Origin of the sequence: Paenalcaligenes sp. Me131 (assembly GCF_050487225.1) — a bacterium.
Taxonomy (GTDB): domain Bacteria; phylum Pseudomonadota; class Gammaproteobacteria; order Burkholderiales; family Burkholderiaceae_B; genus Paenalcaligenes.
The window spans coordinates 1-57671 of the sequence record NZ_JBKQGY010000004.1; the positions used below are offsets into that span (position 1 = coordinate 1).

A 57671-nucleotide genomic window follows, 5' to 3' on the forward strand; every position below is an offset into this window, starting at 1 on the left:
AGTACTAATTGCCCGTGCGGCTTGATCCTATAACTCTTAAGGTTATAAGTTTTAAGTGTCGTTCAAACAAATTTAGCAGTACAAAACGCAATCCCAAACATGAAACACTGCATCATACTGTTGATGTAGTTGTGCTAATTCCAGATTTAGTTGACATGCTCGATGAGCATGTGAGCAAGCCAGTTACGCTTGACGACCATAGCAAGGTGGAACCACCCCTTTTCCATTCCGAACAGGACCGTGAAACGCCTTCGCGCCGATGATAGTGCACGGACGTGTGTGAAAGTAGGTCATCGTCAGGCTCTTACACCAAAAGCCCCGCATCCAACCGATGCGGGGCTTTTTTACGTCTGGGCAAAACGAAAAAACCGCTGCAAAGAACCATTAAGGGCTGATACAGAGCACGGCGGGCCCGCTGCTGACCGTTTCTGTACACACATACAAGCTTAGGCAGACAAACGTAGTCACTAAAGCAGGACTATCTGCAGCGACGACAAGAAAGATAATAACGGCAGATGTATGGCTCTCTAGGTTGCTGAACGAGAGCTTCTTAATCTAAGGTTGTATAACTTAATTCTCTAACTCTGGCTGCATATAGCGGCTTACAAGCCTTGCTCTGTAGTCGTCTGCCCCCAAAACTCCCGACCAGTCTTAAGCTTGAGTGGATTATATGGGCAGGTAGTGTTGGATTATCTTCTTGTTTATGGAAGTTGCGCGTCAGTGAACCCAGGCTCTTTAGTTATTTAACGGCTGCTTCCTTACCAGAGCTAACTATTTCTGCGCTGCCTACTGAGTTAGTGTCTCTTTAGCAGAGCTCCCTGCATATTCTTGGATAACCAAACTGCTCTTAATAGTAATAACGTCAGCCATTAGGCGGATAGCAATCTCTGTTGGGTTTTACTGCCTATGTAGATACCTATGGGCCACGCAGTTTACGCAGTTGTTCTGCATTGATATCAAAATGCGGCGGAAGTCTGTAGCACCGAATTTGCTTGTTACGCCGTGCGCCCATGGGCCCAATATAGAAATCTCTATGCAGGCTGTAGTTGTTATAGTGGCTTATCTGGACTAACTGCATAATGAGTATGCATAACAAGTGAGTGATAGTTGAGTGATTAGATATGGCCTGATAATCGTATTAGCAAGCTTGATGGGTTGCTCTACTACGTATACGCACAGTAAGAAAGAGCAGATACAGCTGACTGCTTGGGGCGAGGATAATGACGCTATCCATATGATGGCTGATCCGCCTCCCGCTTATTCCTTTGCCAAAGCAGAGTTGTTGCCGTTACTGGTGTTTTTAGAAACACCGCTTGGGCAGAAAATAGCTCATTGTTCAGCCATCGTTGAGGTGTTCACTAACCAAGCTGCAAAAGTGAGGTTTTTTCTGTACATTCCCGCAACGGATTTGTCTGAGGAGGACAAGAGCGTGTTGCTGAGCACGTATCAGTTTGAGATATTCAAGCCAGATGCGTACAGCTTTGTGCGCAATATCCCCGCATTGGCTAAAGCGCTAGTCGAAACAGATACGTTGTACATAAAGCAGTGGAGGGTAGAGCCGGGAGCAATAGTAAAGGATGCGCCGTCAATGACTGCAATGACGATGTTTGCTGAACCTATAGATGCTGAGCTGCGCTATATGGAAAGCGAGTTACGTATGACACCTAATTTAGTTGAGTCGATCATGTGGGCACCTTTTATGTTGCCATTGCTACCATTAGGCGCACTAAGTCAGTAATGGCATAGAGAAGCATGATGCAGCTAAAGCATGATTCTGTAGTGTGAGTAGATACAAAAACGACCCTGTGATGACAGGGCCGTTTTGTTTGAGCGTGAGGTTAAGCTATATGGCTTACTTAGGTAGCTCACCTTTTTCGATTTTGTTAAAGAAGTCTTTGGTTTCTTTAACCACTACACCTGACAACAACAGCAAGGCAATCAAGTTAGGAATAGCCATCAAGCCGTTGAAGGTATCCGATGCAGCCCAGACCAGATCCAGACTGGCGATAGTACCCATCATCACAGATGCAACGTATACAACACGGTATGGCAGTACAGCGCGTGTACCTAACAGGTATGCGGCACATTTCTCACCGTAGTAGCACCAGCCCAGAATCGTACTGTAGGCAAAGAACACCAGGCCAAAAGTCACGATGTAACCACCCCAGCCAGGCAACATAGCATTAAAACTGTGTGTGGTCAGTGCGGCACCGGTGCTGCCATCAGCGTATTGGCCAGCCATAACCAGAACGATACCAGTGATAGAGCACACGATAATGGTGTCTAGGAACGTACCGGTCATGGATACCAGAGCTTGGCGACCTGCGTGGTCTGTTTTTGCAGCGGCGGCAGCGATAGGAGCGGAACCCATACCAGCTTCGTTGGAGAACACACCACGAGCAACACCGTAACGAATTACTGTACCTAATGCACCACCAGCAACAGCACTACCTGTGAACGCATCGGTGAAAATCAGGCCCAATGCAGGCAGCAGTTTTTCTAGGTTCAGCAGAATGATGATCAAACCACCCAATACATAAACCACAGCCATCACAGGAACGATCACGGATGCTGCACGAGCAATACTTTTAATCCCGCCAAGAATAACGATAGCAGTTAGTACAGTCAGCACTACACCTGTCAACGCATGCTCAATACCAAAGCTGGTGTAGATGGACTCAGCAACAGAGTTGGATTGCACCGAGCTACCAATACCGAAAGAGGCGACTACAGCAAACAGTGCAAATAGCACTGCTAGCCATTTCATGTTTAGGCCGCGCTCAATATAGTACATAGGGCCACCGGCCATTTCGCCACGAGCATCTGTGATGCGGTAATGCACGGCCAAGATACCTTCTGCGTATTTTGTAGCCATACCAAAAATAGCAGTGATCCACATCCAGAATACGGCACCTGGGCCACCTAGTACTACAGCGGTCGCTACCCCAGCAATGTTACCTGTACCGATGGTGGCTGACAGAGCTGTCATCAGAGCGCCAAAGTGAGAAACATCGCCTGGCTCTTTCTCCTGCCCGGGAGTGTGAGTGAAGGCTTGGCGTAACGCCATGGGGAGTTTGGTAAATTGCAGCCCTTTGAGTCGTACGGTAAGTAATACACCAGTACCTACCAGCAAGATCAGCATTGCTGGCCCCCACACCCAACCGCCTACTGTTTCAAAAACAGTCTGTAGCTTTTCCATGTTATCCCTCAAATGTGTTTTATTTAGATTTACCACTTTTACCATGAGCTGTTCGAATCAGAGAATAGGGGTATGTAGCATATTTAAAAAAATTCTGAAACAACATAAATAAAACCAAATAGCGTTAAACAGTAAATCACCATTGGAATAGAAGGGTTATATAGAGCAGCTTTAGACTGTGGCTGAGCAATTTATTATTGAGGTTAGTTACAGCGGAAAGAATTAAATACGTTTGTTTTATCTGGTGAAGTAAGTTTTCTATTCGAATGGGTAATTCGTATTGGTTTTTTCATGCAATGAATTAAGTTAATTACGAGTAAAATAAATGTAATAAGTTAAATGTTATTCTTATGGTTTTGTGCGCTGTAGAATATTTTTATCAGCACGATACACGCTGAAGCATGGTCGCCGTTTTCAGCTGGTTGGGCAGAAAAACAGAACTCGTATCAGGAAAGCGACACTGCATCTCCTATGCTTAGCAGGGTAGGAGAAAGCGCTTAGAGGCTGATATAGAGTAGATTTTAGGTGTACAGAACTACGTGATGGTGCATGGATACATCACTCTTCGTTGTCGGAAGCTCTGCGAATGAGCATTAAGCGTTTACAATGCTTAACAGTGCCGCGCCCCTTGTGGTGCCTGCTGCTATTTTATGTTTTTGGAGGTATGCATGATTCAACCGAACCAGTCTGAAACAGAACAAGGCTTGCCGTTCCGTACCATTGTGCATGTTGTATATGCTTTGTTCGCAATTGGTATCGTGAGCATGGGTGTTTTTGGCGCAAGTATTATTGCTTCTATTGTTCTGGCGTATTACAAACGTAGTGATGCGGCTGGAACCATTTATGCTGCACATTTAGATTGGGCAATTAAAACCTTCTGGTGGGGTTTGTTGTGGATGTGTGTAAGCGGCCTACTGACTTTTATTTTTATAGGCTGGATTACTGGGGTGGTTACCTTGGTATGGATTATCTTCCGTATTATTAAAGGCTGGTTGGCACATTGGAATGGCCAAAGCCCGGAATTTGAATAATCCGAATAGCGTATCTAAATTTCATCAGGCCCTGATTTTCAGGGCCTGATTTTTTCCAAGTCAATGTAGAGACTAGTGCTGGTAGGGGGAGTGCCTCTGTCCCCAGACAGGAAGGCCAAACCGGTGACATGCTCCGTTGAGAGTAGGTAGGTAAAAAAATACCCGCCATGAGGGCGGGTAGTCTGGGATCCAGTGCTAGAGGCTTATTTCAAATGAGCGCTCAGTAGTTTGCTTAGTTCAAACATGTTGACTTGATCTTTACCCAGTACTTTTTTCAGTTTGGCGTCGGCATTGATGTTGCGACGGTTAGAAGCATCCTGGAGATTGTGTTTCTTGATGTATTCCCAGATTTTCTTGGTAACTTCTGTGCGTGGAACAGCGTCGGGACCAATTACAGCTGCCAGAGCAGGGCTGGGGGTAAGTGGCTTCATGAATCCAGTGTTGGGTTTACTGGCAGGTTTTTTACTATTGGCCATGAATAGAGCTCCGAGAAAATTGAAAGAAATGCCACAGTGCTGCTAAATCGTACAGTAGCAGCATAACTCGTGGTTCTCTATAGGCCAATCATCAGGAGGGGGGAGATTTGTTACTGTTTGAATCGGGTCAGAAGCCCTGATGTTTTGCGGGCTTACGCGCTGCAGAACTTCGGTGACTGTTGCATAATGTCAATGATGCGTTCACTGGCGATGGCCCAGAACAAAGCATAGGCTTTTTTGGATAGATCCGATTTTATGACACTTACTACTACCCTAACAATTCCCCGTCCAGATGATTGGCATGTGCACTTGCGTGATGGTGCCATGTTAGAGGCCGTTGTGGGCCACACGGCAGCACAATTTGGCCGTGCCATTGTTATGCCTAATCTGACCCCGCCAGTGACTACAGCGGCTCAGGCGGTGGCGTATCATCAGCGTATTGTAGAGGCCCTGCATAAAACAGCGCCAACTAGCCGCTTTCAGCCATTGATGACTTTGTATCTGACGAACAATACAACGGCAGAGGAAATCCGTCGTGCGAGTGAGTCAGGGGTGGTGTATGGGGTAAAACTTTATCCAGCCGGTGCGACGACCAATTCAGATGCGGGCGTAACCGATGTGTTGCGTTACTGTGGGGCAGCGCTAGAGGCGATGCAAGAGTGTGGCTTGCCATTGTTGGTGCATGGTGAGGTGACAGACCCTACCGTAGATTTGTTTGACCGTGAGGCGGTATTTATTGATCGCATCATGATTCCGCTGCGTAAACAGTTCCCTGAGCTCAAAGTCGTGTTTGAACATTTGACCACGGCAGAGGGTGTGGCGTACGTGAGCCAAGCGGAAGGCGCTATTGGGGCGACCATTACTCCGCAACACTTGCTGTACAACCGTAATGCCATTTTTAGCGGTGGCTTGCGTCCACATTGGTACTGTTTGCCAGTATTGAAACGTGAGAAGCATAGGTTGGCGTTGGTGGAAGCCGCAACTGGTGACTCTACGCGTTTCTTCTTAGGTACTGACAGTGCGCCGCATGTGCGTGGTCGTAAGGAGCAGGATTGTGGCTGTGCGGGTTGTTATACCGCGTTGCATGCGATGGAGCTCTATGCAGAGGCTTTTGATGCCGTAGGTAAGCTAGATAAACTGCAAGCCTTTGCTTGTGAGAATGGCCCAGCGTTTTATGGTTTGCCTGTGAATACCGACACCATTACCTTGAAACGACAAGAGTTTGAGATTCCTGATCAGTTGCAATTGGGTAATGAAATACTTGTGCCACTGGCAAATGGTAGAAAGCTAGCCTGGTCTGTGACTAGCGCATAATAGAAAAAGGGGCTTTAAGCCCCTTTTTTATTGTCCAGCTTGTGCTTTTTCTTCCAATGCTTCCCATCGTTCGAAAAGTTGTAGAAGTTCGGCTTCCAGTGTTTCTAAGGAGCTTTGTACGGTTTGGGCGGCATCGCTACCATCTTTGTACAAATCAGGGTCACTGAGCTTGGCTGCTAGCTCAGCTTGACGGCTTTCTAACTGAGCAATTTTCTCTGGCAGCGCATCCAGTTCTTTTTTCTCCCATGGGGCAAGTTTCTGGTTGCGATTCGCTTTTGGGGTCGCTTTCTCTTTATCGGATGCAGGAGCAGGGGCAGCAGCAGTCGTCGATTCTGTAACAGGTGTTGGTCGTTGTAGCAGCCATTCATCGTAGCCGCCTACATACTCACCCCATTTGCCATTACCTTCTGCGGCGATAACTTGCGTCACGATGTTGTTTAAGAAACGTCTATCGTGGCTCACTAGTAACACGGTGCCTTGATACTCTTGTAGCAGGTCTTCTAGTAACTCAAGAGTTTCAATGTCCAGATCGTTAGTCGGTTCGTCCAGTACCAGGATATTGGTAGGTTGGGCAAACATGCGGGCTAAGGCCAAACGAGCGCGTTCACCACCGGATAACGAACGTACCGGGGAGTTCGCACGAGCAGGCGGGAAGAGGAAATCTTCCAGATAGCTCATCACGTGTTTACGTTGGTCACCAATTTCTACCCATTCCGTTCCGGGGCTAATGGTTTCAGCTAACGTGGCGTTTTCATCCAAAGAACTGCGCATTTGGTCGAAGTAGCCGACGGTTATGTTTGTGCCGTGGCGGATTTGGCCAGCGTTTGGGGATAGTTTTCCCAACAGTATTTGTAGCAGCGTAGTTTTACCTGCGCCGTTTGCACCGATCAGGCCGATTTTGTCACCGCGCATCAACACGGTAGAGAAATCGTTAATCAGCACGCGCTCATCAAAGCCATGTGTAATGTTTTCAGCTTCAGCAACCAGTTTGCCTGAACGTTTACCTTCAGAGATGGCCAAGCGCACATTACCCATGCGTTCACGGCGGGCAGCACGTTCTCTACGTAAAGACTCTAGACGGCGTACACGGCCTTCGTCGCGCGTGCGGCGGGCTTGGACGCCTGTGCGAATCCATACTTCTTCTTGGGCTAAGAATTTGTCGAACTTGGCCTGCTGTTGGGATTCTGCTTGCAACCATTCTGCTTTGCGTTCTTGCCAGCGAGTAAAGTTGCCAGGGAAGCTAAACAGTTGGCCTCTATCAAGTTCGATAATTTGTGAACTGACGCTGTCTAGGAAATCACGGTCGTGAGTGATGACGATTACGCTGCCACGAAAGCCTTTTAGTAATTGCTCCAGCCACAGAATGCCCTCAAAGTCTAAGTGGTTAGTGGGCTCGTCTAGTAGCAGCAGGTCAGGCTCATTGCTTAAGGCTTGAGCCAGTGCAACGCGTTTACGCATACCACCCGATAGCGAGCCTATGAGCGCATCGTTAGGTAAACCCAACTGATCCATGAGAGCACTGATTTTGGCAGGGCGTTGCCAGTCTTCTGTTTCGGTATAGTCACCGCACAGAAAATCATAGATTTGTTGATCTGGAGGCAGGTCTGGTTCTTGCTCGACGGTGGAAACACGTAATCCGCTGCTGCGCATGATTTGGCCGTCATCTGGCTGCAATCTGCCATCAATAAGCTTCAATAGCGACGATTTTCCCGCGCCATTGCGACCAATTAAACCGTAACGCTCACCAGAGTGTATGGTGAGGCTTGCATTATCCAGCAAGGCATGATGGCCAAACGCCAGATGTATCCCAGTAAGGGTGACCAGATTGATTGACATGCTGCTCCGTAAAAAATCTGAAGAAAGTCTGATATTGCTATTGTCGCAGGTTACAATGCATTTGTGAGGCAGGCTGGGCAATCGCGGTAGCAATATCGAGGAAGGTCCGGACTCCATAGGGCAGGATAGCGGCTAACAGCCGTCCGATAAGCGGGCTTAGGCTTGCGAGTCGAGGAATAGGGCCACAGAGACGAGTCTGCGACGAGGGCACAACACTGTTGTGCACAGTAACGGCTATCTCCGTTACTTTGCTCTCTTGTAGGGCAGTCGTTGTAGGGTGAAACGCGGTAACCTCTATCCGGAGCAACATCAAATAGGCATACGTGAACCTTGTGTTCGAAGGGCGGCTCGTTCGAGTATGCGGGTAGATGGCTAGAGCGTGTCAGTAATGGCACGCCCAGATGAATGATTGCCGACTAGCGTGCTGGTTTACAGAATCCGGCCTATAGGCCTGTCTCACATTTCTTTCTTCTTCTTCTTCTTCTTCTTCTTCTTCTTCTTCTTCTTCTTCTTCTTCTTCTTCTTCTTCTTCTTCTTCTTCTTCTTCTTCTCCTCCTCACACCCTCCTGTCTTACCAATCCCTTTTTTATTTCCATACTGCGTCCGAACAGTGGGCTCTGCACGTGTGTTGCTCTTTCCTGTGTCAAAGCCTGTCAATTGTGAGGAAATGCAAGTTTTTGGGAGTGGTTTTTCACTTGCTCCTAATAAACAACATTTAGATTGGAATGCAATTTGTTGATTTATAGGGATATTTTAAAATCGAACTTTTCTAAGAAAGTCAGCTAAGTGTTTGTTGTCATTGGAAAAAAATGCGTTTGTGTCTTGACCTTGAACACGGCATGGCTTAGAGTGGGGAAAAGTAGGTTTTTGTGTAAAAAAGTGGGAAAAAGAGCATGTTCCAAGGAAGCAATGCACTCACGTTGGATGCTAAAGGTCGAATCGCGATTCCGACCAGGCACCGTGACGCCTTGCTTTCGGCGGAACAGGGTCAACTCACTTTGACGCGGCACCCTGATGGCTGTCTTCTGATGTACCCACGTTCTGTGTGGGAAGAGAAGCGCCAACAGATTGCAGCGTTCCCCATGTCAGCTCGTGCATTGCAGCGTTTGATGCTAGGTAGCGCACAGGATGTGGACATGGATTCTGCTGGACGGATTCTGATTGCCCCTGAGTTACGTACCGCCGTAGGGCTGGATCGTGATGCGATGTTGTTAGGTTTGGGCGGTCATTTCGAACTGTGGAATAGTGCCGAACTGGAGCGTCGCCAAGCAGCCGAACTGGCTGAAGGCATGATGTCTGATGTATTTGAACAGTTTTCTTTCTGAGTCGGCTAATGGAGCTACAGCATCGTTCCGTTCTCTTGGAGCCTACGGTAGCGGCTCTGGTGAATCCCGTATTTATGGCGCGGAGGCCAGAGTACCGTCCGGAACCCACGTTTAGGTCCGGTGTATTTGTGGATGCCACCTTTGGACGAGGTGGTCACAGTCGAGAGTTATTGCGCCACGTAGATGCCAATTCTCGTTTGTTTGTCATAGATAAAGACCCTGAGGCTATTGCTATAGCGAATGCGCTGGCAGCAGAGGATGCGCGTGTACGTGTGATACACGCAGGTTTTGAGTCAATGGTGGATGCGCTGCGTGAGCACGGTGTTCAGTCCGTTGATGGCGTCATGATGGATTTGGGGGTTTCCTCTCCACAGCTAGATGATGCCGAACGAGGTTTTTCGTTCATGCGTAATGGCCCATTGGACATGCGTATGGATAACAGTAAGGGGCCGACCGCCGCGCAGTGGTTGGCTGAAGCCGAGGTCGATGAGATTAAGGAGGTCATCGCAGATTATGGCGAAGAACGGTTTGCTTTCCAGATTGCAAAGGCGATTACAAGTCGCCGCGAATCCTCACCGCTACGTACAACGCATGATCTCGCCGAGCTGGTCGCCAGTGTCGTCCGCTCGCGCGAAAAAGGTCATCACCCAGCCACCAGGACCTTCCAGGCTGTACGGATTTACCTCAACCGCGAGCTCGAGGAGCTTGCGCATGCGCTCCCGTTAATTCTGGAGCTGCTTAACCCAGGGGGGCGTTTAGCGGTGATCAGCTTTCATTCGTTGGAAGATCGCTTGGTGAAGCAATTCATGGCCGCGGCATCTAAGCCGGCTATGGTGCACTCGCGTCTTCCAATTGCTGAAAAAGACATGCCGCAACCTTGGTTGCAGTCATTGGGCCGTGTGTTGCCTGATGAAACCGAGATTCAGTACAACGTGCGTGCGCGCTCTGCAGTACTACGCGTGGCTGAGCGCACAACCACCGAACTTGAAGATAACTGGCAAAACAAGCTAGAGGCCGTTAAGGCCTATGCTGCTGGTGGCTCCGAGAAAAAGGGGAAGCGTAGATGACTATCCGTCTGCTCCTCGCGTTGGCATTGATGTTGTCAGCCATTTCCTTGGTAACGGCTCGTTATCAGGCGCGTGAGGGCTATGTGGCGGTAGAACGTTTGCGCAATCAAGCGCAGGCTCTAGATATAGAGTGGCGTCGTCTACAGTTAGAGCGGGCAGAGTTAACCCGCAATGCACGTATTGACCAAGTAGCACGTAAAGATTTGCAGATGGTGACCGGTACCCCTGATCGCACGGTGTATTTGCGGGGGCAGCCGTTGAGTTCCTTGTCGTCTAGTGATGAGGAGGATTAGCCATGAAACGCTTTGGTTATCACGATAATCCGGTCCTAGAAGGTCGCCTGCCCATGTGGCGGGCGAAGTTGGTTTTGTTGATGGTCATGATTGGCTTCATGGCTTTGCTGGGTAAGGCGCTGTATTTGCAGGGGCTTTCCACCGAGTTTTTGCAGCAACAAGGCGAACGCCGTTACCAGCGTACGATTGAGTTGCCACCTATGCGTGGCAAGGTGTTTGATCGCACTGGAAACGTGGTGCTGGCAAGTAGTGTGCCAGTGAAAGCCGTGTGGGCTATTCCTGAAGATGCTCGTCGCGCAACACCAGAACAGGTGGCTGCGCTTGCTGCGTTGTTGGAAATGTCTGTTGCTGATGTACAGAAGCGCCTAAATATCGAAGACAAAAACTTTGTCTATATTCGTCGCCAGCTAGATATGGATGTGGCTGCCGAGGTAGCAGCGTTGCGCATCCCTGGTATTCACCAGCAAGATGAAATGCGTAGGTCTTACCCAGAGGGTGAGAGCGTGGCGCACATTATTGGTTTTACCAATATTGAAGACCAAGGTATTGAAGGCATCGAGCTGGCATTCAATGCCGAGTTGTCCGGTCAGTCAGGGTCGCGTCGTGTGATTCGTGACCGTTTGGGCCGCATTGTAGAAGACGTGCGCGATGCTATTCCTCCGGTGCACGGTACCGATCTGCGTCTCTCGGTGGATGCGGGTATGCAGTACGACACCTATTCAGTACTGAAAAATGCCGTAGAAACAAATAAAGCCGCTGCCGCAGCGGCAATTGTGTTGGACGTGCAAACCGGCGAAGTGCTGGCATTGGTGAACTTGCCTACGTATGACCCGAATGATCGTGCTGATCGTAAAGGCGGTGCACTGCGTAATCGCGTGTTAACCGATACGTTTGAGCCCGGCTCTATCATGAAGCCATTCACCGTAGCACTGGCGCTAGATAACAAAAAGATCACGACGGATACTAAATTCAATACGGGTAATGGTACGTATCGCTATCAAGGGGCGACCATTACTGACGTGAGCCGTCACAATGGTACGTTGGATGCTGCTGGTATTTTGCGCAGATCCAGCAATATCGGGATGGCCATGATTTCAGAGCGTCTGACCTCTGAAGAAATGTGGAATAAGTTTAATGAGCTGGGCTTTGGTCGTGTACCGCATACGCCATTCCCTGGTGCGGCGGCAGGCAGGCTGCGCCCGTGGGAGCGTTGGCGTCCTATTGAGCGGGCCACCATGGCGTACGGCTATGGGCTATCAGCATCGTTGATTCAGATCGCACAGGCCTACACGGCCTTTGCGCGTAACGGTGACGTAGTGTCGTTGTCATTGCTTAAGCGTGATACTCAACCCTCTAGCGTGCAGGTATACACCCCAGAAGTCGCGCAGGAAGTGCGTCGCATGTTACAGGCGGCAGCTGGCCCTGAGGGGGCAAGGTTGGCGCAAGTTAAGGGCTACACCGTTGCCGGTAAGAGTGGTACTGCACGAAAAATTGTGGATGGTAAATACAGTAGATCAAGCTATAGAAGTTCATTCGTAGGCTTTGCTCCTGCTACCGATCCGCGCATTGTTGTTGCGATCAGTATCGATGAGCCTAGAGCAGGTGGTTACTTCGGTGGTTTGATTGCGGCTCCCGTATTTTCTGAAATTGTTGCCAACAGTTTGCGCAGAATGGGTGTGCAGCCAGATGCACCGATTGAGTCGTTGGTGGCTGTAAGTGCCAATAGAGGTGAATAATGATAAATAAAACAACTAAGCAAATTTTAGAGTGGTTGCATCAGCAAGTGTCGACGTCGGCGCAACTGTGCTTGGACTCTCGTCAGATTGAAAAAGGGGATGTGTTTTTTGCATGTCCTGGTATCAGTGGTGATGGACGCGATTTCATTGCTAACGCGGTGGCAAATGGTGCTGCAGCAGTAGTGCGTGAGAAAAGCGATCAGCCAGTTGCAGTAGATGTACCCGTATTAGATATTGCTAACCTTACAGACGTGCTGGGTGATGTGGCTCACCAATGGTGGGGGCGTCCTTCTGAGCAGATGAAGGTTATTGCTGTAACAGGTACCAATGGCAAAACATCCAGCGTGCAGTGGATTGCTGCCGTACTGAATAACTCAGAAGTGCCTTGCGGGACCATCGGTACGCTAGGCGTGACATTACCAGACGGCACTAACTTGGGCGGCAAACTGACCACCCCTGATGTGCTGACGATGCACCGTAGTTTGGCCAAGCTGCGTGAAGCTGGCGCAAACCTGGTGGCATTGGAAGCCTCGTCTATTGGTATTGTTCAAGGCCGTTTGAATGGCGTACACATTGCCATCGCAGCACTGACTAATTTGTCTCACGACCACTTGGATTACCACCTGACGTTTGAGAACTATCAAGCGGCTAAAGCGAGATTGTTCCAATGGCCAGGTTTAGAGAGCATGGTCATTAATGCGGATGACGCTTTTGGTCAAACCGTGTTGGCAACATCTGCCGAAGCCAGAAAAATTTCATACTCCCTGCAAAGCCGTGATGCGGATGTGTTTGGTGATGACGTGCATATTGGTGGCGATGGTCAAGTCTTCAACTTGATTACGTCGCATGGCACTGCCCAAATTCTGACGCATTTGCTGGGCGAACATAACGTGGCCAACTTGTTGTTGGTTTCAGGTGTGTTGCAAGAGCTGGGTTGGCCTGTAGCGAAAATTGCCCGCTTGATGGCAACGTTAGGCCCTGTTCCTGGTCGCTTAGAAATTGCCAAGTCTTTAAGTATTGCTAACCGTGCCATGCCTTTGCCGCTGGCAGTTGTGGATTATGCACATACACCGGATGCGCTGGAACGTGCTTTGGTGGCACTACGAGCTGTTGCGCAGGTACGTGGCGGTAAGTTGGTGTGTGTATTTGGATGTGGTGGCGATAGAGACACTGCGAAACGTCCGTTGATGGGCGGTATTGCTGCACGCTTGGCTGATACCGTGATCGTGACGACTGATAATCCTCGCTCAGAAAAACCTGAAGCTATCATTGCGCAAATTGTGCAAGGTATAGACGGTGAGCACGAGGTGATTGAGGATCGCGCCCAAGCTATTTTGCAAGCACTGTGGAGTGCAGATGCTGCCGACGTGGTATTGATTGCTGGTAAAGGTCATGAGGATTACCAAGAAGTAGCTGGCGAGCGTCATGTGTTTGATGATCGTCAGTGGGCTGCTTTTGCGTTGACATGGTTAAAAGGCGTAGAGCTGTGCACAGACAGTCGCCAATTGCAGCCACAAAACTTGTTTGTAGCCGTGCGCGGCGAGCAGTTTGATGGCCATACCTATTTACAGCAAGTCGCCGAAAAAGGCGCGTGTGCCGCATTGGTTGAGTACAGACAGCCAGAGGTCAACCTACCGCAGTTTGTCGTGGGCGATACGCGTCAAGCATTGTTGCGCATTGCTAAGGTGTGGCGTCAGCGTTTTTCTATTCCTGTGATTGCGGTTTGCGGTAGCAATGGCAAAACCACAACCAAAGAAATGATTGCTGCCATTTTGCGCGAAAGCTTGGGCGCGGAGAACTTCGTTGCCACGCTTGGTAACCTGAACAACGACCTAGGCGTGCCACTGTCCGTATTGCGTTTGCGTGATACCCACCAAGCTGCTGTGTTTGAGTTGGGGATGAATCACCCAGGCGAAATTGCGGTATTGGCTGATGTGGCTAGACCAACAATCGCGTTAGTTAACAACGCACAGCGTGAACACCAAGAGTTTATGCACACCGTGCAGGCTGTGGCCGAAGAAAACGGCAGTGTTTTCAGCTACCTGTCTGCTGACGGTATAGCGGTATTTCCTGGTGATGATGCTTACACAGCATTGTGGCAAGCGTTAGCAGCAGACCGTCAGGTATTCACCTTTGGGTTTGGTGATGGCTTAAGCGTTTACGCTGAGAACATCCAAGTGAACCCTGCGTACACACGCTTCCAGTTGCATGCTCAAGCAGAAGATGTAGCAGTGAAACTGCCTGTGCCTGGCGTACACAACTTGCGTAATGCCTTGGCAGCAACAGCATGCGCCATTGCTGCAGGCGCAGAGCTACCAGCGGTAGTTGCAGGTTTGCAAGCCTTTAAGCCAGTCAGTGGTCGTATGCAACCTAAATCAGTGGTGGAAGGCTACCAACTGATTGATGACAGCTATAACGCCAACCCTGATTCGGTGCGTGCTGCCATTGATGTGCTGGCTGAGCTAGAGGGCCGTACGGTATTGGTGTTGGGCAACATGGGCGAAATTGGTGAGACACGCCAAGCTGCTCATGCCGAGGTAGGCCAGTACGCCAAAGAGCGTGGAATTCAACACCTGTTGGTTATAGGCTCTGATGCGATGTTTGCTGCAGAAGCGTATGGCGATGAGGCCGAACATTTTGAAAGCATGGAGGATTTGCAAAAGCAGTTGATCGCTTTGATGCCAGCCCATGTATTGGTTAAAGGGTCGCGTACAGCACGTATGGAGCGTGCGGTGCAGGCATTGGAACAACATTTTGCAATAACAGAGGGAGCTCAGAATGCTTCTTGAGCTGTCACGTTGGCTCGCGGATTCACACATACGCGCTTTCGGGGTATTTGAGTACATTACCCTGCGAGCGTTGCTGGCTGCCGCCACATCCTTAATCATTGGGTTGTGGTGTGGGCCTTGGGTGATCCGTAAATTGACAGAAATGAAGATAGGCCAAGCTGTGCGTAGCTATGGGCCTGAGTCTCACCTGCAAAAAAATGGCACACCAACAATGGGTGGTGTGTTGATCCTGATCTCCGTAGGTATCAGTACCTTGCTGTGGGCTGACTGGACTAACCGCTTTGTGTGGGTAGTGCTGTTGGTGACGTTTGGTTTTGGTTGGATTGGCTGGGCAGATGACTACAAAAAAGTTGTGAACCACGATCCAGAAGGGATGTCCTCGCGTCAGAAGTTTTTCTGGCAAGCACTGATTGGTATTGTGGCGGCGGTGTACTTGAGTTTTGCGGTGTCTGCGCCAGCAACCGTAGACCTGTGGCCATTGTTTAAAGATTGGGTACTGAGTGGTTTCACAATGCCACTGCCTACACGCGCTGACTTGATTGTTCCATTCTTCAAGAGCGTAAGTTATCCACTGGGCGTGTTTGGTTTTGTGGCGCTGACTTGGTTTGTGATTGTGGGTTCCAGTAATGCGGTGAATCTGACCGATGGTTTAGATGGTTTGGCCATTATGCCTACCGTGATGGTGGGCGCTGCATTGGGTATTTTTGCTTACGTAGTAGGCCGTGTGGATTACTCCAAATACTTGCTGTTCCCTTATATTCCCGGTGCCTCTGAGTTGATGGTGATTTGCGCGGCTATTGGCGGCGCAGGCTTAGCGTTCTTGTGGTTTAACGCGTATCCAGCTCAGGTATTCATGGGTGACGTAGGTGCGTTGGCCTTGGGTGGCGCCTTGGGTACTATCGCCGTGATCGTGCGTCAGGAAATTGTGTTCTTCATCATGGGGGGCGTGTTCGTTGTAGAAACCTTGTCCGTCATGATGCAGGTGATGTGGTTCAAGTACACCAAAAGGCGGTATGGCGAAGGGAGGCGGTTCTTTAGGATGGCCCCATTGCATCACCACTTTGAAGTAAGTGGCTGGAAAGAAACCCAAGTAGTAGTACGTTTTTGGATTATTACCATCATGCTGGTCATGATTGGTTTGTCGACACTGAAATTACGATGAACAACTATCACTTCCCCTCGTTGCGTACCGACGGCCTGACCCTAGTGCTAGGGTTAGGAGAGTCTGGTATGGCTGCGGCGCGCTGGTGTGTAGAGCGAGGCGTTTCTGTACGCTTGGCTGACACGCGCGCAACGAATGCAGCGGCGCAAGCGTTGCAGGAAGAGTATCCACAGCAAGTGAGTTTGTGCCTAGGTACACAAGCCTTGGAAAACTCTGTGCTGGATGGCGTACATAGCTTGGTGATTAGCCCCGGTTTATCGCCTGAGCAAGCGGGCGTTAAAGACGTATTGGCTTACGCCGCACAACAGGGCATTGATACGCTCAATGAAACAGAGCTTTTTGCTCGTGCATTGAATGACATGGCTGAGCAAGGCTATCAGCCTAAAGTTGTGGCGATCACCGGTACGAATGGCAAAACCACCGTTACTGCTCTGACACGCTTCATGTTTGAGTGTGCAGGCATGTCTGCGGTTGCTGCCGGCAATATCAGCCCAGCAACGATTGCCGCATTACGCCAGCATTTGAATGCCAACACTTTGCCTGAGGCATGGGTATTAGAGCTGTCTAGCTTCCAACTGCATAGTCTGCGTTCATTGCGTGCAGATGCCGCATGTGTGCTGAATATTAGTCAGGATCACTTGGATTGGCATGGCTCTATGGACGCTTACGTGGCTGAGAAAGCCCGCGTGTTTAGCTTTGCTAAGTGCCATGTTGTGAATAGAGATGATGCTGCTACGGTAGCCATGGTGAGTGATGTGCGTGCTCTGCATGTACGCTCTTTTGGTGCTAGTGCCCCAGTATTGCAAGGCGATATGGGCTTGCAAGATGAGTCCAGCTTGAGTTGGTTGGCGGTAGGCGAGCCAGAGCCCAACCAAGGCGAGCGCCAACCCGCATCTACTGTACAGGCATTAATCCCTAGTACAGCGCTGCGCATTCGTGGCCAGCATAACTTAATGAATGCCCAAGCCGCGTTGGCGTTAGTACGTGCTGCTGGGTTGGATTGGGAACCGGCATTGGATGCCTTGCGTAAATATGCGGGTGAGCCGCACCGTGTAGAGTTGATTCGCTATATCCAAGGTGTGCAGTTCATCAATGACAGCAAAGGCACGAACGTGGGTTCTACCGTTGCTGCGTTACAAGGTTTTGATCAGCCTATGGTGCTGATCGCTGGTGGTGAAGGCAAAGGCCAAGATTTCACACCGTTGGCACAAGCCGTGGCTAAGTCCGCCGTGGTAGCCGTGGTGTTGATTGGTCGCGATGCGCCTATTTTGGAAAAAGCCTTACAACAGGCCTCCACAACGCCTGTCGTGCATGCCTCGTCATTGGATGAGGCGGTGCGTATGGCATACGAACGCGCGCCTGAGCATGGCATGGTGCTGTTGTCTCCTGCCTGCGCAAGTTTTGATATGTTCAAAAGCTACGAGCACCGTGGCCACTGTTTTGTGGAAGTGGTGCAAGAGCTAGCACTGGATGAGGGAGAGGTAGCATGAGTCTATTTGCCGACCTGACCTCTAGCGTAAACGCTGTTCGGCCTGGCCGCACGGCGTTGCCGGCATTTGATGTTGCATTGCTGGCAGCTGGCGTGGTGTTGGCGGCATTTGGCTTGTTGATGGTGTATTCGGCCTCTATCGCGCTGGCTGATGGCCCGCGTTATGAAAGTTATGGGCGCTACTACTTTGTTATACGTCATGTGATCTTTCTGACCATTGGTATGGTCTTTGCACTGTTGGCCGTGAATTTGCCCATGCGAGTGTGGCACAAACTGGCTATTCCACTGTTCTTGTTGGCAGTGGTGATGTTGATGGTGGTTTTGGTGCCTGGTATTGGGCGTGAAGTGAATGGTGCGCGACGTTGGTTGCCTTTGGGGCCAGTGAACTTCCAGCCTTCCGAATTGATGAAAGTGGCGATTTTGCTGTTTGCTGCTGATTACACCGTTCGTAAAAAAGAACATATGCAAACCTTTTTGCGTGGTTTCTTGCCTATGGCAATGACGCTGGCAGGAGTAGGTTTGTTGCTGCTGATGGAGCCCGACTTGGGGGCGTTCATGGTGATCGTGGCGATTGCTGTGGGCATTATTTTCATCGGCGGCCTGAACGTTAAATTGTTCGCTAGCCTTTTGGGCAGCATGGTGGTGAGCTTCTTGCTGCTGATTTGGTTATCCCCTTGGCGTAGAGAACGTATTTTTGTGTATTTGGATCCTTGGAACCCTGACAACGCATACGGCAGTGCGTACCAGTTGTCGCACTCGCTGATCGCTTTAGGGCGTGGTGAGTGGTTTGGCGTAGGTTTGGGATCAAGCGTAGAAAAACTGCATTACCTGCCTGAAGCGCATACCGACTTTATTGTGGCCGTGATAGGCGAAGAGTTGGGCTTTGTTGGTGTGGCTGTTCTGATTTTGCTCTTTGGTTTCATCGTATGGCGCGGCTTTGAAATTGGTCGTCAAGCTTTGGCGATGGATAGACAGTTCAACGCTATGGTGGCGCAAGGTGTGGCTATTTGGTTTGGTGTGCAGGCCTTTATCAATATTGGCGTGTGTTTGGGCTTATTGCCTACCAAAGGCTTGACCTTACCGATGGTGAGCTACGGAGGCTCAGGCATTATTGCCAACTTGGTGGCTTTCGCCATCATGTTGCGCGTGGATTATGAAAACCGCAATTTGATGAGAGGGAAACGAACATGAGTAAAACCCTGTTAATCATGGCGGGCGGTACTGGTGGGCACATCATGCCAGGCTTGGCTGTGGCGCACGAAATGCGTGCACGTGGCTGGCGAGTGGTATGGATGGGGCATCCTGAACGCATGGAAGGCGAGTTGGTGCCTGAGCATGGCTTTACGCTAGAGCCATTGCGTTTTGCTGGTGTGCGCGGCAAGGGTGTGGGCACACTGGTTAAATTACCACTGACATTATTCAAAGCATGTAGAGCTGCTGCAGGTGTGTTGAAACGTGTGCAGCCCGATGTCGTGCTGGGTATGGGTGGCTATGTGGCCTTCCCTGGTGGCTTGATGGCCGCCATGAAACGTATTCCATTGGTAATACACGAACAAAATGCGGTAGCCGGTACGGCTAACCGCTGGTTGGGCAAGTTGGCGAGCAAAACGTTAGTGGGTTTCCCTGGTGCCTTGCCTGGCGCTGTGATGGTGGGTAACCCAGTGCGCGCTGCGTTTCGTAGTGTGGCTCCGCCTGCGCAACGGTTGGCTGGTCGTCAAGGCAAGCTGAAGTTATTGGTAGTGGGTGGTAGTTTAGGTGCTGCGGTGCTGAATCACACTATTCCTGCGGCATTGGCAACTATAGACCCCGCGCAACGACCAGAAGTGCTGCATCAAGCAGGCAAGCAACATATAGACGATGTGCGCAAGCGCTATGCAGAGGCTGGCGTGAAAGCAGAGTGCACAGCCTTTATTGGTGATATGGCGCAAGCCATGGCTCAGGCAGATTTGTTAATCTGTCGCGCTGGCGCAATGACCGTTGCGGAAGTGGCGGCGGCGGGTGTGCCAGCATTGTTTATTCCATTGCCCCATGCGATTGATGACCACCAAACGGCAAATGCTCAGTATTTGGCGGGTTGTGGTGCGGCATGGTTGCAGCCACAACGAGAGTTCACTGTTGAGTGGTTGGCGCAGTGGCTAACAGAACGAACCCATGATGAATTACTGCGCACGGGTGTCCATGCGCAAGAACACGCCCAGTTGCACGCAACAGAACAAATCGCGAATGCGTGTGAACAGTTGGTAAGGAGGGCGGTATGAAGCACCGCATTAAGCACATACATTTTGTAGGGATAGGCGGCTCCGGTATGAGCGGTATCGCCGAGGTGATGTTGAACCTTGGTTATGCGGTAAGCGGATCTGATATACAAGAAAGCGCGGTGACGCGTCGATTGTCTGAGTTAGGGGCTCGCATCGTTATCGGCCATAACGCCGAGAACGTGAAAGGGATGGGGGCGATTGTGACTTCCACCGCCATTGCGGGGGATAACCCAGAAGTATTAGCTGCACGAGCAGCACGTATACCTGTCGTGCCACGCGCGCTGATGTTGGCTGAGCTCATGCGATTGAAGCGCGGCATTGCTGTCGCTGGTACGCATGGCAAAACCACGACTACCAGCTTGGTAGCCAGTGTGTTGGCAGCCGGTGACTTGGATCCTACTTTCGTGATTGGCGGTCGTTTGAATTCGGCTGGCGCTAATGCACGTTTGGGGCAGGGCGATTACATCGTGGTAGAAGCAGATGAATCAGACGCTTCTTTCCTGAGCTTGTTACCCGTGATGGCGATCATCACCAACATCGATGTAGACCATATGGACACGTATGGTCACGATGTGGCTCGTTTGAAAAGTGCATTTATCGACTTTACACACCGACTGCCGTTTTATGGCAGTGCTGTGCTGTGTATGGATGATGCCAATGTGCGCGAGATTATTCCTTTTGTATCGCGTCCAGTGACGACATACGGGATTGAGCAACCAGCACAAGTGCGAGCAGTGAACTTGCGTTGCGAAGGCACACGCATGCACTTTGACGTAGAGCGTCAAGGCAGCACCGGTATGTTGCCGATCTTGTCTATTGTGCTGAATTTGCCTGGTAACCATAACGTGCTAAATGCCTTGGCTGCAATTGCCGTGGCTACTGAGTTGGGCGTACCAGACGCTGTCATCGCTAAAGCGCTTAGTGAGTTCACCGGTGTGGGGCGTAGATTCTCACAAGTGGGCGATTTTGATGTGCCTGAGCGCAATGGTGGTGGCAGCTTTACCGTAATTGATGATTACGGCCATCATCCTAACGAGATGGCTGCTACATTAGCGGCTGCGCGTGGCGCGTGGCCCGAAAGACGCATTGTTTTGGCCTTCCAACCGCACCGTTACACCCGCACCCGTGACTGTTTTGAAGACTTCGTGAGTGTGCTGGGTAATGCGGATGCTGTCTTGCTAACCGAAGTGTATGCCGCAGGTGAGAAACCACTGGTAGCGGCCGATGGTCGTTCCTTGGCCAGAGCCATTCGTGTGGCAGGGCGAGTAGAGCCGGTATTTGTGGCAGAAATCGAAGAGTTGCCGCGAGCCATATTGGATTTTGTACGTGATGGTGATGTGGTGATCACGATGGGTGCAGGCAGCATCAGTCGTGTGCCCGCACGTTTAGGGGAAATAGAATGACGCAGAGTTTTGGTAAAGTTGGCGTACTGTACGGTGGCCATTCCGCTGAACGTGAAGTTTCTCTGATGTCCGGTCAGGGTGTGCACGATGCCTTGCGTAGCAAAGGTGTAGACGCGCATTTGTTTGACACCGGTGAGCGCTCATTGGCCGAGTTGGCTGAGCAAAAATTTGATCGCGTATTCATTGCGCTGCATGGTCGTTACGGTGAAGACGGCACCTTGCAGGGGGCGTTGGAAATGCTGGGTATTCCTTACACCGGTAGTGGTGTGATGGCTTCCAGCGTGGCCATGGATAAAGTCATGACCAAGCGCATTTGGATGCAGAAGGGCTTGCCCACACCTGCATTCGAATTGCTGGATAGCGATGCTGAATTGGCAGGCTTGGACCAACGCTTAGGTTTGCCGTTCATCATGAAACCACAGCACGAAGGTTCTACTGTGGGTTTCTCCAAAATTGATAGCGTAGAGCAGATTGCTGCAGGCTACGCGTTGGCGGCACGCTTTGATCATGTGTTGGCTGAGCGTTTCATCAAAGGCCGTGAGCTGACAGTCCCTATCTTGGGCGTGGGCGAGACTGCTCGTGCATTACCAGTGATTGAAATCGTAGCGCCAGGTGGCAATTACGACTTCGAGCACAAGTACATCAGCAACGAAACACAGTATTTCTGCCCTGCGGATTTACCTGAGGCCTTGACTCAGGAGATTCGTGAAATTTCCCGTCAAGCTTTCTTGGCACTGAATTGCGAAGGTTGGGCACGTGCCGACTTTATGTTGGACGATCAGAACCGCCCTTGGTTGTTGGAGATCAACACATCACCTGGTATGACCAGCCACTCTTTGGTGCCCATGGCAGCCAAGGCTGAAGGCGTGAGCTATGCCGATTTGTGTGTACAGATTTTGTCCATGGCTAGCCTGAAAGTACGTGCTGTAGCACGACTTGAGAAATAGGAGCTCGTAGATGTTTGCTGACGCTCGCCTCACCAATTTTGTTGCCAATGTGCTGGCGTTGCTAGCCGTGGCCGCAATCTTGGTGGCGGTCGTCCTCTGGTGTGTGCGTAGGCCGTACTTTGTCATTAAGACTGTACAGATAGAAGCAGTACAAGACGAAAACCTGAACTACGTCACACCGGCAACAGTAGGAGCAACCATTGCTGGCCGATTAAATGGTGATTTTTTCACCATTGATTTGGATAGCACCCGAAAACTGATTGAAACCGCTCCATGGGTACGACGCGCACAAATTAAACGTGTGTGGCCCGATACCTTATTAGTACGCATAGAGGAACAGCAACCACTGGCGTACTGGAACGAGAATGAAATGATCAACACCTGGGGCGAGGCGTTTGCCGCGAACGAAGGCGTATTGGATGACGAGTTAGTGTTGCCCCAGTTGTTTGGGCCACCCGCATCTGAGCGTTTGGTTGTGCAGCGTTATGCCGAGGTGGCGCGATGGATGGCTCCTTTGGGGACGAACATTCGCGAGATCACCCTGAGCCCGCGTTATGCGTGGGAAGTTGTGCTAGCAGATGGCATGCGCTTGAACTTAGGGCGTGACCCCGCAGCAGATAGTGCTGACTTACACGGTAGAGCCGGTGCGTTGCCTTTTGCTGCCAAGATGGAACGCTTTGTACAAGCTTGGCCAGCATTGATGGAACGTCTGGATAACCGCCAGATTGCCAGTGCTGATTTACGTTATACCAATGGGTTTGCCATTACCTTGGCTCCCCAAACATCAACTCCAGTGAAACCATAATTAATATGACCCGTGACATTAAAGACTTAATCGTTGCACTTGATATCGGTACCAGTAAAGTGGTCGCCGTGGTGGGGGAGATCCTGCCAGAAGGGCGCTTCGAAGTACTGGGGTTGGGGCAGCATGAATCGCAAGGCATGCGTAAAGGGGTAGTAGTCAACATTGAAACTACCGTGAACTCCATTCAGCGCGCACTGGAAGAAGCAGAGTTGATGGCCGACTGCAAAATCCGTGAGGTGTATACCGGTATTGCAGGCAGTCACATCACCAGCTTTAACTCCAGCGGCATGGTGGCGGTGAAAGACAAAGAAGTGACCGCAATGGATGTGGCTCGTGTGATCGAGACAGCTAAAGCAGTCAATATCCCTACCGACCAGCAAGTGCTGCATGTGCTGACTCAAGAGTTCATTGTGGATTCGCAAGAAGACATTAAAGAACCCATAGGCATGAGCGGTTTGCGTCTGGAAGTGCGTGTACACATTGTGACGGGTGCAGTGAGCGCGGCGCAGAACATTGTGAAATGTGTACGTCGTTGTGGTCTGGAAGTGCAAGATCTGATCTTGCAACCACTGGCCTCCAGCCTGTCTTGCCTGACCTCGGATGAAAAAGAATTAGGTGTGGTGTTGGTAGACATCGGTGGTGGTACTACCGATATCGCTATCTATACCGGTGGTGCGATCCGTCACACAGACGTGATTCCTATTGCGGGTGACCAGATCACTAGCGATATCGCCGCGATGTTGCGTACACCTACACCGGATGCAGAAGAAATCAAACTGCGCTTCGGTTTGGCCAAACAAGTGCTGGCACACGACGACGAAATGATTGAAGTACCAGGCTTGGGGGATAGACCTAACCGTCAGGTGAAACGCCAAGCGTTGGGAGCCATTATCGAGCCTCGTGTAGAAGAGCTGTTCACCTTGGTGCAACAAAGTCTGCGTGAGTCTGGCTACGAAGATTTAGTGTCGTCAGGCATCGTGCTGACCGGTGGCTCGGCCATGTTGCCTGGCATTGTAGAGCTGGCAGAAGACGTATTCCTGAAACCTGTGCGAGTAGCGGTTCCAGCCTACGAAGGTAGTTTGGCTGATGTGATGCGCAACCCACGGTTTTCTACAGTGATGGGTTTGTTGACAGAAGCGCGTATGCAAAATGCGCGTGGTCGCAAAGTGGCTCAGCAAAAAGGCAGTGTGAAGTCATTGCTGGCTCGTATGAAAGAGTGGTTCATGAATTAAGCAGTACCGCATTCACCTAGGTGAATGTGTAGATGGAAGGAGGCGTTTCAATAGCCTTGCGAGCCTAGCGCTGGCAACGATATTGAAGCAATTCTTAAATATGCAGCATCGGGGGGCAAGTCAACTTGCCAGATACTTAAAGTGAGGGAGTCGGAAATGATGAACTTTGAAATGTTGGAAACTGACAGCAATGCGACTGTCATTAAAGTAATTGGGGTGGGTGGCGCTGGTGGTAATGCCGTCAACCACATGGTCCGTTCTGGCGTGCAAGGTGTGGAATTTGTGTGCGCCAATACAGATGCCCAGTCATTGGGTAGCAGTGAAGCATCTGTACAAATCAGTTTGGGTAACACCGGTCTAGGGGCTGGCGCTAAACCTGAGCAAGGTCGTACTGCAGCTGAAATGGCTCGTGAACAAATTCGTGCTGCGCTGAATGGTGCGCACATGGTGTTTATCACAGCTGGTATGGGTGGTGGTACAGGTACAGGGGCTGGTCCAGTCGTGGCTGAAGTAGCTAAAGAGCTGGGTATTCTGACTGTGGGTGTAGTGACCAAGCCTTTCGAGTTCGAAGGTGCACGTCGTATGCGCATGGCAGAAGAAGGTATCAACGAGCTGTCCAAGCACGTACATTCCTTGATCGTCGTATTGAACGAAAAACTCTACGACTTGATGGACGAAGATGCCACGCAGGAAGATTGCTTCAAGGCTGCTGACGACGTGTTACACAACGCGTGTGCCGGTATTGCCGAGATCATCAATGTAGAAGGTAACGTTAACGTCGACTTTGAAGACGTGAAAACCATTATGGGCGAGCAAGGTCAAGCCATGATGGGTACAGCAGTCGCAACCGGTGACAACCGTGCTCGCGAAGCCGCTGAACGTGCTATTGCTTGCCCATTGCTGGAAGGCGTGGACTTGCACGGTGCGCGTGGCATGTTGGTGAACATTACGTCGGGTCGCAACCTGAAATTGCGCGAAACACGCGAAATCATGGATACCATCCGTGGCTACGCTGCTGAAGATGCAACAGTTATCTTCGGTACAGCTTACGATGATTCCATGGGCGATGCGTTGCGCGTAACCGTCGTGGCAACAGGTTTGGGCCGTGCTCAAGCTAAACCACAGTTGGTGCAGAACAACGAACAAGTACTGCGCACAGGTACTGATAACGAGCCAGTTAGCGGTTTTGACTATGCTCAAGCAGAAGTGCCTGCCGTCATTCGTAATCCACGTAGCCAAGCGTCTGCTCAAGTACGTGCGTTGGAAACCGCTGGAATGGATCACTTTGATATTCCTGCTTTCCTGCGTAAACAAGCAGACTAAGTGATAGAGTAAACACATATCCCCCGATTCATGTGTAGACTCTCGCACGGTAGCGCATCACCAAGGGGTGATGCGCTACAAGCGTATGTATGAAACGGAACTAACTGTCATTTCTTCACACTAATAAATCTGTGTGGTAAAGCCATTAACGGTACAATGGCTAGTTATAAAAAAATTTACTAAGCAAGAACATTGACCATGTTACGTCAGCGCACCATAGCCAAAACCGTTCGCACTAAAGGGGTGGGTTTGCACTCCGGTAGACGGGTGGAAATCACAATGCGTCCGGCCGCTCCAAATACCGGAATTGTGTTTCACCGCATCGATTTACCCGAAGTGGTAGATTTGCCTGCGCGTGCTGATCAGGTGGGTGGTACGCGTATGGCGTCTGTGTTGCAACAAGGCTCTGTACAAGTGTCTACAGTTGAACACTTGATGTCCGCTTTGGCGGGTTTGGGCATTGATAACTTGCACATAGACCTGACGGCAGAAGAAGTGCCCATCATGGATGGTAGCGCGGGTACGTTTGTGTACTTGCTGCGTTCTGCAGGGCTAGAAGAGCAAAGCGCACCTAAGCAGTTTTTGCGCGTGCTGAAGCCTGTAGAAGTGTCTGAAGGCGAAGGTAAAGATAAGAAATGGGCGCGTTTAGAACCGTATGATGGTTTCGCGCTGCGTTTTTCCATTGATTTCCATCATCCTGCGATCAACGCAACAGCAAACTTTGCTGAAGTGGATTTTGCTAAAGATTCCTACGTGAAGACCATCGCCAGAGCGCGTACGTTTGGTTTTGCGAGCGAAGTAGAGGCAATGCGAGCTGCGGGTTTGGCGCGTGGTGGTAGTCTGGATAACGCAATCGTGCTGGATGAGTTCCGTGTATTGAACTCCGATGGCCTGCGTTACGAAGACGAGTTTGTAAAACACAAAATTCTGGATGCTATCGGTGATTTGTATCTGATAGGTCATCCTTTGGTGGCACGTTATGTGGCCAACAAGTCTGGGCACGGTTTGAATAACCTGCTTGCACGTACTCTACTGGCTGATGAAGAAAGCTGGGAACTGGTGACTTATGACAAAGCTGAGCCTGTGGCAGCGGCATTTAGTCATGAGTGGAAGCTAGTGTGACGGAGTCACCACGGTAGAGAGACAAGAGTATTAATCATGGCCCGGACTGTTTAAGTCGGGCCATGATTTTTAATAAGCTTAGCAATAGCAGTGGCGAGTGGGCCTGGCTCTAACGACTGATGCAAGTCTTGGAAGGCGTCTAACGCATTGGCATCCAGTGGCTGCACATTTCTTGCTGGTTTGGGCATGTGCTGGGTAGAGCCAAGGCTGGCCTGCACCATAACCTGTACGTCAGTCAGTTTCCAACCAGTCTCCTGCAAACATTGCAGTATGGATGTAGAACACTGCCGTAACCTAGCCGCATAGGCAGGAGAGGGAACTGCTAAGGTAATTCGTTGTCCTTCTATATGGGCAACTTTGCAATGCGTATCTGCAGCAAAACGTACTTTCTGATGTAGCAGTTCTTCAATTGCTAAGAATTGATTGGCGGTCGCCAGCACCGTTGAGCTGCTTCGATCATGACGTAACCAGTCCAAAGCAAGCTCAGAAGCCTTGTGGGAACGGGCGGTGCGGCGTGGCGTAAAAGTAGATGCCATAACAGAAGTAAGAAAGGAAAAGCAGTGAAACAGCCGACTAGCTCCAAAGCATTACACAGCCGACATCGTAGTTTGATGATAACGTTGATTGTAGTGCTTGGGATAGCGCTCTCCGCCGGTATAGGGGCATGGATACAATATAAGATGAGTGCCAAGCCTGCGTTGAGCCCAGAACAAGAACAAGCGTTGAGTGCCCAGTTATCTCGGGACTCCGCTTATGTGCGTGAAAGCATGCGACAAATGGCCGAGCGCGTGGGTACGTTGCAGGCTCGTCTGGCACAAATGGATACGCTCACTCGTAGGCTAGCCGAAAAAGCGGGTGTGAATGCTGATGTGTCCGAGTTGACTGACGTCATTAACGGCGAAGAAAAAACGGAAGTGGCCGTTGCCTTGCCAGAAGACTGGAGCGCTGAAGGGTTGGGGCGTGAGTTAGATGGTTTGATGGCTCAAATGAGTGACCAACAAGACTGGTTGCAAATGCTGGATATGTTGATGGTCAGTCAAGCTGGAACTGAGGCACTGGTACCAACTGTGCATCCTGTGGACGTCAGTTACATGAGCTCACCATTTGGTTGGCGCATACATCCTATTACCGGACGTCAAAAATTACACGAAGGTATGGACTTTGCAGCCCCTATTGGTACACCGATTGTGGCGGCTTCGGGTGGTATAGTGATTGAGTCCAGATATAAACCTGGTTATGGCAAAACCGTAGAGATAGACCATGGCAATGGTCTGGTAACGCGCTATGCGCATGCTTCTTCACTGATTGCTAAGTTGGGTGATGTAGTAGAAAAAGGCCAATTAATCGCCCGTGTTGGCAATACAGGACAAGTGACAGGAGCCCATCTGCACTTCGAGGTATTACGGCAAGGGACCCCTATAGATCCTGCCTCATTTTTACCTAAAGTGGACGAGAGCAACACATTGTTTGCAAAGAATAGCGAACAAGAGGCAAGCGATTAGGCCTCAGGTGCGTTAAACTCTATCAATTTCCTGCTGCTTTTCTTTTAACGCTCAGATTAAAGGGATGCGGGGGCATCAGTAGGTGCTGCCCGTGTGACACGATACAAGAATGGTTTCATTGCTCAAAAAGCTTATTGGCAGCCGCAACGACAGGTTGCTACGACAATACCGTAAACAGGTTTCGCAGATTAATGCGTTAGAGCCTGAGTACGCCGCCCTCAGCGATGACGCGCTGCAAGGCAAGACTGCTGAATTTAGACAGCGGTTGGCCGATGGCAAATCTCTGGATGGGTTATTGCCTGAAGCTTTTGCCGTAGTCCGTGAGGCCAGTAAGCGTGTGTTTGGTATGCGTCACTTTGACGTGCAGTTGCTGGGTGCGATTGCATTGCACTACGGCAAAATTGCCGAGATGCGTACGGGTGAAGGTAAAACGTTGATGGCCACATTGGCCGTTTACCTGAACGCACTGCCTGGTAAAGGCGTGCACGTAGTGACTGTGAATGATTACTTGGCACGACGTGACGCGGATCAAATGAGCCGTCTGTACAACTTCTTGGGCTTGTCGGTTGGGGTGGTGGTACCTCAGCAAGATAACGAAGAGAAAAAAGCAGCGTATCAAGCAGATATTACATACGGTACAAATAACGAGTACGGCTTTGATTACTTGCGCGACAACATGGAATACCGCGCAGAAGATCGCCGTCAACGTAGTTTGACCTACGCCATTGTCGATGAGGTGGACTCCATCTTGATTGACGAAGCGCGTACACCACTGATCATTTCTGGTCAGGCTGACGACAATACCGAGCTGTATCAAGCTATGAATGTGGTGCCTTCCATGCTGACACGCATGAAAGAAGAACCTAAACCACACGAACCAGAGCCAGAAGGCGATTTCTGGGTAGATGAAAAAGCTCAGCAAGTACACATTTCTGAAGCGGGTCACGAACGTGCCGAGCAGATTCTGGTAGAAATTGGCTTGTTGCCAGTGGGTGAGTCGTTGTACGACCCACGCCATATTTCGTTGATGCACACCTTGTTGGGTGCATTGCGTGCGCATAACCTGTTCTTCCGTGATCAACACTATGTCGTGCAAAACGATGAAGTAGTCATCGTGGATGAATTCACAGGCCGCTTGATGGTGGGTCGTCGTTGGTCTGATGGTTTGCACCAGTCTGTAGAGGCGAAAGAAGGTGTGCGCATCCAGAACGAGAACCAGACACTGGCGTCCATTACCTTCCAGAACTACTTCCGTATGTACGACAAGCTGGCCGGTATGACGGGTACAGCCGATACGGAAGCCTACGAGTTCCAAGAGATTTATGGTCTGGAAACCGTGATTATTCCTACCAACCGCCCAATGGTGCGTGTGGATCAGAACGATCAGGTATACAAAACTGACCAAGAAAAATACGCGGCTATCTTGAATGACATTAAAGATTGTCATGAGCGTGGGCAGCCAGTATTGGTAGGTACTACCAGTATTGAGAACTCCGAGTTGCTGTCCAACATGCTGAATGCAGCGAAGATGCCGCACGAAGTATTGAACGCGAAACAGCACGCACGTGAAGCCGAGATCGTAGCTGAAGCCGGTAAGCCTGGTCGTATTACTATTGCGACCAACATGGCAGGCCGTGGTACAGACATCGTGTTGGGTGGTAGCGTAGAGCGTCAAGCTATGCTGATCCAAGCCGATGACTCCTTAAGCGAAGATGAAAAAGCACAACGTATTGCTACGCTGAAATCCGAGTGGAAACCGCTGAATGAGCAAGTCAAAGCGGCGGGTGGTTTGCGTATTATCGGTACAGAGCGTCATGAATCTCGTCGTATTGATAACCAGCTGCGTGGTCGTGCAGGTCGTCAGGGTGACCCAGGTTCCTCTCGCTTCTATTTGTCGCTAGACGATTCCTTAATGCGTATTTTCGCGGGCGACCGTGTACGTGCCATTATGGACAGACTGCGTTTGCCAGAGGGTGAACCTATTGAAGCGCGCATGGTATCGCGCTCTATCGAATCGGCTCAGCGTAAAGTTGAGGCACGTAACTTCGATATACGTAAGCAACTGCTGCAATACGATGACGTGTCTAACGATCAACGTAAAGTGATTTACGCACAGCGTACTGATGTACTGGAATCAGAAGACGTGAGTGATGCTATTGCTAACTTGCGTATCGCTGCAGTAACTGACTTGTTCCAGCAGTATGTGCCAGAGCACTCCATGGAAGAACAATGGGATCTGGCTGGCTTACAAGCGATTCTAGAAAGTGAGTGGCAGCTGAAAATTGATTTGGCTGGCATGGTAGAAAAAGACACTAGCCTGTCTGAAGAAGACTTGCTGGATGTGGTGTTGGAAGCCTCTGCTAAACAGCTGCAAGACAAAGCGACTCAAGTAGGGGCTCAGAACTGGGCTAGCTTTGAGCGTGCCGTGACTTTGCAGTCTATCGACACACAATGGCGTGGTCATTTGCAGGCGTTGGATCACTTGCGCCAAGGTATTCATTTGCGTGGTTACGCACAGAAAGATCCTAAGCAAGAGTACAAACGTGAAGCGTTTGCGATGTTTGCTGCCATGCTGGATCGTATCCGTGATGACGTAGTGCGCGTATTGCTGACAGTACGTATTCAACCAGCAGAACAGCAAGCACCTGCAGAAGCTGTGGCTCAGCCAGCAGCAGAGCAAGTGCGTTACCACCACGCTGATTACGATGCCGCTTTGCGTGGCGAAGCCCTAGATCTGGACGAAGAAGCACCAGCCGAAGGCGATGAGCAGCGCGTAGGTCGCAACGATCCTTGCCCCTGTGGTAGCGGTAAAAAATACAAGCACTGCCACGGAAAGCTGAACTAATCCGTGCGTTGCTAACGAAAAAGCCTGCCATGTATGTGGCAGGCTTTTTTTTATGGTTGTTTGGTTAAGGGGGAGAGATTAAATCATGGAAGAGTAAAAGCGTGTGAGGCCACGTTAGCTGAGGTGCAGGCTAAGGCGTATATGGTTTGGTTTTATCAGAGAGGTATGTGGCTTATTGTTATTTTGACGCTAGGGCTGCTATTGAGCCTCATGGAGTCATTGGTAGGTGTAAGCCGTACCCTGGGTTGCTCAATAAACGAAGACTCTCTCTGTGGGGCTTATGAATGGTTTGCGTGTACAGGTGTACTGCATCGGTTCTGTGTGAGTGAGGATTAATGGTGTGAGCACGCTTTTGGCAGTGAGCAAGGGCAGGAAACCATGGTGCATGCGCAAAGTTTCTTGCAAGAAATCACCGTATTTGGCGTGAAGGAATACCAAATACGGTAATTCACTGCATACAAAAACGCCTTTCCAGTTTGAGGTGATGTATCACCCACACTAGAAAGGCGTTTGTTGTAGACCTAGAGGCTTACAGCAGGAACAGTGTAGCCAAGCCCAAGAAGAGGAAAAAGCCCAGCGAGTCAGTACCAAATGTCAGCAATACTGAAGAACCTACCGCTGGGTCTTTGCCAAAACGGCTGCGCAGAGTAGGGATCAATACGCCTAGCGCGGCACCAATCAGCATGTTGCCGATCATGGCGGCCATCATCACAGCCGCAATAGCGACAGAACCAGAAATAAACCACGCGAACACGGCTGTTACCAAACTACCGCACGCACCCACCATAAAGGTCACCATTAGCTCGCGTTTGACCAGCGGCCAGATGTTGGAGCCCGTGATACGGCCAGTAGCCATCGCACGAATAATCATGGTCATGGTTTGGTTGCCAGAGTTACCGCCAATACCCGCAACGATAGACATCAGGAAGGCCAAAATAACGATATGACTAACGGTGTCTTCAAAGCGTGAGGCCACGAACGATGCCGTCGCTGCTGTACACAGGTTAATCAGCAGCCAAGGGGCACGGTTACGTAGCGCACTGAGAGCAGGAGCAAAAATATCTTCTTCTTGCAAACCAGCACGAGACAGTTCTTGCTCTTGTGAGTCTTCTTGCAGCACGTCAACCACTTCATCAATGGTCACGCGCCCAATAAGGCGGCCGTAATCGTCTACTACCGGAGCAGACACCAAGTCATAACGCTCAAACGCGTTAGCGGCGTCAGCGTCAGAGTCTAACGGGTGTAGGCTTAGGTAATCTGCTGCCATCACATCAGACACCAGCGTTTCTGGGTCGGATACCAGCATGCGGGTTAGCGACAGCGTGCCTAATAGGCGGTCGTCGCGGTCTACCACAAAAATCTGGTCAGTATGGTCGGGCAGTTCTTGTAGACGACGTAGGTAGCGCAATACTACCTCTAGGCTGACGTCTTCCCGTACGCGCACCATGTCAAAGTCCATGATCGCACCCACGCTATCTTCGGGGTAGCCCATGGCTTCTAACAATTGTGCACGTTCAGACTCGGTCAGACCTTTCTGCACCTCAGCAATAACTTCGGGGGGCAGGTCGGGTGCCAGATCCGCAATCTCGTCGGCATCCATGTTCGCAGCAGCTGCAATCAGGTCAGCTGGCTCCATGGTTTTGATCAGAGATTCACGTGCCCAGTCTTCAATTTCCAGCAGAACGTCAGCGTCGTATTCGTCGCTAACTTGTTGCCACACGACTTGACGCTCGTTTTCTGGCAAGGATTCCAGAATGAACGCAATATCGGCAGGGTGCAGATTATTGATGATGCTGCGTATTTCTTGCTCGTGCCTGCGATGTGTCAGGTTAGCAAGTAGGTCTTCACGGTCTGAGCCTTCGTGTTGACGCTGCGCCAAAGTTTCTACAACTTCTTGGCGCTTTAATACAGATTGTAGTTTTTGTAGAGCAAGTTGCGCGTCTTCCGGGTCGAGTCGGCGGACGGCAGGACTGGTGCGCTCCTGAACAGATCCAGTCATAGGCAATACCTTCAGTCTAGAGGGGGAAGTTCGCGGCTGCGGCGGTTCGTATCGGTAGCAACATACGTCAATGTAGCTTCTGTTACTTTGACGACTTCATGTTGCAGGCGTTGGCGTTCTGCGTACACCTCTACCGAAACGGTAATGGAGGTACGGCCGGTTTTGATAATGTCTACGTAAAAGCTAAGTAGGTCGCCCACAAATACCGGTTGTGTAAAGGTAAATGCGTTGACGGCAACAGTTGCTACGCGGCCATTGGCGCGTCGCGCTGCCAAGATGGAACCAGCGATATCCACTTGCGACATAATCCAACCACCAAAAACGTCGCCATACATGTTGGCGTCGGACGGCATGGGTACCACACGCAAGATGGCATGCTTGTCATCAGGGGGCAAACTACAGGGTTGGGAGGCTTTGGGCACGATGATTCTCTCCGGCATACGTAGAGCCTGTATTGTAACGGCTGGGCAATTTCTTGCCGTGAAACATTTGTTAATGGGGGTTAGGGCTTCAGGTAATGTTCGGCTAAACGTACCCAGTAGCTCGCGCCAGCGCTGAGGATTTCATCGTTGAAATCGTAGCTGTCGTTGTGCAACATGCAGGGGCCTAACCCGTGGCCAGAAAGCCGGTGATCGCCTTGACCATTACCTATCCAGATGTAGCTGCCGGGACGCTCTTGCAGCATAAACGCAAAGTCTTCTGCGCCCATAGAGGGTGGAAGGTTTTGGTGTAGGGCATTATCACCCGCCATCTTACGAATCACGTCGGCAGAAATAGCGCTTTCTTTGGGGTGATTGATGGTGGGGGGGTAGCGTCTATCAAACTCAAAGGTGCTTTGGCAGCCCATGGCGGCACAGCTTTGCTCGACGATTTCGCGCATGCGGGTTTCGATGGTATCCAGCGCCTCATTGCTGAGTGTGCGTACCGTGCCACGCAATGTGGCCGAGGTAGGGATGACGTTATCCGCCGAACCAGCATGAATTTGTGTGACGCTCAGTACGGCAGGATCAAGTGGGTCGATGACGCGACTAACAATGGTTTGCAGGTTCATGACTAATTGTGCTGCCGCAGTAATAGGGTCAACCCCCAAGTGCGGCATACCGCCGTGAGCACCTTTGCCATCAATCTGAATACTGAAAGAGTTGCTGGATGCCATCACGGCACCAGCGTGTACGGCAAACTCGCCAGCAGGTAAACCGGGCCAGTTGTGCATGCCGAATACAGCGTCCATAGGGAAGCGGGTGAACAAGCCTTCCTCTATCATTTTGCGTGCGCCTGCAAAGCCTTCTTCCGCTGGCTGGAAAATCACGTAGACGGTACCTGTGAATTCGCGATGCGAAGCTAAGTAGCGTGCGGCGGAGAGTAGCATGGCAGTGTGGCCATCATGACCACAAGCATGCATTTTGCCGTCGTGACGGCTGGCGTGGGCAAAGTCATTTTGCTCGAGTACCGGCAGCGCATCCATATCGGCGCGCAGACCAATGCTAGGGCCTGGGCCTAGGTTTCCTTTGATGATACCTACTACCCCAGTGCCTGCTAGACCTCGGTGTATGTCTATTCCCCATTCTGTTAGCCAGTGTGCTACGGTGTCTGCCGTGCGGTGTTCTTCGTAGGCCAGCTCAGGATGAGCATGCAAGTCGCGCCTAATGGCTGTGATGTCGTCTTGCCAGGCAACAATGGGGTCAAGCAGATTCATGACAAAGCCTTTTAAGAGTAAATCTGTGAACCCCATAGGGTAGCATGCCTAGTGGCTTTTCGCCCTGTTTAACGCTGTGGTGTGTACCCTAAACACGGTTGGATCATTTCTTGCAAAGCGTTGTGTAATGGAGCGTTGCTGGCAACGACGTGTCCGGTAGAGGGCCAAGGTTGTTGCTGGAAGATATCCTGGCAAATACCGCCTGCTTCGCGCACGATGAGTGTGCCTGCGGCGACGTCCCAAGGGGCTAAACCCATTTCCCAGTACCCATCAAAACGGCCACATGCCACCCATGCCAAATCTAATGCGGCGGCACCGTTGCGACGAATGCCACGTGTGCGGCGAATACCGGTTTCTAGCGTCGGTAGATAGTGGTCAGCAAAGCTGAAATCGCGGAATGGAAAACCGGTAGCCAGCAATGCGTTATCCAGATTGTCGGTGTCTGTGCAGCGTAAACGTTGTTGGTTCAACCAGGCGCCTGTGCCGTACATCGCGGTAAAGAGTTCTTCGCGGTTGGGGTCGTACACCACGGCGACTACTGGCGTGTCGCACGTAACAGGTGTGTCGCCCGCGACGATGCAACCGGGGTGGGCAATTAACGCAATAGACACCGCGTAGTGAGGGATGCCGTGCAAGAAGTTAGTGGTGCCGTCCAGTGGGTCTATGTACCACGTAGCCAGCCCCTTGGTGCCACCGCCGCTTTCTTCTGCCACAATGCCAAATTCCGGCGTCTGCTCGCGTAGAATTTCTAATGCGGCCATTTCCGCATCTCTGTCGGCTTGAGACACCAAGTCGTTCTTGGCTTTGGTATCAATGATCAAACGATCACGGTGCGCGGCGTGGGCTTGTAAAATGCTGGCTGCTGCATGAGCGGCACTGACCGCTGTAGCAAGCGCGTCGCTGAGGGGAAGGCGTGTAGAAGTGTGCATAGCTAGACGTTAACCTATGTTTGTTTCATGTATTTATTGTGTATTAAAACGTATTAACATGACGGGCGGATTTCAAAAACTACAGCCGGCTACACCTTCGTTTAACCAGAACGGTATAGCGCAGAGCTTGCAATATGGTGATGTGTACCATTCTACGGCAGGCGCACTGGCGCAAACACAGCATGTGTTTTTGGCGGGCAATGGGCTGCCTGAGCGTTGGCAAGGGCTATCTCACTTTAGTATTTGCGAGACTGGCTTTGGGCTGGGGAATAACTTTTTAGTGACGTGGTTGAGCTGGTTACAGGATGCCGACCGCAGTCAGCGTTTGCACTTTGTCTCGTTTGAAGCGCACCCGTTTCAGCGTGATGATTTGGCACGCATGCATGAGCAAACAAGTGCAGAATTACAACCGCTGGTGCAGCAGCTCTTGGCGCAGTGGCCTGATCTGCTACCGGGCATACATAGGCTGTATTTTGAAAACGAGCGCGTGACGCTGACACTGGTATTTGGCGATATAGAACAAAAAGCCAAGGTGGTGGATGCGCAGATTGATGCGTTCTTTTTAGATGGCTTTGCGCCACGCTTAAACCCCCAGATGTGGTCACGACGCCTTTTTGGTCAATTGGTACGTTTGTCAGCCAAGGGGGCGACTATGGCCAGTTGGTGTAGTGCAGGCCAAGTGCGTAGAGACCTGCAAGATGCTGGTTTCCTAATAGAAAAAGTCCCTGGGTTTGCACACAAGCGCGAAATGATACGTGGTGTGCTGCGCGAGAAACTAGGACGACAGCCTCGTGCTACGCCTGCGCATGTATTGGTTGTGGGGGCAGGAATAGCGGGTGCTGCAACGGCGGCAGCCTTGGTGCGTCGAGGTATACAGGTGACTGTCGCAGATCCGGTGCTGAAAGACGGAACGGGTGCATCACATTTAGGGCATAAAGCCATTGCCATGACACCATTGCTCAGTGTGGATGATGCGCCGCGTATGCGGTTAAGCCGAGCAGGAATGTTGGTGGCAGAACGGCAGTGGCAAGCGGCGGAGGCAACAGACTGTTTACCGTTGGGCACAGTGCGTGTGGCGGTAGATGCGGATGAGGATAAAGCAGCTCATAAGGCGGTAGAGGCGTTGGGCTTTCCAGATACGTGGGTGCAGTATTTGGATGTGGTGAGTATGTCTCAACAAGTAGGTGATGATGTCGCGTATGGCGGGTTGTATTTTCCTAGAGCGATGAGAGTGCAGCCTGATAAGTTGATTGAGCGTCTGTTTACGCATCCCAATATTCGTTTGTTAGCAACAAAAGTACTGAGCCTAGAGCCATCCGAGGCTGGTTGGTGTGCGGTATTAGACACAGAGGGAACAGCAACCGAGACGCTGCAGGTGGATGCCGTTGCCTTGTGTGTGGCTGGTGCTTTGCCTGCGTTATTGCCTGATAGTGTGGTCGCCACCAAACCCTATCCCTACATAAAAGAGATGGAACTGTTGCCCGGGCAAGTGAGTTACTTTGTGGCAGCGGAAATGACGAAAACGCCTACCCATATAGTGGCAGGTGAGGGCTATGTGTTACCTGAGGTGGATGGGGTATGCACGGCAGGTAGTACCTATGGTGCTCATGGCAAGCCCGCTCAGGTGACTGAGCAGGGGCATCAAGAAATACGAGATACCTTACAACGCTGGCGATCATGGTTGGCACCTGCCTCTACGCAGGGAGGCTGGGCAGGCTATAGAGCAGCCCTCAAAGACCACCTGCCAGTATATGCTGGCAGTGATCAGAGTCTCGCAATAATGTCTGGTTTGGGCTCAAACGGCTTTGCGTGGAGCGCTATTTTGGCAGAAGATTTGGCCGCAGCGTGGAATAATGAGCCGCGATTGCTAGAGAGGGATTTATCCCGAGCGCTGGGTCTGCGATAATAGAAGCTTTATGAACGAAATTTAGGTGTTTTTGCTTTTAGATTTGGTTTTGTAGCAAAAATACGTCAAAATAGACACTTTATTCCCTTGTTGGGCAGTGCCCGAGGATCGTGCTGTGTCGTCCAACACTCACCTTGCTGACGTGACGCAATTGTTTAATCTTCAAAGTAACCTTGCCAATAAACCGTCTGTAGCGGATTTTCAGGCTGAACAGACAGATCAAATCCTGCGTGTGGAAGCGCATTCCCCTGGTGTATTTAGGCTACGTTTTGGCAGCTTGAAACAGATACAGCCAGAAAAAGTCAGCCTGCGCGCTCAGCAGCAGGCCGAAATGCTATTGGTGCGGGAGGATGCCGTAGGTGAATTTTCCCAAGAAACCGTAGAGCAAGAAGGTGGCTGGCGCTTAGAGCAGGGCGAATATTCGCTGACGCTCACGCCTAATCCTTTCTCTTTTGCGCTCTATAAAGGCGACGAGTTGCTGCTGCAGTTGGCGGCATCCGGAGTCTGGCAAGACGAAAAAGAGGAGCAGCAAGGTTGGAATGCCGCTTTTGCATTACAGGCTGATGATGTGCTGTATGGCTTGGGCGATAGTCAAGAAAGCTTGAGCCGTGATGGCCAACAGTTGTTGTCTGATTTGCCAGAGCATCGCGTATTGCCATTGCTGTGGAGCACCAAGGGTTGGGGTGTGTATGTGAACACCCTAGAACGTGTGGAGCACAACGTTGCCGTAGAACAAGAAGGTCGCTATAGCATACGTGCGTCAGCGCCTTTGCTGGACATATTCTTGTTTGCCGGTGTCCCTACCGAGATCCTGAACCAATACACCGCGCTAACAGGTCGTGCTGGCCAGCCTGGTGTTTGGCCTATGGGCGTGTGGTTGCAGCAAGCGGCCGGTCAGTCCATTGACGACACGCTGAATTTAGCGACTACGCTGGGTGACAATGGTGTGGGCTTGGATGGTGTGATGGCTGCTGCGCCTGCGCTATACGGTTTTATGCCAGATCGTCCTCTGTTTGTATGGGATGAGGCACGAGTACAAGATGGCCGTGATTTAAGCGCGAAGATAGAAAAGTCTGGCGTGCAATTGGCGGCACATACTTTCCCAGGCGTGATTGTAGATACTCCGCTCTTTGAAGAATGGGAAGATCGCGGTTGGTTGTTGATTGATGACGATACCGGTGCGGCGTACCAGTTCGAAGGCGATGAAAACAGCGCAGGTAAGCCATTTGGTTTGTTGGATCTCACCCATAAAGATGTATTCAAAATGTGGGTAGAGCGTCAGCGCCAAAACTATGATGAAGGGTTGGGCGCACCAGTATGTACCGTGAGCTACAACATACCCGATAGCATTACTGCGCGCGGCGGTGAGTCAGGTGCTTTGTTGCGTACGGTTTATCCGATTTTGGTACGTCAGGCATTGTTTGATGCATTTGCCGGCCATAAGACACCGCAAGAAGGTGTGATTTGGAGTACCAACCTGTTCCCCGGTGTGCAGCGTTACAGCATGCAGCTGGGCCCAGATGTGAGTAACGACTGGGAAGGCATGGAGCGCTCTCTGCGTTCCGCATTGGCATTGGGCAACAGTGGTGTGACGGCGCAATTGCATAAGCTGGGTAATGCAGAGCAGCCTACCGACACCATGAGCGCTGAGCTCTATGTGCGTTGGTTAGCAATGGGCGTGTTTTCAGCTAACTTCTGTTTCCAAGCAATTCCTGCATTGCTGCCTTCCGCTTTTGATGAAAAAACCCAAGAGCTGGTTCAGCACTGGTTGCGTTGGCGTTATCGCTTAGTGCCTTATGTATTAGGCATTATCGAAGAGTCTGTACGTTGTGGTTTGCCAGTACAGCGCTCTATGGCATTGGAATTTCCTGATGATCCTATTGCGCAGCAATGGGACACGCAATATATGTTGGGCTCAGCTTTGCTGGTGGCACCATTCTTGCAACCTGGTGAAGAACTCGAAGTGTATTTGCCAGCTGGCAGTGCATGGTGGGATTTGAGTACGGGCTGGCGTTACGAAGGTGGTACGACTTGGACAGTCACGGCTGGCTTAGATAGATTGCCTGTGTTTGGTCGTGAAGGTCATATGCTGTGCTTAGGGCCTGAGGTAAAAAATACCAGCGAATTCAACTCGGCCAGATTACTGGAAGAAGTATGGATGTTTGGTATGCCTGAACACAGTCCTGAAGTGATGCGTAACAAGATCCGTGTGATGCAGATGCAAGGGTCTAGCTACATCAAAGGGTTGGAAGGTTTAAAAATTCTTCCCGCCGAAGGTCTGGAAGTGAAACGTCGTGGTGCTGAGGTTCGTATTTCTCGAGCACGATAACTATCTACACTAGATCCCTATAGCAGGATAGAAAATGCCCCGCTGGTTGGTTATCCAATCAGCGGGGCATTTTTTTTATGGTGTGTGATGACAGTGGGGGCGTTATCTCTATATAGAGAGGTGTAGCTCTTACTCTTTTCCTCTATCTATATAGAAGGAGGTGTAGGAGAGGAGGGAGGTTATCTGGTTATCCTGTCCATCGGTTGTTGTTGTTGTTGTTGTTGTTGTTGTTGTTGTTGTTGTTGTTGTTGTTGTTGTTGTTGTTGTTGTTGTTGTTGTTGTTGTTGTTGTTGTTGTTGTTGTTGTTGTTGTTGTTTCAGTTTGAGCGCCCACTATGGGTGTTCGCATGCAATAAGATGGACCTAGAGGATGGCAAAGAGCTGCACATGCTTCGTCGCATGTGCAACATCCCATACATTTAGACGCTAAATGTAAACTAGGTGACAGCGTGCAGAGTGGTTACCGTCTACTGGCAGTGTTTGAGAGCGCTAAAGTGAGGTGCTGCTGCTAGAGTTAGCATGCTTGTGTATGACGACTATTCTCTTGAGTGATGGCGCGAAGATTTAATTTTACTGTGCATGTAAACAGTGAAAAATGGCTCATTGGGCCATTAAGCAAAAAAAATCGTATTTTTAAGAAATATTCGTAGAAAGTGCTTGACGCACTAGTACAGCTGGGGCATAATTTAATTCTTCGGCGGGTCGTTAGCTCAGTTGGTAGAGCAGCGGACTTTTAATCCGTTGGTCGCGCGTTCGAGTCGCGCACGACCCACCAGTCGAATTCATGAAGTAAAGCAAATTTGATTTACTTCGCTACGAAAGTAGCTGAAAATAAGCCCCTGCAAAGGGGCTTTTTTTTTGCCTGTTTTTTGAGTAAGACTTCTAAGTTTGGCTTGTAACAAACAAATAGATGAATCTTTATAGTTATATGTGCTTTAGGGGTTTAGTCTGAATCCTTCGCAGCCCCCCCATTGATTCTTACGGTGAAGCCAGATGGTTTGACATACGGAGCAATGGAAAGGGCCCTCCCACTTTGCATTGTGTCGTTCCACGTAACTTTCACCGTTTTTCATGAAAGAATGGGGATGAGTGCCAGGAACAGCTACCGGCAAATCTAGACAATGGTCGCAAAGTGCGCGTGTAACTATAGCTTGCATATTAATCTCACGTAACGGGTTAATGGGCGGTATTACAAGCAAAACGCTAAGCTATCTTAACCCAATTATGCGAAATTGAAATGTTTTGCATACTTAGTTGAGATTTGTTTGTGTTTAGAAATGAGTGTCAATAATTTCAGTTTGAGTAATTTGACTCTTTATTTACGTCATTTAGGTGCTTATTACTAGTTTTTTTAGTTATAAGTAAAATGATTTTGAATACAAACACTATGGTAGATTAATACAACACACTGAATGAAAGAACCAAAAGGCTATCTGAATTCAATGTGTTTTTATTTGGTGGCTAGCACGTTGTGATTAGGTTAGAGAAAATAGAGAAACGCTATACCAGCGCCAATAAAGAAGTGATCGCATTGCATGACATTAATCTGCATATTCGACGCGGCGAGGTGTTTGGCATTATCGGACGTAGTGGTGCGGGTAAAAGTACACTAATTCGTCTATTGAATATGTTAGAGCGCCCAACTAAAGGCTCAGTGAGTTTTCAAGGGCAATGTATTTCTTCATTAACTGAGCAACAACTGCGACCCATTCGCCAAAAAATAGGCATGGTGTTCCAGCATTTCAATTTGTTGCAATCACGTTCTATATTGGAGAATGTCTGCTTCCCATTGAAATTGGCTGGGCTAAATAAAGCGCAACAGCATGCTAGAGCTAAAGAAGTGTTGCAACTGGTTGGGTTGGAACAGCACGCGCATAAATACCCTAGGCAGTTGTCGGGTGGTCAGCAGCAGCGAGTAGGGATAGCCCGGGCTTTAGCCAATCAGCCTGAGTTATTGTTGTGTGATGAAGCGACTTCGGCATTGGATCCGGAGACCACGCAATCTATTTTGCGGTTGTTGCTGGAAATTAATCAGTCGCTGGGTTTAACCATTGTCTTGATTACACACAGCATGGATGTGATACGACAGGTATGCGATAGGGTTGCCGTCATTGAGGCTGGCGCTGTTGTGGAAAGCGGTGAGGTGTTGGATGTGTTCCTGCACCCACAACAGGCGGCTACACAAAGCCTATTGGCTGAAAGTGGTAATGATACCGATGGTTGGCGCTCTATGGATCAAGGTGTGAGTGGTCGAGTCATGCGGTTAAGCTTTAAAGGCGACGCCACCGTGCAGCCCCTTATTAGTAGGGCCAGTCGCGACTTGAGTTTGGATATTAGTATTTTGCAGGGTGCGGTGAGCCGTATTAAGGGTGTACCGTACGGGCAGTTGGTGGTGGCGGTAGAAGGGCAAGCCGAACAGCAGCAACAGTTAGGTGCCATGTTAGATAGTTTGGGTGTGCAATACGAGGAGCTGCGAGCATGAATTGGTCTAATGTAGATTGGCCGTTGCTGGCAGAGGCGACGTTAGACACGCTCTTAATGACCGGGGCATCATTGGTGTTCACCGTCATTATTGGTTTGCCGTTGGGTGTGCTGCTATTTTTAACCAGCCCTAGGCAAATGATGCAAAACAATGGCGTGTATCAGGCGTTGTCATTGGTGGTGAATATTCTGCGCTCAGTGCCTTTTTTGATTCTGCTGATTGTGATGATCCCCCTCACCCGGGTATTGGCAGGTACATCCTTAGGGGTAGCAGGCTCTATTCCGCCATTGGTGGCCAGTGCCGCGCCATTCTTTGCACGATTGGTAGAGAATGTGTTGAAAGAGTTGGATCCAGGCGTGTTAGAAGCCAGCCGTGCTATGGGTGCAAACTCGCGTGAGACGGTAGTGATGGCTTTATTGCCCGAAGCAAAAACGGGTGTGGTGGCGGCTATAGTCGTCACGGCCATTATGCTGGTGGGCTATTCGGCAATGTCGGGTGTGATCGGTGGTGGTGGCCTAGGTGACTTGGCACTACGTTTTGGTTATCAACGTTACCAGACTGATGTGATGGCGGTGACAGTCATTATTTTGGTGGTGTTGGTACAGTTAATGCAGGTGTGGGGAGATAAGCTGGTTGCGCGTATGAATAAGCGCATCGCTTAACCCTGTTGAATTTCTTTCAAGGAGCTTTTATGTTGCTGAAAAAATTGGTGGCAAGTGCATTGGTAACAGCATTGGGGCTGGGTGCTTCATTGGCCAATGCTGAAAAACTGAGCGTAGCGGCTACGCCGGTTCCTCATGCTGAGTTGTTGGAGTTTGTGGCTCCTCAATTGGCGAAAGAGGGTGTGGAATTGGATATCAAAGTATTCACCGACTATGTGCAGCCTAATCAGCAGGTGTGGGATGGTGCTATTGATGCTAACTTTTTCCAGCACAAACCTTATTTGGATACCTTTAACGGTGAGCACAATATCAACCTAGTTTCAGTAGGGTTGGTGCACGTAGAGCCGTTTGGTGCATACTCCAAAAAAATCAAAACAATAGAAGAGTTAAAAGACGGTGCGTTGATTGCATTGCCTAACGACCCTTCTAATGGTGCTCGTGCTTTGCTGCTATTGCAGCAACAAGGTTTGATCACATTAAAAGATCCTAGCAATATTTTGGCTACCTCCAGAGATATTGCGGAAAACCCTAAGAAATTAAAATTTAAAGAAATTGAGGCCGCTACATTACCTCGCATATTACCTGATGTAGATTTGGCTCTAATTAATACTAACTATGCATTAGAGGCTGATTTGAATCCGCTGGAAGATGCGTTGTTTATTGAAGGTGCTGAATCACCTTACGCAAACTTGGTTGCTGTTAAAGCTGGCAATGAAGAGAAAGACGCTGTGAAGAAGCTGATTCAAGCATTAAATAGCGAAGAAACTCGTGCCTTTATCCAAGAGCAATATAAAGGCGCTATTGTTCCTGCATTTTAATATCTGGAAACAATTGTGTAATAAAGCGGTGCAGCGATGCACCGTTTTTTTTATGCTTAATAGTTAAAGAATGTGATATCTATCAAGGATGCGGGTTATTCTCCATACAAAAGATGGGCCTTTTATTACTATAGTTATACTCTTTGTAGCAGCGATTTATCCAATTGCGCTACGCTGTAGTGAAGTTTGGCGTTATGCATGCCAGATACTTATATCCCCTAGTAGGAGTCAAGCAATCATGAAGCACACTATCAAAGCATGGCTGGCTGTGGCAGCACTGATGGCATTGCCATTGGGTGCGCAAGCACAAGGCAAAGAGTTGATCATGGCGACAGACACAGCGTTTGTGCCCTTTGAGTTCAAGCAGGATGGCAAATATACGGGGTTCGATATTGATCTATGGGATGCTGTAGCTAAACAAGCGGGTTTGGAATACAAACTGCAGCCTATGGATTTCAACGGCATTATTCCAGGTCTGCAAACACGTAACGTTGATGTGGCACTGGCTGGTATCACTATTAGAGACGATCGTAAGCAGGTAATCGATTTCTCAGACCCGTACTATGAGAGCGGTTTAGCTATCTTGGTGCGTGAAGATACCGATGGTATTCAAAGCGCAGCAGACCTAGATGGCAAGCAAGTGGCCGTGAAAATTGGTACAGCGACGGTGGACTATCTGAACCGCGAAGTGCCAGGCGCTAAACTGAAACTGTTCCCGAACATTGATAACGCTTTCTTAGAGCTGGCGACTGGCCGTGTAGATGCTGTGGTGCACGATACGCCTAACGTTCAGTACTACGCGCAAACCGGCGGCAAAGGCCATGTCAAAGTGACTGGCGCGGTGAAAAGCGGTGACTTCTACGGTATTGCTTTCCCTAAAGGTAGCGAACTAGTACCAGTCGTGAATGAAGCTTTGGCAGCAATCAAAGCTAATGGCACCTACGATGTCATTTACGAAAAATGGTTTGGCAAACAGCCTGAGTAAGTCTTAGGTGAGCGTATTGCAACTCCAGAGCGGCCAGCTAGTTCAGGGCCGCTCTTTGTTTATCACGTTACGGTCTGTGCTGACGGTAACGACACACTAAGTAGGTGTAACGGTGACATTTGAATGGTCTGTAATTTGGAACGCTTTGCCCAGCTTATGGGAAGGCACCAAGATGACACTTTATATTACGGTGCTGGGGCTGGTAGGTGGCTCGGTACTGGGTTTTGTGACAGGGGTGATTACTACCTATGTAAAAGGGCCTATAAAGCTGTCTACGTTACCTATACAAGTACTGGCGATGATTGCCAAAGCATATGTGCTGCTGATTCGTGGTACGCCTATCGTGGTGCAGGTAATGTTTATTTACTTTGCTTTGCCGCTATTGGCCGGTATGCGCATTGATGGTGAGTCAGCAGCGATTTTCACCTTGATGGTGAACTCCGGTGCGTATATTGCTGAAATTGTGCGTGGCGCTTTGCAGTCAGTGCCTAAGGGGCTGCAAGAGGCGGGTGAGGCAATGGGTCTGCCATTTCATAAAATCCTGATTTACATTATTGCGCCAGTGGCATGGCGTCGAATGATTCCGGCCATGGGGAATCAGTGCATTATCAGTCTGAAAGATTCCTCGTTGTTTATTGTGATTGGTGTGGCTGAGCTTACGCGCCAAGGTCAGGAAATCATCGCAGGAAACTTCAGGTCTGTGGAAATTTGGGGAGCGGTAGCCATTATCTACCTGATTCTGACAGGGATTATTGCGTTGATCTTGCGTACGGTTGAACGTCGCTTGCGTGTAGTGTGATGAAGCAGGAGAGCAGAAGATGAAAATCGTAGAGTTCAAGCAGGTAATCAAACGCTTTGGTGATAACACGGTATTAAACGGTGTGGATCTAGAGGTAGTGCCAGGTGAAGTGGTGGTGATTGTGGGCCCGTCAGGGTCAGGGAAATCCACGCTGTTACGCTGTATCAATGCATTGGAAGGTATTGATGAGGGCGATATCGTGGTGGATGGGTTAAGCGTTTTGGACCGTCCTGCACAGGTACGCGCACTGCGTCGAGAAGCAGGTATGGTGTTTCAGCAGTTCAACTTGTTCCCCCAGTTGACGGCTTTAGAGAACGTGATGTTTGGCCCTGTGCACACGCGTGGTACAGATAAAGCAGAAGCCAAGAAACAAGCAGAAGAGCTGTTGGCTAAGGTGGGGCTGGCTGAGCGTATGAATCACTATCCTAGTGAGCTATCGGGTGGTCAGCAGCAGCGTGTGGCCATTGCCAGAGCATTGGCAATACGTCCCAAGCTGATGCTGTTTGATGAGCCTACCTCGGCGCTGGATCCTGAGTTGCGGTTTGAAGTGCTGAAAGTCATGCAGGATTTGGCTGAAGAAGGGATGACCATGATTGTGGTGACGCACGAAATGGAGTTCGCGCGTAAAGTGGGTAGCCGTTTGATCTTTATTGATCAGGGGAAAATCGCCCATGATGGCGACCCTGAAGAGCTCTTAAGTAATCCACCTAGTAAGCGCTTGCAAGACTTCTTACAGCACGTGGCATAAGCTCAATGTAGCTTGCGCTGTATGGATGTTTGTAACGCATAGTGTGTTTTCTGTACTCACAAACAAGGGCCTATAAAAGGCCCTTGTTTGTGATGTGCGAGAGTAGTGCGATCAGCGAATGTTGATGATACGCATAGCCTTGGCGCGTTTGTTGCCAGGCTCAAAAATCTGAATAGTGATTTGGCGAGGGCTTACGCCATCAGGCAGGGTTACGTCACCAATAAGGTGGGCGTAACGGCCTACAGATACTTCTACGGGTTCCAAATCAATGTAGCCAGTACGACCGTTAGGGTAGCGACCTTGAATGTTGAAATGCATTTCACCCGTAAAGGTGTGGTCGGCTTGCTCTTTGTCTTGCATGAGCAAGATGTTGTAGTTCAGTTTGCCATCGCTGGTGCTAAACGATGCAGAGCGAATGCCGGGAGATGTGCCACGAGGGTCGGCAGGCATGGCATCTGCAAACAGTTCAATGTCTTTCTTCAGGCCATCGACGATCTGGTCATGATTGTCCAGAGAGCTCTGCTGTGATTTCAAACTGGTCTGCGTTTCTTCCAGCTCGCGTGTGGTTTGACTCAACTGCGATTGCAAGCGCTGATTTTCTGCATTGGCGCTATTTAAATCAAAATGCAGCTGTTCGGATTGTTCTACTGTTAGACGAGTAGGACCGTAGCTGGTTTGAATGAACAATAGGCCACCCGCACCGATAATCACGCCGGTTAGCATAAGAACCAACCAACGAGGAATGCGGCGTTTTCTGCGGGAGTAATCGTAAGCGGTAGGTCTGAATACGGGGCGTTTGGAACCGAGCATGGACTAAGGGTATCTGCGGGTGAGTGGGTGCCTGACGCATCAGGCTTTAATCTGAATACTGATAATACCGTGCCTATTCCAGTGAGCCAAGCTGGCGGGAAATTTTTTCTAGACGCTCAGGGGTGCCTACATCGGTCCATGAGCCTGCGAGTAGCTCTGCGCTCAACTGTTGTTGAGACATGGCTTGTCGTAGCAAAGGCCCTAGTGGAGCGGGCTGGCCCGCAGGAAGCGAAGAAAACAAGGCTGGCTTGTAACAAGCAATGCCGCTGTACGTAAGCGTTTTATCCGAAATTGTAAGGGGATGTTCCGAGAGCAATTTACGTGGACTTTGCAGGTAAAAATCGCCTTTAGTATGGTGCTCTGGGTTTTCTACCATCCATAGATGCCCCAATAGTTCGCTATGCTGCAAGCGATCAGCCGCAGCAAATGCATGCTGAGCATCCCAGTCGGTGAACACATCGCCATTAATAATCAGAAAAGGGGCATCGCCCAGCAAGGGCAATGCCTGCCGAATGCCGCCTGCGGTTTCTAAGGCAGGGTTTTCTGGGCTGTAGTGGATACGCACACCGAACTGGCTGCCATCTTGTAATTGCGCCTCGATTTTGTCACCTAACCATGCGTGATTAATCACTATGTCGGTAATGCCCGCGCGTTGCAGGCGCAAGATATGCCATTCGATCAGGGAGTGATCGCCTGCTCGTAATAGAGGTTTGGGGCAGTGGTCAGTAAGAGGCCGCATGCGTTCGCCGCGGCCCGCTGCCAAAATCATGGCTTTCATTACAGGGTGACCCCCAATACGGTTTGACGGCCTTCAATGCGGTCCAACACTTTGCGTATAGGGAAGAGCTCTTCGTAGCGGCTGCATACTTGGCGTATGTAGGCTTGTAGTCTAGGCAGGTGCGCTAAATACCAATCTTTACCGTCGCGAATAGACAGGCGGCAAAACACCCCTAGAATGCGCAGGTTACGCTGCACACTCATCCACTCGTACGCTTGGTGGAATTCAGCAAAATCACGGCTTACCGGCAGGTTGGCATGTATGGCGGCTTGCCAGTAACGAATTGCCCAATCCAGCTGTTGCTCTTCATCCCATGTGTGTCTGGCATCCATGACTAACGAGGCTACGTCGTAGGTGATAGGGCCAAGTACCGCATCTTGATAATCGATGATGCCAGGGCGCAGCGTGTCGTCTATGGGCATCATCAGATTAGGCGTGTGGTAGTCGCGGTGCACAAACACCTGCGCCACATTCACGTTATCTTCCACCAAGGCGGCAAAGCAGGTTTGCAGCGCTTTGCTTTCTTGTTCGGTCAGAGTGGTGTTGCAGTGTTGATTAATGAACCATTCTTCAAATACTTGCAACTCTTCCAGCATGCGCGCTTCGTTATAGTGCGGTAAGCCTGTGCTGTCAGCCTGTTGTAGCTGTACCAAGCTTTGGATCGCGCCACGGTACAAGGTTTGGATGGTTTGGTTATCTATGCCTTTTTGTAAGGCATGCCAAAAGTTGTCTTGGCCCAGATCGCTTAGTAGTAAAAAACCTTGTGCTACGTCGCTGGCTAAGATGCGCGGCACATTAAGGTCTTGAGCGGCGAGTCGGTGGGTAATATCCACAAACGCGGCGGTATCTTCTTTAGCCGGAGGCGCATCCATCACAATCAGGGTGCCATCTTGGCTATCCAGACGGAAATAACGTCTGAAACTTGCATCGCCAGAGGCAGGGCGCAGCGTATCAAGACGCAGGTCATTAATGCAGTCCAATGATTGCAGCCAGCTTAACAAGAGCTGATAACGGGTGTCATTGGTGAGGTTTGAAGTGGCATCCATGGGCTAAGAACAAAGATTTGCAAGAAAAAAGGCGAATAGCGCTGCCGTATCGGGCGAGCTTATCTATAATAACGGGTCATGGTCAGCAAAAGTGTGGCCGGCCATTACTGTAGTGTAATTCTATTTTCCTGGGGATACGGATCCGGTGCGAGCGGTCAGACGTTTTCATTTATTGTTGTTAGGCTCTCTGACGTGCGCCGTAATGCCAGTCAAAGCGGGGGCGAAACAGCCCTCTTTGCAAGCCTCCCCTGCGCTGCAGCTTCGCCATGTTGCTGATGACGACATGACGTCCTACTTAATTGGTGATAAGTTAGAAAACCAAGAAAATGGCGAGGTAGTGCTAACAGGCGATGCGCAAGTGCGTCGCATTGACTCGGTTAGTAAAGGTGATCAGATCCGTTACGACCGGAACACTGGCGATGTAAAAGTACGCGGTAATGGTGTGTTGATGCGCGGTGGCAGTATTGTGCGCAGTCCTAGCATTGACTACAACATGAAATCAGAAGAAGGGGCATTGGATGCCATGAACTTCTGGTTGGCAGGTGGTTCTTCGGGTACAGCGGAAGCCGGTACGATTTACAACAGCGATCACATGAAGTTAGATGATGTGCTGTATAGCGGTTGTCCATGTCCTGACCCTGCCTGGTACATCAAAGCGCCTACTGTCGATTTGTATATTGATGAAAACCGTGGTGTGGCGCGTAATAGCGTGCTGTATTTCAAAGATGTGCCTATCTTTTACTCGCCGTATTTTTCATTTCCGCTGCGAGAGGAGCGAAAATCCGGTTTCTTGACCCCTATATACGGCTATACCAGTAATAGTGGTTTGGAATTGGCCATCCCTTATTACTTCAATCTTGCCCCGAATTACGATGCTACGCTGACACCGCGCAATTACTCCAAGCGGGGTTTGCAACTGGATGGTGAGTTCAGATACTTAGGCCGCAGCTATGAAGGCCAAATCAATGGTTCGTACTTGAATCATGACAATAAAACCCGAGAAGCGCGTTGGATGTTGTCCACACAACACCGTCAGCGTTTAGGCTACGGTTTTGGGTTTAGTGCACGTTATAACCGCGTCTCAGACGATAACTATTTCCGCGATCTGACCTCTATTGACTTGGGTAATGCCAATATTGATAGTTTGGCGAGTTCAGCCGCATTTAGTTGGTCTGGCGCTAAGTATTTCAATGCGTCGTTGTCGGTAACGCAGTATCAAACACTGCAGGATGATACTAGAGGCTACAGACGTCCAGAATATAACCAGATGCCTAGCTTGACGCTGCGTGGCGCACGTTATAACTGGGGCGGTTTTGATGTGGTCAGTGAGAATGCGGTCACTCGATTCGAAATGCCTTACTACTCGGGCACGTTGTCAGAGTTTGATCGCTACCGTAAAGAGCGTGTAGCGCCCAATGGGACAAGAATGTCGTCACTCACGTCCGTCAGTTACCCCATGGTGCGCCCGTATGGCTATATCACCCCCAAGGCGTCATTGCACTTGAGTCAATACGACACTGAGTGGAGCGCTTTGCCGATGAACAACGCGATGCGCAATAATCCACGCAGCAAAGGCCGTGCGTTGCCTCTATTTTCTGTAGACTCTGGGCTGTATTTTGAGCGTGATACCAGTTTGTTTGGCAATGCTGCCATACAGACACTTGAGCCTCGAGTGTATTACCTATATGTGCCATACAGAGATCAAAGCATGCTGCCAGTGTTTGATACTAGCGTGGCATCGTTTAACTTTTCTCAAGCCTTTAGTGAGAACATCTACAGCGGTGGTTGGGACAGGATTGCCAATGCGAACCAGTTAACCCTGGGGCTGACTACTCGTTGGTTGGATGCCGACACGGGTGAAGAGCGTGCAATGCTACAAGTTGCACAGCGCTTGTATTTTGAAGATCAAAAAGTCTTTTTGAGAAATACGGCAAACAATGAGTATCCCGAAACGCGTAGACGTTCAGATTACTTATTTGGTGCGGGGGCTGCTCTGACGGATACGTTGAGTTTGCGTGCTGACGCGCAGTTCAATCCGCAATCTAGACGTACCAACCGATTAAGTGCAGGTTTTAGATGGCAGCCGCAGCGTTTGGCGACCTTGTCTGCATCATATCGTTACGAGCGTGACCCTAGAGCCTTTGATAATCCTAACTATTTCAGGGAAAATCCAACTGCAAGCGATAATGGCCGAGAACGTGTATCGTTGACCACGCAATGGCCATTGGCTAATAAAGTGTTTGCACTAGGACGTGTGGATTACTCATTGCAAGAAAAACGCAGTACACAAACTATCTTTGGTATGGAATACAAGGGTGAGTGTTGTTGGGCGGCGCGTGTCGTCGTACAACGTTATGCGGTCTCTGCAGAGAAAAGTAATTCGGCAGTGTTCCTGCAGTTAGAACTGTCTGGGCTAGGCGCTGTAGGCCCTGATCCAATGAAGATGTTGCGTGAGCGTATTGTTGGGTATGAACCCATTACGCCAACAAGCACAGAAACAACCACCTTCGAGAGGTATGAATAAAGATGCGGTTACGCTGTTCTAAATTTGTGTTGTCAGGAAGTCTGGCACTGGTGTCTACGCTGTTCTCCGTGACAGCAGGAGCCCAGCCAGCCACTCAACCCGCAGAACGTTCTGCCCGCTTCGTTGATGGTATTGCTGCGATTGTTGATTCCCAAGTGATTACGCTGCGTCAAGTGGATAACGAAGCCGTAGTGATCGCAAGGCAATTGCAATCGCAGAATATTCCTTTGCCTGATCAAGATACGCTGCGTTTGCAGGTGTTAAATAGGCTGATTGATCAGACTATTCAAGAGCAAGAGGGTAAGCGCTTAGGTATAGTGATTACGCCTGAGTTCTTGGATAACGCCGTCAAAATGGTGGCTGAGCGTAATAAGCTCACCCCTGAAAAGCTACGCCAAGAAATCGCCAAAACAGGTATGTCTTGGGATGACTACCTGAAAACCTTACGTCATGACTTGCTGTTAGATCAGTTGCGTCAACGTATGGTGGATGAGCGTATTTACATCAGCGATGCCGAGGTAGATGCCTACTTAAAGAGCCAAGGCGTACAGGTACGTAGTACAGCCGGTATGAGCCAGCCCTCTGCAGCGGCAGGCCCTATATATATTGAATTGGCACAAATTTTGGTGCGTGTTCCAGAAGGAGCAGACAGCAATACCGAGCGCAATCAGCGCCTTAAAGCGGAATCGCTGTTGGCGCGTGTGAAAGCAGGTGAGGACTTCGCAGGTGTAGCAGCGGCAGCGTCTGACGGCGCAGAAGCCCTGACGGGTGGTGTATTGGGTATTCGTCCGTTGGAAGGCTGGCCTGATCTGTTCATTGAGAACATCAAAAACTTGTCTTCTGGCCAAGTCAGTGACTTGGTGCGTAGCGGTCAGGGTTATCACATTCTGAAAGTGACCCACCACGGTGGTCAGGACAATAACGTAGATCCTTCCTTGGGGCATGGCCAAGCATCTGGCGCGCCTGCTGAGCAGGGACCTATGATGGTTACGCAAACCAAAGCACGTCATATTCTGATCAAATTGTCGCAAGTACGCGATGACGAACAAGCTAAAGAGCGTATTGAGCAACTGAAGCAGCGTATTGATCAGGGCGAGTCTTTCGAGGTGTTGGCGCGTAGTAACTCTGAGGATAGTACAGCGCCACAAGGCGGTGATCTGGGCTGGTTAACGCCTGGTGAAACGGTGCCAGCATTTGAGCAAGCGATGGACTCCCTGCAGCCAGGGCAGATCAGTGAGCCTGTACGTTCTCAGTTTGGTTGGCACTTAATCCGTGTGGACGATAGACGCACCAAAAATATGGAAAATGAGTACCGTCGTATGCAGGCGCGTCAGCATTTGTTTGAACAGCGTGTAGAGCCTGCATTGGACGACTGGCTAAGCCAGTTGCGCGGTAGTGTATATATAGATAATCGCCTAGAGAAGGCATTGTCGTCGGAGCAGTAAACAGCATGGCTAAACATGAAGCCCGCAAGCGATTCGGACAGAATTTTTTGCATGACCTTTCCGTAATCGATGAAATTGTGCGGGCGATAGATTTACGTCACGACGACAAAGTGATAGAAATTGGTCCCGGTTTGGCTGCGTTAACGCGGCCATTATCGGAGCGCTTGGACCACTTGAATGTGATTGAGCTAGATAGAGATCTGGCTCATCGCTTGCGCAATAGCTTTAGTCCCAAGAAACTGACGATTACAGAAGCCGACGTATTGACGGTGGATTTTTCCGAGTGGGGCGAAGGCATACGCATTGTGGGTAACTTGCCCTATAACATTTCTAGTCCGCTGCTGTTTCATCTGATGTCTTTTGCGCATTTAGTGCGTGATCAGCATTTCATGTTGCAGCGTGAGGTGGTGGATCGTATGGTGGCAAAACCTGGTAGCAGCGATTACAGTCGTCTGTCGGTGATGCTGCAATCACGCTATCGCATGATGAAGCTGTTTGATGTGTCGCCCGAGGCATTTGATCCAGCGCCTAAAGTAGTGTCTTCCATTGTGCGTATGCGACCTTTGCCTGAGGATAGACCCCAAGCAAAAGATACCTCATTGTTCGAGCAACTGGTGGCCACTGGCTTTGCGCAGCGCAGGAAAATGCTGCGTGGTAGCTGGGCTAAATGGGCAGATAGCATTCCTTGGGAAGCGGTAGGTATAGCGCCTACGGCACGCCCCGGTGAAGTGAGCGTACAGCAATTTATTGCTGTGGCAGATGCGCTGACTGAGCGCGGTATCACCCGCTAGTGTGAACTAGGCTAGGCTGAAAGGCCTAGCCAAAAAACCAGTAGCAGACGCTAATGGCTGCAATCACGCCGGCTACGTCTGCAAACAGTGCGCAACCAACAGCGTGGCGACTGCGAATTACCCCCACTGAACCAAAATACACCGCTAGCACATAGAAGGTGGTTTCTGTGCTGCCTTGAATGGTGGCCGAGAGCAAAGCGGCAAAGCTGTCTACGCCGTGGTGATTCATGGTTTCTATCATCAAGGCACGGGCGGCACTGCCCGAGAAGGGTTTTACTAAAGCGGTAGGCAGAGCCTCTACGAAACGGCTATCCATGCCTAGGCTAGTGACGCCCCAGCGTATGGCATCCAAGAGCATATCTAAGGCGCCGGAGCTGCGTAGCACGCCTATGGCGCACAGCATGGCGACCAAGTAAGGGAGCAGGTCACGTGCTACGGCAAAACCGCCCTTGGCCCCCTCTACAAAGCTGTCGTAGACAGGAACACGCTTCCACGCGCCTACGCCTAAGAACAATAAGATAATTACAAAGAGGCTGAGATTACCCAGTAGCGACGACAAGCTGCTGATGGCGGCGGTACTTAATGTGGCCAGGAAGGCCATAAACACTGACATACCTGCTAATAATCCCAAGATCGTTAACAGCACTACAGGGTCTGTTAAGCGCAGACGCTGCACGATGGCAACGCTAATTAGGCCCGCTAATGAGGAGACGGAGGTGGCGAGTAAAATGGGCAGAAATACCAGAGTAGGGTCAGGCGCACCTTGTTGTGCTCGGTACATGAAGATGGTGACCGGCAGCAACGTCAGCGACGATGCATTGAGCACCAGAAAAAGTATTTGAGCGTTGGTCGCCGTTTGTGGCGTGGGGTTTAGGCTTTGTAGGGCTTGCATCGCCCGTAAGCCTATGGGCGTTGCCGCGTTATCTAAACCTAGGCCATTGGCTGCAAAGTTCAGTGTGATGAGTCCTAAGGCAGGGTGTCCTGCAGGGACTTCGGGCATCAAACGCTTGAATACAGGGGCTAGCCATTGGCCCAATTTTTCAACGATGCCTGCTCGCTCAGCCACACTGAGAAACCCCATCCATAAGGTAAGGGTGCCAAACAGTATCAGCATAATGCTGACCGATAGCTCGGCCATCTGGAACAGGCTGTTCACCATACGGTTGAACACATCAGCATCACCCATCCACAGCCACTGAAAGAGAGAGGCAATGGCGGCGATCAGAAAAAAACTGAACCAGAGTATGTTAAGCATCTGTAGTGTGCGAGGCGAAAACGGAAAAACAGGCCTGTAAAGGCCTGTGTAAGAGCTTAGTCGTTACGACCAGATTTTTGAATCAGCTCGATTTTGTAGCCATCTGGATCTTCCACAAAGGCAATCACGGTGTTGCCGTGCTTCATTGGGCCTGCTTCACGTACTACGTTCCCACCTTTGGATTTAATGGTGGCACAGGTGGCGTACGCATCGTCTACTTCAATGGCGATGTGGCCGTAGGCGTTGCCTAAGTCGTAGCTGTCGGTATCCCAGTTGTGGGTCAGTTCCAGTACGGCTGCTTCGCTTTCGTCTTGGTAACCTACAAAAGCCAGTGTGAATTTGCCATCTGGGTAATCTTTCTGACGCAGCAATTTCATGCCCAGTACGTCAGTATAGAAGGCGAGGGACTTTTCAAGATTGCCAACACGCAGCATGGTATGTAACAAGCGCATAGTGAATGACTCCATAGAGTTAAAGTAAAGGTAGCGTGTCAGGGTGGTGCTTTTTGAGCAGGTTCCTGGCCGCCACATAGTCTGGCATGAGTGTTTCTACCACCCGCCAAAAAGCGGGGCTGTGATTCATCTCTTTAAGATGAGCCACCTCATGGGCTATCACATAGTCTACCGCAGCAATAGGAAAATGCATGAGTCGCCAATTCAGCATGATCATACCGTCGCTGCTGCAAGAGCCCCAGCGTTTCGCCGGGCTGGCTAAACGCAAACCGCTATAGGGCATGCCTAATTTACGGGTGTAGTAGTCCAGCCTTTCGATAAAGTACTGGCGAGCTTGCTCTTGCAGCCAAATCTGGGCGAAATCTTGTACTCGTGTGCTGTGTGCGTCGAGGTTCAGGGGCAGGGTAAGCGTATCGCCCGCACAGGGGGCATGGGCTTGCCCACTAAACGAAGTTTTCAAAGCGCTGGGGTTAACCTGTAACGTGATGGCCACGCCCAAATAAGGAATGCTACCACCGTGACACCATTGGCTTTGACCTAATGCCAATTGCTGTAGGCGTTCTTCCCAGTCCACGAGTTTACGCACTATCCAGGGAAATTTCTGTTCCAGCGCATCGTGTATTTGTGCAGAGGAAACCCACGTGGGGGCCGTGATAATGAGCCCTTGCTCATTGACACGTAGGCCTATGGATTGGCGTTTAGAGCGTTTGAGTAAATAACCTAGCTCTTGCCCTTGCACGGTATAGAGATGCCAACTGGTGCCAGCGGGCAGTCGCTCTGGTTTGCTGAGGGCGGGAAGTGTAGGTGTAGTGTCTGTGGTGCGCGGTGCTACCGCCTTGGTAGGGGTAGCGGTGGCATCATTGAATAAGGGCAGTTGTGCCATAGCGCTACGAATAGCGTTCGGGATTCAATACACGCATTTCGCCTTCAATCCAGTCCTCTACGGCTTGGTTGAGAGCGGCTTGCGACATGCCTTCGGAGTGAATGGCAGGGCCAAACGACACTGTGATCATGCCAGGTTTTTTAATGAAGGCATTACGAGGCCAGCATTCGCCGGCATTGTGAGCAATAGGGATCACAATGCTGTTGGTACGGCAGGCTAGCATGGCACCACCTTGCTTGTAACGGCCAGTCTCCCCCGGAGGGATGCGAGTGCCTTCTGGAAACAGCAAGGGCCAACGGCCTTCATTTAAGCGTTCTTGCCCTGTTTTGACGATTTGCTTCATGGCATCGCGGCCATTGCTGCGATTAATAGGGATCATGCGCAGCAGCGCTAAGCCCCAGCCAAAAAAGGGTACTCGGTGTAGTTCGCGCTTATAGACGAAACATACATCTTTGGGCAGGTAGCCACAAAAGAACATGGTTTCCCAAGCGGATTGGTGCTTGGACAGCAGCACGGCAGGGCCATCAGGCAGGTTTTCCCAGCCTTTGACTTGCCAGCGTATGCCCAGAATGTGTTTGGCCCCCCAGACAGCCATGTGTGGCCAGCCAGCGGTGAGCTTGTAGCGCCAACGTAGTGGCAGTGGTGACCACAACAAACACAAAATGGAGTAGGGGATCACAGTAATCAGCAGAAAAAGCTGATACAGTACGGCGCGTAAAATCAGCATGCAGAAGTTCCTAACCAGTCATCCACCACGGCAGCTAGATTGGGCCGCACAATGCAGCTTTCTGGCAAACCGCCATTTTTTTGGGTTTTGAGCCCGTTCCCAGTTTCTACTAACCACGTTTTGCAGCCCGCTTCAGACGCTGCTTGCAGATCGCGTAGTGAATCGCCTACAGCCACGACATTGTGCAGAGAAGGTTGCTCGTAGCGTCTGGCGATATCCAGAAACATGCCGGGTAATGGCTTCCTACAGGTACAGCCATCGTCTGGACCATGCGGGCACACAAAAATGGCATCAATCACCCCACCGAATTTGGCCAGTTCGCGGCGCATCTTCAGGTGTATAGCATTTAAGGTTTGCATAGAGAACAGCCCGCGTGCCAAGCCAGACTGGTTAGTCGCAACCACGACTTTCCAGCCCGCTTGAGAGAGCCTACCTATGGCTTCCAGACTACCGG

The 57671-nt window shown here is 50.3% G+C and carries 49 protein-coding genes, 1 tRNA gene, 1 rRNA gene and 1 other RNA gene (1 of these 52 running past the window's edge); 35 read left to right on the top strand and 17 right to left on the bottom strand.

The features are described from left to right. Positions 1 to 188 precede the first annotated feature (188 nt). Both rrf and ACLPHM_RS15025 read left to right on the top strand, forming a co-directional pair. Positions 189 to 302 (top strand): 5S ribosomal RNA (gene rrf, locus ACLPHM_RS15020). A gap of 848 nt (positions 303 to 1150) precedes the next feature. Then, entirely contained in the window at positions 1151 to 1738 is a 588-nt protein-coding gene (locus ACLPHM_RS15025) for a hypothetical protein (protein ID WP_430222026.1), read from the top strand. 114 nt (positions 1739 to 1852) lie between these two features. Here ACLPHM_RS15025 and ACLPHM_RS15030 read toward each other — a convergent pair whose 3' ends face one another. Then, positions 1853 to 3199, bottom strand: a complete 1347-nt coding sequence (locus ACLPHM_RS15030) for an alanine/glycine:cation symporter family protein (RefSeq protein ID WP_430222027.1) — start codon at positions 3197 to 3199, stop codon at positions 1853 to 1855. Between the two features lie 668 nt (positions 3200 to 3867). Here ACLPHM_RS15030 and ACLPHM_RS15035 point away from each other — a divergent pair. Next, complete coding sequence (locus tag ACLPHM_RS15035; RefSeq protein WP_430222028.1) at positions 3868 to 4230, top strand: DUF4870 family protein; 363 nt, start codon at positions 3868 to 3870, stop codon at positions 4228 to 4230. A gap of 203 nt (positions 4231 to 4433) precedes the next feature. Here the strand turns inward: ACLPHM_RS15035 and ACLPHM_RS15040 are convergent, their stop codons facing one another. After that, on the bottom strand, positions 4434 to 4706 hold the full coding sequence (locus ACLPHM_RS15040; RefSeq protein ID WP_430222029.1) for an SWIB/MDM2 domain-containing protein: 273 nt from the start codon (positions 4704 to 4706) through the stop codon (positions 4434 to 4436). Positions 4707 to 4961: 255 nt separating this feature from the next. Between ACLPHM_RS15040 and pyrC the strand changes: the two genes are divergently transcribed. Next, the gene (gene pyrC, locus ACLPHM_RS15045; RefSeq protein ID WP_430222030.1) at positions 4962 to 6020 is read left to right on the top strand and encodes a dihydroorotase; all 1059 of its coding nucleotides are present in this window, start codon (positions 4962 to 4964) and stop codon (positions 6018 to 6020) included. 27 nt (positions 6021 to 6047) lie between these two features. Here the strand turns inward: pyrC and ACLPHM_RS15050 are convergent, their stop codons facing one another. Further along, positions 6048 to 7856: an ATP-binding cassette domain-containing protein gene (locus ACLPHM_RS15050; protein WP_430222031.1), complete on the bottom strand. Its 1809-nt coding sequence runs from the start codon at positions 7854 to 7856 to the stop codon at positions 6048 to 6050. Between the two features lie 65 nt (positions 7857 to 7921). Between ACLPHM_RS15050 and rnpB the strand changes: the two genes are divergently transcribed. Further along, positions 7922 to 8318: RNase P RNA component class A (rnpB, locus tag ACLPHM_RS15055), an RNA gene on the top strand. On the opposite strand, the gene ACLPHM_RS15060 is transcribed toward rnpB, so the two are convergent. Then, entirely contained in the window at positions 8313 to 8513 is a 201-nt protein-coding gene (locus tag ACLPHM_RS15060; RefSeq protein WP_430222032.1) for a hypothetical protein, read from the bottom strand. The genes rnpB and ACLPHM_RS15060 overlap by 6 nt on opposite strands. Before the next feature lie 236 nt (positions 8514 to 8749). Between ACLPHM_RS15060 and mraZ the strand changes: the two genes are divergently transcribed. The 15 genes from mraZ (at position 8750) to lpxC (ending at position 26807) form a co-directional block, all read left to right on the top strand. Next, positions 8750 to 9181: a division/cell wall cluster transcriptional repressor MraZ gene (gene mraZ / locus ACLPHM_RS15065; RefSeq protein ID WP_135862468.1), complete on the top strand. Its 432-nt coding sequence runs from the start codon at positions 8750 to 8752 to the stop codon at positions 9179 to 9181. 8 nt (positions 9182 to 9189) lie between these two features. Beyond that, positions 9190 to 10248 carry a 16S rRNA (cytosine(1402)-N(4))-methyltransferase RsmH gene (gene rsmH / locus ACLPHM_RS15070; protein WP_430222033.1) on the top strand — a complete coding sequence of 353 codons (1059 nt, stop codon included), beginning with the start codon at positions 9190 to 9192 and terminating at the stop codon, positions 10246 to 10248. Beyond that, positions 10245 to 10541 carry a cell division protein FtsL gene (gene ftsL, locus ACLPHM_RS15075; RefSeq protein ID WP_430222034.1) on the top strand — a complete coding sequence of 99 codons (297 nt, stop codon included), beginning with the start codon at positions 10245 to 10247 and terminating at the stop codon, positions 10539 to 10541. The genes rsmH and ftsL overlap by 4 nt, the downstream gene beginning before the upstream one ends. 2 nt (positions 10542 to 10543) lie before the next feature. Next, positions 10544 to 12277: a peptidoglycan D,D-transpeptidase FtsI family protein gene (locus ACLPHM_RS15080; RefSeq protein WP_430222035.1), complete on the top strand. Its 1734-nt coding sequence runs from the start codon at positions 10544 to 10546 to the stop codon at positions 12275 to 12277. Continuing rightward, on the top strand, positions 12277 to 15066 hold the full coding sequence (murF, locus tag ACLPHM_RS15085) for a bifunctional UDP-N-acetylmuramoyl-L-alanyl-D-glutamate--2,6-diaminopimelate ligase MurE/UDP-N-acetylmuramoyl-tripeptide--D-alanyl-D-alanine ligase MurF (protein ID WP_430222036.1): 2790 nt from the start codon (positions 12277 to 12279) through the stop codon (positions 15064 to 15066). The genes ACLPHM_RS15080 and murF overlap by 1 nt, the downstream gene beginning before the upstream one ends. Continuing rightward, positions 15056 to 16228 carry a phospho-N-acetylmuramoyl-pentapeptide-transferase gene (gene mraY / locus ACLPHM_RS15090; protein WP_430222037.1) on the top strand — a complete coding sequence of 391 codons (1173 nt, stop codon included), beginning with the start codon at positions 15056 to 15058 and terminating at the stop codon, positions 16226 to 16228. The genes murF and mraY overlap by 11 nt, the downstream gene beginning before the upstream one ends. Beyond that, the gene (gene murD / locus ACLPHM_RS15095; RefSeq protein WP_430222038.1) at positions 16225 to 17718 is read left to right on the top strand and encodes a UDP-N-acetylmuramoyl-L-alanine--D-glutamate ligase; all 1494 of its coding nucleotides are present in this window, start codon (positions 16225 to 16227) and stop codon (positions 17716 to 17718) included. The genes mraY and murD overlap by 4 nt, the downstream gene beginning before the upstream one ends. After that, complete coding sequence (gene ftsW / locus ACLPHM_RS15100; RefSeq protein ID WP_430222039.1) at positions 17715 to 18908, top strand: putative lipid II flippase FtsW; 1194 nt, start codon at positions 17715 to 17717, stop codon at positions 18906 to 18908. Before murD ends, ftsW begins: the two co-directional genes overlap by 4 nt. After that, the gene (gene murG, locus ACLPHM_RS15105; RefSeq protein WP_430222040.1) at positions 18905 to 19975 is read left to right on the top strand and encodes an undecaprenyldiphospho-muramoylpentapeptide beta-N-acetylglucosaminyltransferase; all 1071 of its coding nucleotides are present in this window, start codon (positions 18905 to 18907) and stop codon (positions 19973 to 19975) included. Before ftsW ends, murG begins: the two co-directional genes overlap by 4 nt. Further along, on the top strand, positions 19972 to 21378 hold the full coding sequence (murC, locus tag ACLPHM_RS15110; protein ID WP_430222041.1) for a UDP-N-acetylmuramate--L-alanine ligase: 1407 nt from the start codon (positions 19972 to 19974) through the stop codon (positions 21376 to 21378). The genes murG and murC overlap by 4 nt, the downstream gene beginning before the upstream one ends. Continuing rightward, a complete protein-coding gene (locus ACLPHM_RS15115; protein ID WP_430222042.1) occupies positions 21375 to 22325 on the top strand; it encodes a D-alanine--D-alanine ligase in 951 nt (316 codons plus the stop codon). The genes murC and ACLPHM_RS15115 overlap by 4 nt, the downstream gene beginning before the upstream one ends. Before the next feature lie 10 nt (positions 22326 to 22335). Then, positions 22336 to 23130 carry a cell division protein FtsQ/DivIB gene (locus tag ACLPHM_RS15120; protein ID WP_430222043.1) on the top strand — a complete coding sequence of 265 codons (795 nt, stop codon included), beginning with the start codon at positions 22336 to 22338 and terminating at the stop codon, positions 23128 to 23130. Positions 23131 to 23135: 5 nt separating this feature from the next. Beyond that, positions 23136 to 24362: a cell division protein FtsA gene (gene ftsA / locus ACLPHM_RS15125; protein ID WP_430222044.1), complete on the top strand. Its 1227-nt coding sequence runs from the start codon at positions 23136 to 23138 to the stop codon at positions 24360 to 24362. 156 nt (positions 24363 to 24518) lie between these two features. Then, positions 24519 to 25685, top strand: coding sequence for a cell division protein FtsZ (ftsZ, locus tag ACLPHM_RS15130; RefSeq protein WP_430222045.1), 1167 nt, complete (start codon positions 24519 to 24521; stop codon positions 25683 to 25685). A gap of 198 nt (positions 25686 to 25883) precedes the next feature. Then, on the top strand, positions 25884 to 26807 hold the full coding sequence (gene lpxC / locus ACLPHM_RS15135; RefSeq protein ID WP_135862441.1) for a UDP-3-O-acyl-N-acetylglucosamine deacetylase: 924 nt from the start codon (positions 25884 to 25886) through the stop codon (positions 26805 to 26807). Between the two features lie 50 nt (positions 26808 to 26857). On the opposite strand, the gene ACLPHM_RS15140 is transcribed toward lpxC, so the two are convergent. Beyond that, positions 26858 to 27343, bottom strand: coding sequence for a DUF721 domain-containing protein (locus tag ACLPHM_RS15140; RefSeq protein ID WP_430222046.1), 486 nt, complete (start codon positions 27341 to 27343; stop codon positions 26858 to 26860). A 144-nt stretch (positions 27344 to 27487) separates the two neighbouring features. Between ACLPHM_RS15140 and ACLPHM_RS15145 the strand changes: the two genes are divergently transcribed. Both ACLPHM_RS15145 and secA read left to right on the top strand, forming a co-directional pair. Then, complete coding sequence (locus ACLPHM_RS15145) at positions 27488 to 28309, top strand: M23 family metallopeptidase (RefSeq protein ID WP_430222047.1); 822 nt, start codon at positions 27488 to 27490, stop codon at positions 28307 to 28309. Positions 28310 to 28418: 109 nt separating this feature from the next. Continuing rightward, positions 28419 to 31154, top strand: coding sequence for a preprotein translocase subunit SecA (gene secA, locus ACLPHM_RS15150; RefSeq protein WP_430222048.1), 2736 nt, complete (start codon positions 28419 to 28421; stop codon positions 31152 to 31154). A gap of 529 nt (positions 31155 to 31683) precedes the next feature. Here the strand turns inward: secA and mgtE are convergent. The 4 genes from mgtE to ACLPHM_RS15170 all read right to left on the bottom strand — a co-directional run bounded on the left by mgtE (position 31684) and on the right by ACLPHM_RS15170 (position 35778). Continuing rightward, positions 31684 to 33153 (bottom strand): magnesium transporter, encoded by a 1470-nt coding sequence (mgtE, locus tag ACLPHM_RS15155; protein WP_430222049.1) that lies wholly within the window; start codon positions 33151 to 33153, stop codon positions 31684 to 31686. An 11-nt stretch (positions 33154 to 33164) separates the two neighbouring features. After that, entirely contained in the window at positions 33165 to 33506 is a 342-nt protein-coding gene (locus ACLPHM_RS15160; protein WP_242683718.1) for an acyl-CoA thioesterase, read from the bottom strand. 149 nt (positions 33507 to 33655) lie between these two features. Next, the gene (locus ACLPHM_RS15165; RefSeq protein ID WP_430222050.1) at positions 33656 to 34849 is read right to left on the bottom strand and encodes a M20 aminoacylase family protein; all 1194 of its coding nucleotides are present in this window, start codon (positions 34847 to 34849) and stop codon (positions 33656 to 33658) included. Between the two features lie 68 nt (positions 34850 to 34917). Further along, positions 34918 to 35778: an inositol monophosphatase family protein gene (locus ACLPHM_RS15170; protein ID WP_430222051.1), complete on the bottom strand. Its 861-nt coding sequence runs from the start codon at positions 35776 to 35778 to the stop codon at positions 34918 to 34920. 58 nt (positions 35779 to 35836) lie between these two features. On the opposite strand from ACLPHM_RS15170, the gene mnmD reads away from it, so the two are divergent. The 10 genes from mnmD to glnQ all read left to right on the top strand — a co-directional run bounded on the left by mnmD (position 35837) and on the right by glnQ (position 46506). Then, positions 35837 to 37684: a tRNA (5-methylaminomethyl-2-thiouridine)(34)-methyltransferase MnmD gene (gene mnmD / locus ACLPHM_RS15175; RefSeq protein ID WP_430222052.1), complete on the top strand. Its 1848-nt coding sequence runs from the start codon at positions 35837 to 35839 to the stop codon at positions 37682 to 37684. Between the two features lie 115 nt (positions 37685 to 37799). Then, complete coding sequence (locus ACLPHM_RS15180; protein WP_430222053.1) at positions 37800 to 40013, top strand: glycoside hydrolase family 31 protein; 2214 nt, start codon at positions 37800 to 37802, stop codon at positions 40011 to 40013. A 203-nt stretch (positions 40014 to 40216) separates the two neighbouring features. Further along, positions 40217 to 40435: a hypothetical protein gene (locus ACLPHM_RS15185; RefSeq protein WP_430222054.1), complete on the top strand. Its 219-nt coding sequence runs from the start codon at positions 40217 to 40219 to the stop codon at positions 40433 to 40435. Positions 40436 to 40711: 276 nt separating this feature from the next. After that, positions 40712 to 40787, top strand: a tRNA-Lys gene (locus ACLPHM_RS15190). A 696-nt stretch (positions 40788 to 41483) separates the two neighbouring features. Further along, positions 41484 to 42494 (top strand): methionine ABC transporter ATP-binding protein, encoded by a 1011-nt coding sequence (locus ACLPHM_RS15195; RefSeq protein WP_430222055.1) that lies wholly within the window; start codon positions 41484 to 41486, stop codon positions 42492 to 42494. Then, on the top strand, positions 42491 to 43156 hold the full coding sequence (locus ACLPHM_RS15200; RefSeq protein ID WP_430222056.1) for a methionine ABC transporter permease: 666 nt from the start codon (positions 42491 to 42493) through the stop codon (positions 43154 to 43156). Before ACLPHM_RS15195 ends, ACLPHM_RS15200 begins: the two co-directional genes overlap by 4 nt. A 29-nt stretch (positions 43157 to 43185) precedes the next feature. Continuing rightward, positions 43186 to 43974: a MetQ/NlpA family ABC transporter substrate-binding protein gene (locus tag ACLPHM_RS15205; RefSeq protein WP_430222057.1), complete on the top strand. Its 789-nt coding sequence runs from the start codon at positions 43186 to 43188 to the stop codon at positions 43972 to 43974. A gap of 238 nt (positions 43975 to 44212) precedes the next feature. After that, positions 44213 to 44959 (top strand): glutamine ABC transporter substrate-binding protein GlnH, encoded by a 747-nt coding sequence (gene glnH, locus ACLPHM_RS15210; protein WP_430222058.1) that lies wholly within the window; start codon positions 44213 to 44215, stop codon positions 44957 to 44959. Positions 44960 to 45071: 112 nt separating this feature from the next. After that, positions 45072 to 45758 carry a glutamine ABC transporter permease GlnP gene (gene glnP, locus ACLPHM_RS15215; RefSeq protein ID WP_430222059.1) on the top strand — a complete coding sequence of 229 codons (687 nt, stop codon included), beginning with the start codon at positions 45072 to 45074 and terminating at the stop codon, positions 45756 to 45758. Between the two features lie 19 nt (positions 45759 to 45777). Beyond that, a complete protein-coding gene (glnQ, locus tag ACLPHM_RS15220; protein WP_430222060.1) occupies positions 45778 to 46506 on the top strand; it encodes a glutamine ABC transporter ATP-binding protein GlnQ in 729 nt (242 codons plus the stop codon). Positions 46507 to 46617: 111 nt separating this feature from the next. Here the strand turns inward: glnQ and ACLPHM_RS15225 are convergent, their stop codons facing one another. From ACLPHM_RS15225 to ACLPHM_RS15235, 3 genes are all read right to left on the bottom strand, one after another. Beyond that, entirely contained in the window at positions 46618 to 47316 is a 699-nt protein-coding gene (locus ACLPHM_RS15225) for a DUF6776 family protein (RefSeq protein WP_430222061.1), read from the bottom strand. A 73-nt stretch (positions 47317 to 47389) separates the two neighbouring features. Further along, complete coding sequence (murU, locus tag ACLPHM_RS15230) at positions 47390 to 48094, bottom strand: N-acetylmuramate alpha-1-phosphate uridylyltransferase MurU (protein ID WP_430222062.1); 705 nt, start codon at positions 48092 to 48094, stop codon at positions 47390 to 47392. Further along, entirely contained in the window at positions 48094 to 49140 is a 1047-nt protein-coding gene (locus ACLPHM_RS15235) for an aminoglycoside phosphotransferase family protein (RefSeq protein WP_430222063.1), read from the bottom strand. Before ACLPHM_RS15235 ends, murU begins: the two co-directional genes overlap by 1 nt. Before the next feature lie 202 nt (positions 49141 to 49342). On the opposite strand from ACLPHM_RS15235, the gene ACLPHM_RS15240 reads away from it, so the two are divergent. The 3 genes from ACLPHM_RS15240 to rsmA are packed head-to-tail and all read left to right on the top strand — an operon-like array spanning position 49343 to position 53900. Then, entirely contained in the window at positions 49343 to 51664 is a 2322-nt protein-coding gene (locus ACLPHM_RS15240; protein WP_430222064.1) for an LPS-assembly protein LptD, read from the top strand. A 2-nt stretch (positions 51665 to 51666) separates the two neighbouring features. Further along, complete coding sequence (locus tag ACLPHM_RS15245; protein WP_430222065.1) at positions 51667 to 53109, top strand: peptidylprolyl isomerase; 1443 nt, start codon at positions 51667 to 51669, stop codon at positions 53107 to 53109. Positions 53110 to 53114: 5 nt separating this feature from the next. Next, on the top strand, positions 53115 to 53900 hold the full coding sequence (rsmA, locus tag ACLPHM_RS15250) for a 16S rRNA (adenine(1518)-N(6)/adenine(1519)-N(6))-dimethyltransferase RsmA (RefSeq protein ID WP_430222066.1): 786 nt from the start codon (positions 53115 to 53117) through the stop codon (positions 53898 to 53900). 25 nt (positions 53901 to 53925) lie between these two features. Here rsmA and ACLPHM_RS15255 read toward each other — a convergent pair whose 3' ends face one another. The 5 genes in view from ACLPHM_RS15255 to gmhB are tightly spaced (at most 56 nt apart) and all read right to left on the bottom strand, a layout consistent with a single transcriptional unit that may run on beyond the window. After that, positions 53926 to 55155, bottom strand: coding sequence for a nucleoside recognition domain-containing protein (locus ACLPHM_RS15255; RefSeq protein WP_430222067.1), 1230 nt, complete (start codon positions 55153 to 55155; stop codon positions 53926 to 53928). A gap of 56 nt (positions 55156 to 55211) precedes the next feature. Beyond that, positions 55212 to 55607, bottom strand: a complete 396-nt coding sequence (gloA, locus tag ACLPHM_RS15260; RefSeq protein WP_430222068.1) for a lactoylglutathione lyase — start codon at positions 55605 to 55607, stop codon at positions 55212 to 55214. A 19-nt stretch (positions 55608 to 55626) separates the two neighbouring features. Next, positions 55627 to 56490 (bottom strand): M48 family metallopeptidase, encoded by an 864-nt coding sequence (locus ACLPHM_RS15265; protein ID WP_430222069.1) that lies wholly within the window; start codon positions 56488 to 56490, stop codon positions 55627 to 55629. Positions 56491 to 56494: 4 nt separating this feature from the next. Continuing rightward, positions 56495 to 57217, bottom strand: a complete 723-nt coding sequence (locus ACLPHM_RS15270; RefSeq protein WP_430222070.1) for a lysophospholipid acyltransferase family protein — start codon at positions 57215 to 57217, stop codon at positions 56495 to 56497. Further along, positions 57211 to 57671, bottom strand: the 3' portion of a protein-coding gene (gmhB, locus tag ACLPHM_RS15275) for a D-glycero-beta-D-manno-heptose 1,7-bisphosphate 7-phosphatase (RefSeq protein ID WP_430222071.1). 85 nt of this gene lie beyond the right edge of the window; the window shows 461 of its 546 coding nt (coding positions 86–546); its start codon lies beyond the right edge, outside the window; it ends in the stop codon at positions 57211 to 57213. The genes ACLPHM_RS15270 and gmhB overlap by 7 nt, the downstream gene beginning before the upstream one ends.

What these genes read in the sequence shown, in the direction of transcription:
- ACLPHM_RS15025 (WP_430222026.1), top strand. Translation starts at nt 1,151, where the DNA reads ATGGGTTGCTCTACTACGTATACGCACAGTAAGAAAGAGCAGATACAG.
- ACLPHM_RS15030 (WP_430222027.1), bottom strand. Translation starts at nt 3,199, where the DNA reads ATGGAAAAGCTACAGACTGTTTTTGAAACAGTAGGCGGTTGGGTGTGG.
- ACLPHM_RS15035 (WP_430222028.1), top strand. Translation starts at nt 3,868, where the DNA reads ATGATTCAACCGAACCAGTCTGAAACAGAACAAGGCTTGCCGTTCCGT.
- ACLPHM_RS15040 (WP_430222029.1), bottom strand. Translation starts at nt 4,706, where the DNA reads ATGGCCAATAGTAAAAAACCTGCCAGTAAACCCAACACTGGATTCATG.
- pyrC (WP_430222030.1), top strand. Translation starts at nt 4,962, where the DNA reads ATGACACTTACTACTACCCTAACAATTCCCCGTCCAGATGATTGGCAT.
- ACLPHM_RS15050 (WP_430222031.1), bottom strand. Translation starts at nt 7,856, where the DNA reads ATGTCAATCAATCTGGTCACCCTTACTGGGATACATCTGGCGTTTGGC.
- mraZ (WP_135862468.1), top strand. Translation starts at nt 8,750, where the DNA reads ATGTTCCAAGGAAGCAATGCACTCACGTTGGATGCTAAAGGTCGAATC.
- rsmH (WP_430222033.1), top strand. Translation starts at nt 9,190, where the DNA reads ATGGAGCTACAGCATCGTTCCGTTCTCTTGGAGCCTACGGTAGCGGCT.
- ftsL (WP_430222034.1), top strand. Translation starts at nt 10,245, where the DNA reads ATGACTATCCGTCTGCTCCTCGCGTTGGCATTGATGTTGTCAGCCATT.
- ACLPHM_RS15080 (WP_430222035.1), top strand. Translation starts at nt 10,544, where the DNA reads ATGAAACGCTTTGGTTATCACGATAATCCGGTCCTAGAAGGTCGCCTG.
- murF (WP_430222036.1), top strand. Translation starts at nt 12,277, where the DNA reads ATGATAAATAAAACAACTAAGCAAATTTTAGAGTGGTTGCATCAGCAA.
- mraY (WP_430222037.1), top strand. Translation starts at nt 15,056, where the DNA reads ATGCTTCTTGAGCTGTCACGTTGGCTCGCGGATTCACACATACGCGCT.
- murD (WP_430222038.1), top strand. Translation starts at nt 16,225, where the DNA reads ATGAACAACTATCACTTCCCCTCGTTGCGTACCGACGGCCTGACCCTA.
- ftsW (WP_430222039.1), top strand. Translation starts at nt 17,715, where the DNA reads ATGAGTCTATTTGCCGACCTGACCTCTAGCGTAAACGCTGTTCGGCCT.
- murG (WP_430222040.1), top strand. Translation starts at nt 18,905, where the DNA reads ATGAGTAAAACCCTGTTAATCATGGCGGGCGGTACTGGTGGGCACATC.
- murC (WP_430222041.1), top strand. Translation starts at nt 19,972, where the DNA reads ATGAAGCACCGCATTAAGCACATACATTTTGTAGGGATAGGCGGCTCC.
- ACLPHM_RS15115 (WP_430222042.1), top strand. Translation starts at nt 21,375, where the DNA reads ATGACGCAGAGTTTTGGTAAAGTTGGCGTACTGTACGGTGGCCATTCC.
- ACLPHM_RS15120 (WP_430222043.1), top strand. Translation starts at nt 22,336, where the DNA reads ATGTTTGCTGACGCTCGCCTCACCAATTTTGTTGCCAATGTGCTGGCG.
- ftsA (WP_430222044.1), top strand. Translation starts at nt 23,136, where the DNA reads ATGACCCGTGACATTAAAGACTTAATCGTTGCACTTGATATCGGTACC.
- ftsZ (WP_430222045.1), top strand. Translation starts at nt 24,519, where the DNA reads ATGATGAACTTTGAAATGTTGGAAACTGACAGCAATGCGACTGTCATT.
- lpxC (WP_135862441.1), top strand. Translation starts at nt 25,884, where the DNA reads ATGTTACGTCAGCGCACCATAGCCAAAACCGTTCGCACTAAAGGGGTG.
- ACLPHM_RS15140 (WP_430222046.1), bottom strand. Translation starts at nt 27,343, where the DNA reads ATGGCATCTACTTTTACGCCACGCCGCACCGCCCGTTCCCACAAGGCT.
- ACLPHM_RS15145 (WP_430222047.1), top strand. Translation starts at nt 27,488, where the DNA reads ATGAGTGCCAAGCCTGCGTTGAGCCCAGAACAAGAACAAGCGTTGAGT.
- secA (WP_430222048.1), top strand. Translation starts at nt 28,419, where the DNA reads ATGGTTTCATTGCTCAAAAAGCTTATTGGCAGCCGCAACGACAGGTTG.
- mgtE (WP_430222049.1), bottom strand. Translation starts at nt 33,153, where the DNA reads ATGACTGGATCTGTTCAGGAGCGCACCAGTCCTGCCGTCCGCCGACTC.
- ACLPHM_RS15160 (WP_242683718.1), bottom strand. Translation starts at nt 33,506, where the DNA reads ATGCCGTCCGACGCCAACATGTATGGCGACGTTTTTGGTGGTTGGATT.
- ACLPHM_RS15165 (WP_430222050.1), bottom strand. Translation starts at nt 34,849, where the DNA reads ATGAATCTGCTTGACCCCATTGTTGCCTGGCAAGACGACATCACAGCC.
- ACLPHM_RS15170 (WP_430222051.1), bottom strand. Translation starts at nt 35,778, where the DNA reads ATGCACACTTCTACACGCCTTCCCCTCAGCGACGCGCTTGCTACAGCG.
- mnmD (WP_430222052.1), top strand. Translation starts at nt 35,837, where the DNA reads ATGACGGGCGGATTTCAAAAACTACAGCCGGCTACACCTTCGTTTAAC.
- ACLPHM_RS15200 (WP_430222056.1), top strand. Translation starts at nt 42,491, where the DNA reads ATGAATTGGTCTAATGTAGATTGGCCGTTGCTGGCAGAGGCGACGTTA.
- ACLPHM_RS15205 (WP_430222057.1), top strand. Translation starts at nt 43,186, where the DNA reads ATGTTGCTGAAAAAATTGGTGGCAAGTGCATTGGTAACAGCATTGGGG.
- glnH (WP_430222058.1), top strand. Translation starts at nt 44,213, where the DNA reads ATGAAGCACACTATCAAAGCATGGCTGGCTGTGGCAGCACTGATGGCA.
- glnQ (WP_430222060.1), top strand. Translation starts at nt 45,778, where the DNA reads ATGAAAATCGTAGAGTTCAAGCAGGTAATCAAACGCTTTGGTGATAAC.
- ACLPHM_RS15225 (WP_430222061.1), bottom strand. Translation starts at nt 47,316, where the DNA reads ATGCTCGGTTCCAAACGCCCCGTATTCAGACCTACCGCTTACGATTAC.
- murU (WP_430222062.1), bottom strand. Translation starts at nt 48,094, where the DNA reads ATGAAAGCCATGATTTTGGCAGCGGGCCGCGGCGAACGCATGCGGCCT.
- ACLPHM_RS15235 (WP_430222063.1), bottom strand. Translation starts at nt 49,140, where the DNA reads ATGGATGCCACTTCAAACCTCACCAATGACACCCGTTATCAGCTCTTG.
- ACLPHM_RS15240 (WP_430222064.1), top strand. Translation starts at nt 49,343, where the DNA reads ATGCCAGTCAAAGCGGGGGCGAAACAGCCCTCTTTGCAAGCCTCCCCT.
- ACLPHM_RS15245 (WP_430222065.1), top strand. Translation starts at nt 51,667, where the DNA reads ATGCGGTTACGCTGTTCTAAATTTGTGTTGTCAGGAAGTCTGGCACTG.
- rsmA (WP_430222066.1), top strand. Translation starts at nt 53,115, where the DNA reads ATGGCTAAACATGAAGCCCGCAAGCGATTCGGACAGAATTTTTTGCAT.
- ACLPHM_RS15255 (WP_430222067.1), bottom strand. Translation starts at nt 55,155, where the DNA reads ATGCTTAACATACTCTGGTTCAGTTTTTTTCTGATCGCCGCCATTGCC.
- gloA (WP_430222068.1), bottom strand. Translation starts at nt 55,607, where the DNA reads ATGCGCTTGTTACATACCATGCTGCGTGTTGGCAATCTTGAAAAGTCC.
- ACLPHM_RS15265 (WP_430222069.1), bottom strand. Translation starts at nt 56,490, where the DNA reads ATGGCACAACTGCCCTTATTCAATGATGCCACCGCTACCCCTACCAAG.
- ACLPHM_RS15270 (WP_430222070.1), bottom strand. Translation starts at nt 57,217, where the DNA reads ATGCTGATTTTACGCGCCGTACTGTATCAGCTTTTTCTGCTGATTACT.